50 protein-coding genes and 1 tRNA gene (1 of these 51 running past the window's edge) are annotated in these 57671 nt (G+C 67.9%); 23 read left to right on the top strand and 28 right to left on the bottom strand.

The window, feature by feature from the left end:
• Positions 1-687 carry the final stretch of a C1 family peptidase gene (locus tag QTI05_RS21440; RefSeq protein WP_286620798.1) on the top strand. The gene continues 1587 nt to the left of window position 1, outside the view, so the window shows 687 of its 2274 coding nt (coding positions 1588-2274); the start codon falls outside the window, past its left edge; the stop codon is at positions 685-687.
• Positions 688-695: 8 nt separating this feature from the next.
• On the opposite strand, the gene QTI05_RS21435 is transcribed toward QTI05_RS21440, so the two are convergent.
• The gene (locus QTI05_RS21435) at positions 696-1622 is read right to left on the bottom strand and encodes a LysR family transcriptional regulator (RefSeq protein ID WP_286545053.1); all 927 of its coding nucleotides are present in this window, start codon (positions 1620-1622) and stop codon (positions 696-698) included.
• 70 nt (positions 1623-1692) lie between these two features.
• On the opposite strand from QTI05_RS21435, the gene metE reads away from it, so the two are divergent.
• Complete coding sequence (gene metE, locus QTI05_RS21430) at positions 1693-4014, top strand: 5-methyltetrahydropteroyltriglutamate--homocysteine S-methyltransferase (protein ID WP_286620797.1); 2322 nt, start codon at positions 1693-1695, stop codon at positions 4012-4014.
• A gap of 4 nt (positions 4015-4018) precedes the next feature.
• Here the strand turns inward: metE and QTI05_RS21425 are convergent, their stop codons facing one another.
• Entirely contained in the window at positions 4019-4705 is a 687-nt protein-coding gene (locus QTI05_RS21425; protein ID WP_286620795.1) for a hypothetical protein, read from the bottom strand.
• Between the two features lie 117 nt (positions 4706-4822).
• On the opposite strand from QTI05_RS21425, the gene QTI05_RS21420 reads away from it, so the two are divergent.
• Complete coding sequence (locus tag QTI05_RS21420; RefSeq protein ID WP_286621130.1) at positions 4823-5434, top strand: helix-turn-helix domain-containing protein; 612 nt, start codon at positions 4823-4825, stop codon at positions 5432-5434.
• Position 5435: 1 nt separating this feature from the next.
• Entirely contained in the window at positions 5436-5972 is a 537-nt protein-coding gene (locus tag QTI05_RS21415; protein ID WP_286620794.1) for a GNAT family N-acetyltransferase, read from the top strand.
• Here the strand turns inward: QTI05_RS21415 and QTI05_RS21410 are convergent.
• From QTI05_RS21410 to QTI05_RS21375, 8 genes are all read right to left on the bottom strand, one after another.
• Positions 5969-6295 (bottom strand): chaperone modulator CbpM, encoded by a 327-nt coding sequence (locus QTI05_RS21410; protein ID WP_286545047.1) that lies wholly within the window; start codon positions 6293-6295, stop codon positions 5969-5971. The genes QTI05_RS21415 and QTI05_RS21410 overlap by 4 nt on opposite strands.
• Before the next feature lie 2 nt (positions 6296-6297).
• Positions 6298-7260 (bottom strand): DnaJ C-terminal domain-containing protein, encoded by a 963-nt coding sequence (locus tag QTI05_RS21405; RefSeq protein ID WP_286620792.1) that lies wholly within the window; start codon positions 7258-7260, stop codon positions 6298-6300.
• Between the two features lie 9 nt (positions 7261-7269).
• Entirely contained in the window at positions 7270-7929 is a 660-nt protein-coding gene (locus QTI05_RS21400; RefSeq protein WP_286657848.1) for a histidine phosphatase family protein, read from the bottom strand.
• Positions 7930-7941: 12 nt separating this feature from the next.
• The gene (locus QTI05_RS21395; RefSeq protein WP_286545042.1) at positions 7942-8583 is read right to left on the bottom strand and encodes a CDP-alcohol phosphatidyltransferase family protein; all 642 of its coding nucleotides are present in this window, start codon (positions 8581-8583) and stop codon (positions 7942-7944) included.
• 73 nt (positions 8584-8656) lie between these two features.
• On the bottom strand, positions 8657-9403 hold the full coding sequence (locus QTI05_RS21390) for a glutamine amidotransferase (protein WP_286620789.1): 747 nt from the start codon (positions 9401-9403) through the stop codon (positions 8657-8659).
• An 8-nt stretch (positions 9404-9411) separates the two neighbouring features.
• On the bottom strand, positions 9412-10833 hold the full coding sequence (locus QTI05_RS21385) for a GTPase/DUF3482 domain-containing protein (RefSeq protein ID WP_286620787.1): 1422 nt from the start codon (positions 10831-10833) through the stop codon (positions 9412-9414).
• Entirely contained in the window at positions 10830-12209 is a 1380-nt protein-coding gene (locus QTI05_RS21380) for a DUF2868 domain-containing protein (RefSeq protein ID WP_286620786.1), read from the bottom strand. The genes QTI05_RS21385 and QTI05_RS21380 overlap by 4 nt, the downstream gene beginning before the upstream one ends.
• Positions 12210-12494: 285 nt before the next feature.
• Positions 12495-14342: an ABC transporter ATP-binding protein gene (locus QTI05_RS21375; RefSeq protein ID WP_286620785.1), complete on the bottom strand. Its 1848-nt coding sequence runs from the start codon at positions 14340-14342 to the stop codon at positions 12495-12497.
• 140 nt (positions 14343-14482) lie between these two features.
• Between QTI05_RS21375 and QTI05_RS21370 the strand changes: the two genes are divergently transcribed.
• Positions 14483-14986, top strand: a complete 504-nt coding sequence (locus tag QTI05_RS21370) for a helix-turn-helix domain-containing protein (RefSeq protein WP_286620783.1) — start codon at positions 14483-14485, stop codon at positions 14984-14986.
• Positions 14979-15734 (top strand): nucleotidyl transferase AbiEii/AbiGii toxin family protein, encoded by a 756-nt coding sequence (locus QTI05_RS21365; protein ID WP_286657847.1) that lies wholly within the window; start codon positions 14979-14981, stop codon positions 15732-15734. Before QTI05_RS21370 ends, QTI05_RS21365 begins: the two co-directional genes overlap by 8 nt.
• 11 nt (positions 15735-15745) lie before the next feature.
• Here QTI05_RS21365 and QTI05_RS21360 read toward each other — a convergent pair whose 3' ends face one another.
• On the bottom strand, positions 15746-16672 hold the full coding sequence (locus QTI05_RS21360; protein ID WP_286620781.1) for a LysR family transcriptional regulator: 927 nt from the start codon (positions 16670-16672) through the stop codon (positions 15746-15748).
• A gap of 95 nt (positions 16673-16767) precedes the next feature.
• Here QTI05_RS21360 and QTI05_RS21355 point away from each other — a divergent pair, with 95 nt between their 5' ends.
• On the top strand, positions 16768-17595 hold the full coding sequence (locus QTI05_RS21355; protein WP_286620780.1) for a DODA-type extradiol aromatic ring-opening family dioxygenase: 828 nt from the start codon (positions 16768-16770) through the stop codon (positions 17593-17595).
• Between the two features lie 19 nt (positions 17596-17614).
• Here the strand turns inward: QTI05_RS21355 and QTI05_RS21350 are convergent, their stop codons facing one another.
• Entirely contained in the window at positions 17615-18622 is a 1008-nt protein-coding gene (locus QTI05_RS21350; RefSeq protein WP_286620778.1) for an AraC family transcriptional regulator, read from the bottom strand.
• 187 nt (positions 18623-18809) lie between these two features.
• On the opposite strand from QTI05_RS21350, the gene QTI05_RS21345 reads away from it, so the two are divergent.
• The 3 genes from QTI05_RS21345 to QTI05_RS21335 all read left to right on the top strand — a co-directional run bounded on the left by QTI05_RS21345 (position 18810) and on the right by QTI05_RS21335 (position 21874).
• Positions 18810-20543, top strand: a complete 1734-nt coding sequence (locus tag QTI05_RS21345; protein WP_286620776.1) for a GMC family oxidoreductase — start codon at positions 18810-18812, stop codon at positions 20541-20543.
• Positions 20540-21400: an alpha/beta fold hydrolase gene (locus QTI05_RS21340; RefSeq protein ID WP_286620774.1), complete on the top strand. Its 861-nt coding sequence runs from the start codon at positions 20540-20542 to the stop codon at positions 21398-21400. Before QTI05_RS21345 ends, QTI05_RS21340 begins: the two co-directional genes overlap by 4 nt.
• Positions 21401-21520: 120 nt before the next feature.
• A complete protein-coding gene (locus tag QTI05_RS21335) occupies positions 21521-21874 on the top strand; it encodes a cupin domain-containing protein (RefSeq protein WP_286620773.1) in 354 nt (117 codons plus the stop codon).
• Positions 21875-21932: 58 nt separating this feature from the next.
• On the opposite strand, the gene QTI05_RS21330 is transcribed toward QTI05_RS21335, so the two are convergent.
• Positions 21933-23387 (bottom strand): glycosyltransferase family 2 protein, encoded by a 1455-nt coding sequence (locus QTI05_RS21330; RefSeq protein WP_286620771.1) that lies wholly within the window; start codon positions 23385-23387, stop codon positions 21933-21935.
• A gap of 110 nt (positions 23388-23497) precedes the next feature.
• Between QTI05_RS21330 and QTI05_RS21325 the strand changes: the two genes are divergently transcribed.
• Positions 23498-24064, top strand: coding sequence for a cytochrome b (locus tag QTI05_RS21325; RefSeq protein ID WP_286545016.1), 567 nt, complete (start codon positions 23498-23500; stop codon positions 24062-24064).
• Entirely contained in the window at positions 24061-24927 is an 867-nt protein-coding gene (locus tag QTI05_RS21320; protein ID WP_286620770.1) for an alpha/beta fold hydrolase, read from the top strand. Before QTI05_RS21325 ends, QTI05_RS21320 begins: the two co-directional genes overlap by 4 nt.
• A gap of 5 nt (positions 24928-24932) precedes the next feature.
• Here QTI05_RS21320 and QTI05_RS21315 read toward each other — a convergent pair whose 3' ends face one another.
• Positions 24933-25850 (bottom strand): aldo/keto reductase, encoded by a 918-nt coding sequence (locus QTI05_RS21315; RefSeq protein ID WP_444812951.1) that lies wholly within the window; start codon positions 25848-25850, stop codon positions 24933-24935.
• 106 nt (positions 25851-25956) lie between these two features.
• Between QTI05_RS21315 and imuA the strand changes: the two genes are divergently transcribed.
• The 5 genes from imuA to QTI05_RS21290 all read left to right on the top strand — a co-directional run bounded on the left by imuA (position 25957) and on the right by QTI05_RS21290 (position 32853).
• On the top strand, positions 25957-26754 hold the full coding sequence (gene imuA, locus QTI05_RS21310) for a translesion DNA synthesis-associated protein ImuA (RefSeq protein WP_286620768.1): 798 nt from the start codon (positions 25957-25959) through the stop codon (positions 26752-26754).
• Positions 26726-28108, top strand: coding sequence for a DNA polymerase Y subunit UmuC family protein (locus QTI05_RS21305; protein WP_286620767.1), 1383 nt, complete (start codon positions 26726-26728; stop codon positions 28106-28108). The genes imuA and QTI05_RS21305 overlap by 29 nt, the downstream gene beginning before the upstream one ends.
• On the top strand, positions 28101-31442 hold the full coding sequence (locus QTI05_RS21300; RefSeq protein ID WP_286620766.1) for an error-prone DNA polymerase: 3342 nt from the start codon (positions 28101-28103) through the stop codon (positions 31440-31442). Before QTI05_RS21305 ends, QTI05_RS21300 begins: the two co-directional genes overlap by 8 nt.
• A 16-nt stretch (positions 31443-31458) precedes the next feature.
• Positions 31459-32355, top strand: coding sequence for a hypothetical protein (locus tag QTI05_RS21295; protein WP_286620765.1), 897 nt, complete (start codon positions 31459-31461; stop codon positions 32353-32355).
• A gap of 144 nt (positions 32356-32499) precedes the next feature.
• A complete protein-coding gene (locus QTI05_RS21290; RefSeq protein WP_286545003.1) occupies positions 32500-32853 on the top strand; it encodes a hypothetical protein in 354 nt (117 codons plus the stop codon).
• 36 nt (positions 32854-32889) lie between these two features.
• Here the strand turns inward: QTI05_RS21290 and QTI05_RS21285 are convergent, their stop codons facing one another.
• Complete coding sequence (locus QTI05_RS21285) at positions 32890-33105, bottom strand: hypothetical protein (protein WP_286545000.1); 216 nt, start codon at positions 33103-33105, stop codon at positions 32890-32892.
• Between the two features lie 196 nt (positions 33106-33301).
• On the opposite strand from QTI05_RS21285, the gene QTI05_RS21280 reads away from it, so the two are divergent.
• Positions 33302-33760 (top strand): response regulator, encoded by a 459-nt coding sequence (locus QTI05_RS21280; protein WP_286544998.1) that lies wholly within the window; start codon positions 33302-33304, stop codon positions 33758-33760.
• A gap of 7 nt (positions 33761-33767) precedes the next feature.
• On the opposite strand, the gene QTI05_RS21275 is transcribed toward QTI05_RS21280, so the two are convergent.
• Positions 33768-34673, bottom strand: coding sequence for a LysR family transcriptional regulator (locus QTI05_RS21275; RefSeq protein ID WP_286620763.1), 906 nt, complete (start codon positions 34671-34673; stop codon positions 33768-33770).
• Between the two features lie 103 nt (positions 34674-34776).
• On the opposite strand from QTI05_RS21275, the gene QTI05_RS21270 reads away from it, so the two are divergent.
• Positions 34777-36804, top strand: coding sequence for an alpha/beta hydrolase domain-containing protein (locus QTI05_RS21270; RefSeq protein WP_286620761.1), 2028 nt, complete (start codon positions 34777-34779; stop codon positions 36802-36804).
• Between the two features lie 21 nt (positions 36805-36825).
• Here the strand turns inward: QTI05_RS21270 and QTI05_RS21265 are convergent, their stop codons facing one another.
• The 5 genes from QTI05_RS21265 to QTI05_RS21245 form a co-directional block, all read right to left on the bottom strand.
• The gene (locus tag QTI05_RS21265) at positions 36826-38334 is read right to left on the bottom strand and encodes a lyase family protein (protein WP_286620759.1); all 1509 of its coding nucleotides are present in this window, start codon (positions 38332-38334) and stop codon (positions 36826-36828) included.
• Between the two features lie 44 nt (positions 38335-38378).
• Positions 38379-38452, bottom strand: a tRNA-Gly gene (locus tag QTI05_RS21260).
• Between the two features lie 52 nt (positions 38453-38504).
• Positions 38505-40760, bottom strand: a complete 2256-nt coding sequence (locus QTI05_RS21255) for a xanthine dehydrogenase family protein molybdopterin-binding subunit (RefSeq protein ID WP_286620757.1) — start codon at positions 40758-40760, stop codon at positions 38505-38507.
• Positions 40761-40771: 11 nt separating this feature from the next.
• Positions 40772-41245: a (2Fe-2S)-binding protein gene (locus QTI05_RS21250; RefSeq protein WP_286620756.1), complete on the bottom strand. Its 474-nt coding sequence runs from the start codon at positions 41243-41245 to the stop codon at positions 40772-40774.
• Between the two features lie 31 nt (positions 41246-41276).
• A complete protein-coding gene (locus QTI05_RS21245; RefSeq protein WP_286620754.1) occupies positions 41277-41654 on the bottom strand; it encodes a c-type cytochrome in 378 nt (125 codons plus the stop codon).
• Between the two features lie 101 nt (positions 41655-41755).
• Between QTI05_RS21245 and QTI05_RS21240 the strand changes: the two genes are divergently transcribed.
• Positions 41756-42652 (top strand): LysR family transcriptional regulator, encoded by an 897-nt coding sequence (locus tag QTI05_RS21240; protein WP_286620752.1) that lies wholly within the window; start codon positions 41756-41758, stop codon positions 42650-42652.
• 56 nt (positions 42653-42708) lie between these two features.
• Here QTI05_RS21240 and QTI05_RS21235 read toward each other — a convergent pair whose 3' ends face one another.
• Positions 42709-43233, bottom strand: a complete 525-nt coding sequence (locus tag QTI05_RS21235; RefSeq protein WP_286544982.1) for a MarR family winged helix-turn-helix transcriptional regulator — start codon at positions 43231-43233, stop codon at positions 42709-42711.
• A 165-nt stretch (positions 43234-43398) separates the two neighbouring features.
• On the opposite strand from QTI05_RS21235, the gene QTI05_RS21230 reads away from it, so the two are divergent.
• The 3 genes from QTI05_RS21230 (at position 43399) to QTI05_RS21220 (ending at position 50440) form a co-directional block, all read left to right on the top strand.
• A complete protein-coding gene (locus QTI05_RS21230; protein WP_286620751.1) occupies positions 43399-45228 on the top strand; it encodes a tannase/feruloyl esterase family alpha/beta hydrolase in 1830 nt (609 codons plus the stop codon).
• A 137-nt stretch (positions 45229-45365) separates the two neighbouring features.
• Entirely contained in the window at positions 45366-46304 is a 939-nt protein-coding gene (locus QTI05_RS21225) for a GGDEF domain-containing response regulator (RefSeq protein ID WP_286544978.1), read from the top strand.
• 2 nt (positions 46305-46306) lie between these two features.
• The gene (locus tag QTI05_RS21220) at positions 46307-50440 is read left to right on the top strand and encodes a CHASE domain-containing hybrid sensor histidine kinase/response regulator (RefSeq protein ID WP_286620750.1); all 4134 of its coding nucleotides are present in this window, start codon (positions 46307-46309) and stop codon (positions 50438-50440) included.
• Between the two features lie 31 nt (positions 50441-50471).
• Here QTI05_RS21220 and QTI05_RS21215 read toward each other — a convergent pair whose 3' ends face one another.
• The 6 genes from QTI05_RS21215 to gabT are packed head-to-tail and all read right to left on the bottom strand — an operon-like array spanning position 50472 to position 57626.
• A complete protein-coding gene (locus QTI05_RS21215; protein WP_286620749.1) occupies positions 50472-51950 on the bottom strand; it encodes an NAD-dependent succinate-semialdehyde dehydrogenase in 1479 nt (492 codons plus the stop codon).
• A 56-nt stretch (positions 51951-52006) separates the two neighbouring features.
• Positions 52007-52828 carry an ABC transporter permease gene (locus QTI05_RS21210; RefSeq protein WP_286544973.1) on the bottom strand — a complete coding sequence of 274 codons (822 nt, stop codon included), beginning with the start codon at positions 52826-52828 and terminating at the stop codon, positions 52007-52009.
• A gap of 19 nt (positions 52829-52847) precedes the next feature.
• The gene (locus tag QTI05_RS21205; RefSeq protein ID WP_286620746.1) at positions 52848-54104 is read right to left on the bottom strand and encodes an ABC transporter permease; all 1257 of its coding nucleotides are present in this window, start codon (positions 54102-54104) and stop codon (positions 52848-52850) included.
• A 40-nt stretch (positions 54105-54144) separates the two neighbouring features.
• Positions 54145-55173 carry a polyamine ABC transporter substrate-binding protein gene (locus QTI05_RS21200; protein WP_286544968.1) on the bottom strand — a complete coding sequence of 343 codons (1029 nt, stop codon included), beginning with the start codon at positions 55171-55173 and terminating at the stop codon, positions 54145-54147.
• Positions 55174-55211: 38 nt separating this feature from the next.
• Positions 55212-56306, bottom strand: a complete 1095-nt coding sequence (locus QTI05_RS21195; protein ID WP_286620744.1) for an ABC transporter ATP-binding protein — start codon at positions 56304-56306, stop codon at positions 55212-55214.
• Between the two features lie 27 nt (positions 56307-56333).
• Positions 56334-57626, bottom strand: a complete 1293-nt coding sequence (gabT, locus tag QTI05_RS21190; protein ID WP_286620742.1) for a 4-aminobutyrate--2-oxoglutarate transaminase — start codon at positions 57624-57626, stop codon at positions 56334-56336.
• Between the last annotated feature and the right edge of the window lie 45 nt (positions 57627-57671).

Here is a 57671-nt window from a genome sequence, read left to right as displayed (position 1 = left end):
GGCCTCGACTTGCTGTCGCGCCAACTGGCGGCGCTGGCCACGCGACTGCAGGCACAGGGCAGTGCGCTGGAACTGCACCTGGTCGGCCACTCGGCCGGCGCGATCCTGCTCGGCCACCTGCTGGACCGCATGGTCGCGCTCAATGCGCAGGCCGGTGCTGCCGCAGCGCTGCAGGCCGCAAGCTGCACGCTGTTTGCGCCCGCCTGCTCGTCGCAGTTCGCGGTCGGGCACTACCTGCCGGCCGCGCTGGCCGGTGCACTCGATCTGCGGCAGTTGCGCCTGCACGTGCTGTCGGACGCCAACGAAAAGAAGGACGGCCTGCCGACGCCGCGCGTGCCGGCGTATGGCAAGTCCCTGCTGTACCTGGTGTCCCGCGCGCTCGACGATCTGCGCAAGCAGCCCCTGCTGGGCATGGAGCGCGCGTTGAATCCGGCCTACGCGAACGACGACGAGCAATGGGATGTGGGCGCGCTGCCTTTCGTGCAGCAATGGCTTGCCACCTGGCCGGGCGCGGCGCAGGGGCTGCTCGATGTTCTGCAGCCGCCGCGTGTGCGCAATACGCGCGAGGGCAACCAGGTGCAGGCCACGCATGGCTCCTTCGACAACAACATCGACGTGCTCACGGCACTGCTGGAGCGCCTGGCGGGCGGCGCGCTGATCGGCCCCATGGAGTGGCTGGACTACTGACCTGCCTGCTACAGAAGCTCCAGCCCGGGCAGGCTCTTGAAGCTGCTCTCGCGCGTGATGCGCACGAAGTCGGCCAGCCAGGGCTGCGCCGACGTTGCGGCGGTGCAGGCCATGTGCAGCTCGCCGGTCAGGCCCTTGCGGCCGACCGGCCGCGCCGTGATGTAGCCACGCTCCAGATAGTTCTGCACGGCCCACAGCGGCAGTGTCGCGATGCCGCGGCCACTGGCCACGAGTTGCAGCATGGCCACCGTGAGTTCGGTGGTGCGGCGCTGCGCCGGCGCGATGCCCGCGGGCGCCAGCACCTGGCGCACGATGTCGAGCATTTCGTCGGGCACCGGGTAGGTGATGAGGGTCTGGTCGGCGAAGTGGCGAGCCGTGAGGTAGGCCTTCGCGGTGAGCGGGTGGTCATTGGCCAGCAGCGCCATGATCTCGAAGCGGAACAGCGCGTGGTAGTCGACCGCTTCGTCGGCATCCTGCTCCGACACGATTGCGACCTCGGCGCGATCCTGCAGCAGCAGCGCGATCGGATCGGGGTGGAAGCCCGAGACGATGTCGAGCTCGATCTCGGGCCAGCGCTGCCGGAACGCGTCCATCGCCGGCATCAGCCAGTCGAAGCAGGTGTGGCACTCGACCACGATGCGCAGCTTGCCGGCGCCACCCTGCGCCAGGCGCGCCACGTCGCGCTCGGCTTCTTCGATCAGCGGCAGTGCGCCATCGGCGAGCTGCAGCAGCCGTTGCCCCGCCGCGCTGAACTGCGGCGGCACCGACTTGCGCTCGAACAGCGGCAGGCCGTAGCGGTCTTCCAGCAGCTTGAGCTGGTGCGACAGCGCCGACTGCGTGAGGTTGAGCAACTGGGCCGCCCGCACCAGGCTGCCGGTGTCGCGCAGCGCGGTGAGCGTGCGCAGGTGCCGCAGTTCGAGAACGGATTGAGACATGAACAGGATTCAAGTTGATCGGCAAAAGGTTTCGTTTGAATCATAGGGCCGAAACGCCGACCATCGCTGCATGACAGCAATCCATACCCTCGGCTTTCCGCGCATGGGCGCGCACCGCGAACTCAAGTTCGCCCTCGAACAACACTGGCGCGGCGAACTCGATCGCTCGGCGCTCGAAGCGGTTGGCGCCGACCTGCGCGCGCAGCACTGGCAGGCGCAGCGCGATGCCGGCCTCGATTTCGTGACGGTCGGCGACTTTGCGTTCTACGACCAGGTCGCCAACCACATCCAGCTGCTGGGCTGCGAGCCGCCGCGCTTCGACTTTGCCGGCGACGAGCCCGAGTTGTCGCGCTACTTCACCATGGCGCGCGGCGTGGCTGCCGAGGCCGGGCACGACCATGCCGGGTGCACGCACGGCGACCACGGCAGTTTCGCGCTCGAGATGACCAAGTGGTTCGACACCAACTACCACTACCTGGTGCCCGAGTTCACCTCGGCCACGCGCTTCGGGCTCGCTTCGGTGCGCCTGTTCGACGAGGTGGCGCAGGCGCAGCAGGCCGGGCACCGGGTCAAGGCAGTGCTGCTCGGCCCGTTGAGCTTTCTGTGGCTCGGCAAGGAGAAGGAGGGCGGCTTCGACCGCTTCTCGCTGCTCGACCAGCTGGTGCCCGTGTACGAGCAGGTGCTCCGGCGACTCAAGCAGCAGGGCGTGGAATGGGTGCAGATGGACGAACCGATCCTCGGGCTCGATCTGCCGGACGCCTGGCGCCATGCGTTCGAGCGCACCTACTGGCAGCTTGCACGCAGCGCGCCCAAGCTGCTGCTGGCAACGTACTTCTCGCCATTGGCCGACAACCTGCGCCTGGCCTGCCAGTTGCCCGTGGCCGGCCTGCACGTGGACGCAGTGCGCGCACCCGAAGAACTCACCGGCATCTGCGACTGGTTGTCGGCGCACAAGGTGCTGTCGGTCGGTATCGTCGACGGCCGCAACATCTGGCGTACCGACCCCGACGCGGCGTTGGCGCGCCTGGCAACGGTCGCGGCCAAGCACAAGGGCGAACTGTGGCTGGCGCCCTCGTGCTCGCTGCTGCACGTGCCGTTCAGCCTGGCGGCCGAGGCCCGGCTCGATGCGGAACTCAAGTCGTGGCTGGCCTTCGCGGTGGAAAAGCTTCATGAACTGCGCGTGCTGCGCGCCGTGTTCGATGGCGACGAGGCCAGTGTGCAGGGCGAACTCGCGGCCGCGCGCGCGGCCATCGCCAGTCGCCGTGCCAGCCCGCGCGTGCACCGCGCCGATGTGGCGCTGCGCCTGGCGCGCCGGGTCGAAAGCGACGATCGCCGCAACGCGCCTTTCGTCGAGCGCCAGGCCCTGCAACGCCTGCGCTTTGCCCTGCCACCGTTGCCGACCACGACCATCGGCTCGTTTCCGCAAACCGCGGCGATCCGTGGCGCCCGCGCGGCCTTCAAGCGCGGCGAACTCGATGCCGACGGCTACCGCGACCGGATGCGTGCCGAGATCGAACTCGCGGTGCGCAAGCAGGAGGCGCTGGGCCTCGATGTGCTGGTGCACGGTGAGGCCGAGCGCAACGACATGGTCGAGTACTTCGGCGAGCAGCTCGACGGCTTCGCCTTCAGTGCCAACGGCTGGGTGCAGTCGTACGGCTCGCGCTGCGTCAAGCCGCCGATCCTGTACGGCGACGTGGCACGCCCGGCACCGATGACCGTGGCATGGACGGCGTATGCGCAGAGCCTCACGCCGCTGCCGATGAAGGGCATGCTGACCGGGCCGGTGACGATCCTGCAATGGTCTTTCGTGCGCGATGACCAGCCGCGCAGCCTGACCACCGAACAGATCGCATGGGCCATTCGCGACGAAGTGGTCGACCTCGAAGCCGCAGGCATCGGCATCATCCAGATCGACGAGCCGGCGATCCGCGAGGGGCTGCCGCTGCGCCGCGCCGGATGGAAGGCCTACCTGGCCAGCGCCACGCGCGCCTTCCGCATCAGTGCCTCGGGGGTGGCGGACCGCACGCAGATCCACACCCACATGTGCTATTCGGAGTTCAACGACATCCTGCCGGAGATCGCCGCCATGGACGCCGATGTGATCACCATCGAAACCAGCCGCTCCGACATGGAACTGCTGCGCGGCTTTGGCGACTTCCGCTATCCGAACGAGATCGGGCCGGGCGTCTACGACATCCACTCGCCGCGCGTGCCCGACACCGATGCGATGGTGCGTCTGATGCGCAAGGCCGCGGCCGTGGTGCCGCCGGCCAACCTCTGGGTCAACCCCGACTGCGGCCTCAAGACGCGCGGCTGGCCGGAAACCGAGGCGGCGCTGGCCAACATGGTGGCGGCCGCCAAGGTGCTGCGCCGGGAACTGGCCGCCGCGTGAGCCTTCAGTAGGCCATCAGCGGATTGCGGCGGGCCTCGTCGCGCCGCCGGTCGGCGCGCACCGCGTCGCAGCGCGGGTGCTGGCTGTAGCCGGGCCGGTCGCACTGCGCCGCCTCGCAGCGCGCCGCAGCGATGAAGTTGAGGTGGCCGCAGCCGCTGCGCGGATCGGCCACCGCCGTGTGGGCAACTGCCGCCGTGCGCACCGGGCGCCGGGGCTCGGTGTAGGGCGAAGGCGCGGGCAGCGGGGTGGGCGCCGGCAGCAGCCTTGCCGCCGGCTGCACCGGCTGCGGGGGATCTATGAATTCCACCGGCTCGACCGGCGTCAGCAGCGTCAGCGGCAAGCCTCTGGGCGCGGATGCGGACACAGTGGTCGCAGCGACCACCGGCCCGGGTGGCGGCGGCGCCTTGCGGGTGACATACATGTACCAGCCGACAAAGCCGACCGCCATCATGACGATCGCCAGGCCGAGGCGAATCCAGAAGACGGGCGCTTCGATCGGGCGCAGCGCCTGCCTGGCCGGGCGCTGCGGCGCCGTGGGCCGCGCGGATGCAGGTGCAGATGGCTCGGCGCGCAGCGCAGCCAGCGCCGACGGGCCGGTGGCTGCGAAGCCGGGCAACTTGCCCGCGCACCCCCGGCAGAACATCGCGTTGTCGCGGTTATGGGTTTTGCAGGTGTCACAGACCACGGCCATGGAAACCTCGCAAGTTCAAAAGTAACAGTCTGCACGCACGCGGCCGCCGTGTATGCCGGCCGGCGCCTACGCGCGATGCAGCCTGCGGTTTACAAGGCAGTTGACGTCTATTCCAACATGATGGACATTTCATCCACCATGAAAGAAGAGCAACCACCCAACCTGAACGACCGCATCGCGCAGCGCGTACGCGACCTGCGCGCTGCGCGCGGCCTCTCGCTCGATGCGCTGGCGGCGCACTGCGGCGTCAGCCGTTCGATGATCTCGCTGATCGAACGGGGCGAGAGCAGCCCCACTGCCGTGCTGCTCGAACGGCTGGCCACCGGGCTCAGCGTGCCGCTGGCCTCGCTGTTCGACGCGCCCGAACCCGCCGCGGAACCCGTGGCGCGGCTGGCGGACCAGCCCGCGTGGCGCGATCCCCATTCGGGCTACGTGCGCCGCAACGTCTCGCCGGCCGGCGTGGCTTCGCCGATCCAGATCGTCGAGGTGTCGTTTCCACCCGGGGCGCGCGTGGCCTATGAAACCGGCGCACGCGAGCCGCAGATCCATCAGCAGGTCTGGGTGCTCGAAGGTGCCATCGAAGTCGCGCTCGGCGACGAGCGCCACCGGCTCGGTGCCGGCGATTGCCTTGCGATGCTGCTGGATCGCCCCATGAGCTACCACAACCCCACCCGCAAGGTCGCGCGCTACGCCGTCGTGATCGCCACCCTGCCTGCTTCCCGGAGATGACATGTCGAACCAGACCCACCGCATCCGCCGCCTGACGAACGTGACCGACGCGCAATTGCAGCAACTGGCCGATCTGTTGGTCGACTGCGTGGAAGGTGGCGCCTCGGTGAGCTTCATGCAGCCGCTGACCCCGTCCAGGGCACTGGGCTTCTGGCGTGGCATCGCAGAGGGCGTCGCGCGCGGTGGCCGTGCGCTGCTGGTGGCCGAGGACGGCCTTGGCATCGTCGGCACCGTGCAATTGCTGCTCGACCAACCCGAAAACCAGCCGCACCGCGCCGACCTCGTGAAGATGTTGGTGCACCGCCGGGCCCGCCGACACGGCCTGGGCGCCGGCTTGATGCAGGCGGCCGAGGCGCTGGCCCTCGAATGCGGCAAGTCGCTGCTGGTGCTCGACACCGCGGGCGGCGACGCAGAACGGCTCTACGAGCGGCTCGGCTGGCAGCGCTGCGGCGTGATCCCCGGCTATGCGCTGTGGCCGCAGGGCGGGCTGTGCGACACCACGTACTTCTATCGCGTGCTGCAGCCGGTGGAGGCCTAGACGCCGCGTTGCAATCCGTGCGCGCGCAGCATCGACTTGAGTCGCCGCACTTCGTGCTGCAGGTCGAGGATCAGCGCGGCCGCGTCGAGCCCGACGCCGAAGTCGCGCTCCAGCCGGCGCGCATCGAGCGCCCGCTGCAGCGCGTCGCTTTCGAATTGCCAGCGCTCGGGGGCGGCATCGGGCACGCTGACCTGCACGATGCCGACCTCGACCAGCTCGATCACCCAGGCGGTGTCGGCGCCGCAGGCATGGGCCAGCTCGCGCAGCGCCAGCGGCTGGGAGGCGCTCACCACGGTGCCGGTCGTCACGGAAACAGTCGCCATGATCAAACTCCCAGGTGGCGGCGCGGGTTGAACGATGAAGCGGCCTCTGCCAGGGTCTGGTAGGCCTTGCGCACGGCGTCGCTGTCGGCCGGTGGCAGCGCGATCTCGAGCAGCAGGTGCAGGTCGCCCGGCGTCTTGCCGGCGAGGCCGCGCCCCTTGAGGCGCAGCTGCAAGCCGTTGCGCGCGTTCGCAGGCACGGTGACCTCGACCACGCCGCCGGTGGGCGTCGGCACCTTCACCTGCGCGCCGAGTGCAGCCTCGCTCGGGGTCACCGCCAGCGCCATGTAGAGGTTGCGTTCCTCGATGCGGTAGAGCGGGTGGGGCGCAATGCGCACCTCGAGGTAGAGGTCGCCGGCCGGCTCGCCGCCGTGTCCCGGCATGCCCTGGCCCGCGAGGCGGATGTACTGGCCCGGATGCACGCCGGGCGGAATCTTGACGCTGAGTGTGCGCGTTTCCCACTGCGGCATGCCTTGCGCGTCGACGGTCTGGGCGCGCAGCGTGATCTCGCGCTCGGCACCGTTGAGTGCATCTTCGAGCGCGATCTCGATCGCTGCATGGTGGTCTTCGCCGCGTGCGCGCATATGCCGGCGCGCGGCGCCGCGCCGCTCGGCCGCGCCGAACAGCGAAGAGAAGAAATCGCTGAACTCGGCATGGTCGGCCGGCCCGGCGCCGGGCCCGCGGTGGAATTCGTAGCCGGCGTCCCAGCCCGGCGGCGGCTGAAAGTCGCCTTCGGGCGAGCCGCCGCGCGCCACGCGATCGGCCAGCGCGTCGTAGGCGGCGCGCTTTTCCTTGTCGCGCAGCACGTCGTTGGCTTCGTTGATGTCGCGCATCTTCGCCTCGGCATCGGCTTCCTTGCTGACGTCGGGGTGGTACTTGCGGGCCAGCTTGCGGTAGGCCTTGCGCACATCGTCCTCCGAGGCGCCGCGCTCGAGCTCGAGGGTCTTGTAGTAGTCCTTGAATTCCATGATGGCGGGTCAGGCGATGCCGGCGGCCGCGTCGCCTTTGGGCTGCAGGGGAATGACCGTCCACAGAGCGCTGCGGCGCTCGAAACGCAAGGGCTGCGCATTGCCCAGCACGCCCATGTCGATCGGCACGCCGAGCAGGGCGGCCAGCACGAACAGCGTGCCGCCGTGCGCCACCACCAGCACCGGCGCGGGCCGGGCCAATGCGGCCGCAAGCGCAGGGCGCTTGCGGTCGACGAACTGCGCCAGCGTCTCGCCGCCCTCGGGCTCGCAGGCCCAGTCGATGGCGGCCGACGAAGTGCCGATCAGCGCGCCGAAGTGCCGCTCGCGCAGCGCGGCATCGGCCATGGGAATGAGCCCGTGCGGCGCGGCCACGGTTTGCGCGGTGACATGGGCACGGCTCATGTCGCTGCAGACGATGGTTCGGATCGTCTCGCCTGCCAGCAGGGTGGTGGCCTGCGCCGCCTGGGCCAGGCCCAGCTCGCTCAGCGGCTCATCGGCCGACTGGAAGATGCGGCGCGCGTTGCAGCCGGTCTGGCCGTGGCGCAGAAAGTAGAAGTGGTCGCAGTCCGGCGCAATCGGCTGCGCGGCAGCCAGCTGCACCAGCAGGTCGAGCCCGCCGGGTGTGAAGTGGGCGGGTGTGACGAGGGAGGCTGGGGCTGGCATGTGCATGCGGGCCGGGATTCAGAACTTCGGGATCCGCAGGGTCTTGCTGATCATCAGCGTGCCCGACAGCCCGAACAGCAGCGTGATCGGGTGCAGTACCCAGGGGCCGAGTGTCCAGGCGCCGCCCCACAGCGTGCTGCCGATGGCGCCTTTCCAGGCGGCGAAGGCCAGCACGCCGACCAGCACCACGCTCGTGGGAATGGGCGTCCCTTCGAAGTACTTGACCTTGTCGGCGCCTTCGGAGAGCGCTTCGGCCGTGACGTTGTAGCGCGCCAGCCGGCTCACGCCGCAGCAGACGAAATAGATCAGCAGCAATGCGTCCCAGCCGCCATCGGCACCGGCCGCAAAGGCCAGCGCGGCCGGCGCCACGCCGAACGAGATCACGTCGGCTAGCGAATCGAGTTCGCGCCCGAGCGCGGAATGCGTTTGCCGCCAGCGCGCGATGCGGCCGTCGAACACGTCGAAGATGAAGGCCGCCGGCGCCAGCGCCGCAGCCCAGAGATACACCGAGAGATCGTTCTTCGCCACGTAGGCCATGGCAAGAAACACGCAGCCGACGCCGCAGGCCGCATTGCCGAGCGTGAACGCATCGGCCAGGTGGAAGCCGCGAATCATCGAGAAATGCTTGCGCGGAGGCGTGGCGGCGTTGGGCAGGGGCATGGCGCAGTTCCGGGGAGTGGGAATGCACCTTAACGCATGGGCCGCGGCGGGCGTGTCAGACCAGACCGGCGACTCAGCGCCCTGCGGCGTCGTGTTCTTCGGCCAGATGTGCGAAGCGGCCCAGCAACTGCGCCGCGGTGGGCGTTGCCTCGACGCCGTCGCGCAGCGCGACCGGGTCCTTGCCTTCGGCACGCAGATCGTCGGCCACTGCATCGATGTACCCGCACATCGCGGCCGCGTCGAACTCGGGGTGGAACTGCACGCCCCACGCGCGTTCGCCGACGCGAAAGGCCTGGTTCGGCTCGAACGCATTGCCGGCCAGGCGCACTGCGCCATCGGGCAGGCGCAGCGCGCTCTGGCGGTGCACCACGTGCGCGGAAAATTCGTGTGGCAGGTCGTGGAACAGCGCGTCGTCGGCCGCTGCGTCGGTGAGGTGCACCGTCACGGTGCCGATCTCCAGGCCAACCGGGTGGTCGTCTGCCTCGCCGCCCAGAGCATGTGCGAGCAGCTGGTGGCCGTAGCAGATGCCGAGCACCGGCGTGCCGCTGGCGACGATGCCGGCCAGCCAGGCGGCGGTGGCCTCGCTCCAGTCTTCGCGGTGCGACACCATCGAATGCGAGCCGGTCAGCACCACGCCCGAAAGCGCGCCGGGCGCGGGCAGGGTGTCGCCGCGGCGTGGGTCGAGCACCACCACCGGCAGGCGCGTGTCGCCCAGGCCGCGGGCGACCCAGTGTTCGAAATCGCCATTGGCGTCGCGCAGGGCATCGAAGGTGTCGCCGGCCTTGAGGATGACGAGCGGATGGGGAACGAGGTCTTCCATGCCGGTGATCATGCCGCAGGGCGCACGGCCGCGTCGATGGCCTCGCGCATCGCTTGCGCGACTTGGTCGACCACCGCCTGGCGCTGCGGCGATGCGATCCAGCGGGTGCGCAGGCCGGCTTCCCAATCGGGGTGCCCGCGCGCCGGTCGGGCCGCGCGCAGGATGTCGGCGATCTGCCGCTGGCTGGACGCGCCGTCCTGCGGTTCGCCGGCCGCGATGCGCTGCATCGCCGCATGGCCGCGCTGTTCGAGCGCGCGCACCAGCTGCAGCTGCCATGCGAGCAGCCCATGGAGCACGCGGTCTTCGACCGTGAGTTCCTGCACGTCGCGCAGCCGGTTGGCGAGCTTGCGGCCCACCGGGCCCCAGCCTTGCGACACGGCGCCGCCGATCGATGCGCCCAACGCCGTGGCCGCGCCGAGCGAGAGGCCGGCCAGCGCGAGATCGGCCACGACGCCGACTGCGGCGCCGACGGCCGCACCCTTGCCGAGCCGCACGCCTGCATCCTTCATTGCCTCGGGACTGAAGAAGTCCATGCTCCATCGGCCTTCGAGTAGCGGCAGCGGCGCCTCGTCGGCGTCGCCTTCGCGAAAGCCGTAGAGCGCCAGCAGGTCGTCGGCGCAGCGGTGGGCCTTGGTCGACACGGCTTTCTGCAACTCGGCAATTGGCGCCTGGCGGCGCACGGGATCATTGAAGGTTTCCGATGGCACGCCGCGGCGCAGGGCCGAGGTATCGACTGCGAGTTCGGCCAGCCGGGCGGCGGCGGCGGCGCGGCGCTGCACGGCCTCGGCTTCCAGCGCTTCCACCACGCCGCGCAATTGCTCGCGCCGGTCGCGCAGCAGTGCGCCCAAGTCCTGGTACAGCTCGCGCTCGGCGCCGACGAAGGGCGCCGCCGCGTCGAAACGCACCACCGCGTGCAGCCCGTAGGCCGAGAGCAACTCGCGCCAGGCGGGCTCGCGGCTGGAGCCCTCGCGCACGAAGTTCAGCACAGGGAGCACCGGGCGTGCACAGGAGTTCAGCAGTTCGATCTCGGCGCGGAACTTGGGCAGCACCGGCTCGCGCGCATCGATGACCAGGAACGCGGCGTCGACCTCCAGCAGCGCACGCAGAACCTTGGCTTCCTGCTCGAACGCGCCATGCGCTTCAGGGCCTTGCAGGAATGCGCGAATGCGCTCGGGCGGCGTCTGCGCGGCGACCGCGAAGGCCTCGAGGTGCTCGCGCAGGCTGACCGCGTCTTCGAGGCCAGGCGTGTCGAGGAAGGTCACGGCGGCGCGGCCCTGCACCTTGAGTTCGATGCGCTCCACGTGGCGGGTGGTGCCGGGGCGCTCGGACACCTCGCCGAAATGCACGCGCCGCGTCAGCGTGCGCAGCAGCGAAGTCTTGCCGGCATTGGTGTGGCCGACCACGGCGATGCGGATGGCGGGCGCGTTCATGCCCACCCCTGCAGCGCCGAGGCGAGATCGTCATGGGCCGTGACGCGCTTCAGCCCTGCGTCGACCAGCCAACGCCGCCAGCGCTGGCCGGCCGCAGCGTCGCCTGCCACCAGCCAGAGCCGGCATTCACCGCAGTGGGCGAGCAGTTCGCGCAGCAGGCGGCCGGTGCCGCGATCCGGGCTCGATGCTGCATGGCAGGCCATCAGCAGCGCGCGCGGGCGCAGCCTGGCCACCGTGTCGAGCAGTTCGTGCCGCTGAGCGGCGCTGCCATCGATGCGCAGCACCGGCGCGGCGGCCGCGGGCAGGCCAGACGGCGGCCATGCCGACTCCGGCGGCAGTTCGAATCCGACCACCACCAGCACATCGCTGGTTTCGCCGGCGGCCAGGCCAGCAGGTGCGTGCAGATGCTCGGGGCCCGGATCGCCATCGACGATCGTGGCCGGCGCCATTGCCTCGAAGCGGGCGAGCAGCTTGCGGTAGTAGGGCGCCGCAAGATCCGGCTGCAGCGCCGGCTTGCGCCGCTGCCACACCAGCGCACTGACCAGCGCGAAGAACACGCGCGGCAGCAGGCCGTAGGCCACGATGCACCCGGTGAGCCACAGGGCCCAGGCGCGTTGGTCGGCTGCTTTCGTCACGGGCGACAGCACGGTCGCGGCGTCCGGCACCGGAAACCCGAGCCAGCCCGGCGCCCAGCCCAGCAGCCGTACGCCTTCGACGAAGACGCCGGGATCCAGAATCGTGGTTTCCCAGCCGAGCGTGTAGCTGCGGAAGGCCAGCGCAAACAGCAGGGCGCCGAGCACCACGGTGAACGACAGCGCCCAGATGCCGTGGCTCACAAAGCCGAAAGCCCACGGCAGCAGTCGGGCCCGCGCCAGCAGTTGCGTTGCGGCGCGGAGCAACACCGGTGCCTGGCCCTGTTTGCCGCCGGCCACGCGCGCAGTCAGCGCCAGCCAGAGCCATCCGAAAGACGCATTGAAGGAATTGAGCGGCACGACCAGGCCGACCAGCCAGAGCAGCAGCGTGAGCGCGTGCACGCCGAGCAGGCTGACCAGTGCCACCATGATGTTGATGCGCCGCTCGCTGCCGCCGACCACATTGCCCGCCAGCGCGAGGCCTGCGAACACGATCAGCAGCACCAGCGCGAGCGCGATCCACGGCGCCCAATGCCGTGCGCGTGCCAGTTCGGCTTGCAGTCCGATGCGCCGGCCAAGCGCGCTGGCGCGCTGCGCGATGCGGGCCGCGGGTTCGTGCTGCTGGACGACCGCCTCGCGCATGGCGGCCGCATCATCGAGCGATCCGGTCTGCTCGATGAGTTGCACTGCTTCGGTGATCACCGCGTTCGACAACAGGTCAGTTTCGCGCAGGGCGGTGTTCAATGGCTTCCCTCGGGCATCAGAGCGCTGAAATTATGCCCGCGCCCGTGCCAACGAAACGGGGCCGCAGCAGCGGCCCCGAGGGGATTCGACCCGGCGTGGCCGGGATCGGTGCATTCAGGCTCAGCGCATTCCGAAGAAAGACAGCACTGCAACCACGACCACGACCAGACCGACGATATAGATGATGGAATTCACGGCGAAGACTCCTCTTTGTTGAAGACCAGCACAGTGTTGCCGGCTGCATCCGCCCGGCCTGTCGGAAGGGGGGAGCGGCTGCTGTAGGAATCAGGCCGCTTCGTCGTCCGAGCCGTCGCCCAGGAAACCACCGCTCTGGTGCGCCCACAGCCGTGCATAGAGGCCGCCTTGCGCCAGCAGCGTCTTGTGGTCGCCTTCTTCGACCACGCGGCCCTCGTCGAGCACGATCAGCCTGTCCATCGCCGCGATGGTCGAGAGCCGGTGCGCGATGGCGATCACCGTCTTGCCTTGCATCAGGCGGTACAGGCTGGCCTGGATCGCGGCTTCGACTTCCGAGTCGAGCGCGCTGGTGGCTTCGTCGAGCAGCAGGATCGGCGCGTCCTTGAGCATCACGCGCGCGATCGCGACGCGCTGCCGCTGCCCGCCCGAGAGCTTGACGCCGCGCTCGCCCACATGCGCGTCGTAGCCGCGCCGGCCATTCGCGTCGCCCAGGGTCTGGATGAAATCGTGCGCTTCGGCGCGCTCGGCCGCGGCGCGGATCGCGTCCGCGCCCGCATCGGGCCGGCCGTAGGCAATGTTGTCGGCGACCGAGCGGTGCATCAGCGAGGTGTCCTGCGTGACCATGCCGATGTGGGCACGCAGCGAGTCCTGCGTGACATGCGCGATGTCCTGCCCGTCGATCAGGATGCGGCCGCTCTCCAGGTCGTGAAAGCGCAGCAGCAGGTTCACCAGCGTCGACTTGCCCGCGCCGGATCGGCCGACCAGGCCGATCTTTTCGCCGGGCGCCACGGTCAGGGTCATGTTGTCGATCACGCGCCGGCCCGCATCGCCATAACGGAAGCTCGCCTGCTCGAAACGCACCTCGCCGCGCGGCACCGTGAGCGTCGTCGCATCGGCCGCGTCGAGCACGGCACGCGGACGCGACAGCGTCTTCATGCCGTCCTGCACCGTGCCGATGTTCTCGAACAGGCTCGTCATCTCCCACATGATCCAGTGCGACATGCCCTGCAGGCGCAGCGCCATCGCGGTCGATGCCGCCACCGCGCCGATGCCGACGGCGCCGTGCGACCAGAGCCACAGGGCCGTGCCCGCCATGCCCGCGGTGAGGCCCATGCTCAGCACGTGGTTGCTGATCTCGAACGCGCTCACCAGCCGCATCTGGCCGTAGCCCGTGTGCATGAACTCCTTCATGGCCGAGCGCGCGAAGCCGGCCTCGCGGTGTGTGTGCGAGAACAGCTTGACGGTCGCGATGTTGGTGTAGGCGTCGGTCACGCGGCCGGTCATCAGTGCGCGGGCATCGGCTTGCGCCTTGCCGATCCTGCCGAGCCGCGGCACGAAGAACCACAACTGAACGAGGTAAAGCAGCAGCCAGACGAGGAAGGGCAGCATCAGTTGCCGGTCGAGCACGGCGGCCAGCACGATCATGGTCGCGACATACACGCCCATCGCCACCAGCACGTCAGCCAGCACGAAGACCACTTCGCGCACGGCCAGCGCGGTCTGCATCACCTTGGCCGTGATGCGGCCGGCAAACTCGTCCTGGTAGAAGGCCATGCTCTGGCCGAGCATCAGGCGGTGGAAGTTCCAGCGCAGCCGCATCGGCAGGTTCACCGCCAGCGTCTGGTGCTTGACGATGGTCTGCAGCGCGACCACGCCGATGCTGGCCACCAGCGCCGTGCCCAGCCACATCAGCGTGGTGCCGCGTTCCTCCCAGAGCCGGGCCGGCACCTGGCCGCCGAGCCAGTCGACGATGCGCCCGAGCATGGCGAACAGCAGCGCCTCGAAGGCCGACATGGCGGCGGTGAGCAGCGCCATCGCAGCGATCTTGCCGCGCACGCCGTCGGTGCAAGACCAGATGAAGGCAAAGAAGCCGGAGGGCGGCAGCGCGGGCTCGGTGGCGGGGTAGGGAGGGAGCAGTTTCTCGAAAAGGCGGAACAAGGCAGGGTGTCTCCAGCGCCTGGTGCGCGAAGCGGAATTCTGGACCATTCGCAGTAACCGGTCGGTCAGCGCGGCGTTGTTTTTATAATTATGTATCTCATTTTGATCAAAATAATGAAATGGTCTAAAATGAGATGCATATGCCTGCACAAGCTCCGAAACTCGATTCAGCCGCGGCGGCCACCCTCGGCGCGCTCGGCGCTCGCATTCGCGAGCGGCGCAAGGCGTTGCGCGTCAGCGCCACGACGGCCGCTGAAGCCGCGGGCATGTCTCGCGTGACCCTGCACCGCATCGAGCAGGGTGGGGCCTCGGTCACGATGGGGGCCTACGCCAATGCGATGGCGGCGCTGGGCGTACAGATCCAGTTCGTCGATGTACCGCAGCCTGCGGGTTCGGCGCCCGATCCGGCGACGTCGGCCGGTGGCGAAGCCGTCGCGCCGCAGCGCATCCGCCTGGCCGACTATCCGCAACTCAAGCAACTCGCCTGGCATGTGCCGGGTGCGACCGATCTCACGCCGGAGGAAGCGCTGAGTCTCTACGAGCGCAACTGGCGTCATGTCGAGCAGGGCAAGGTCGAGGCTCGCGAACGCGCGTTGATCGACACCCTTGTGCGTACGCTGGGCAAGGGGCATCTTCTTGTTTGAGCGCCCGCACCATCGTCGTGTCGCCGAAGTGCTGACGGCCCTCAACGCGCCGCTGCTGCAGGCTCACTACTGTCTGTTCGGCGGGGGCACGGCCATCGCGCTGCGCTATGGCGAATACCGCGAGTCCGTTGACATCGACTTTCTGGTGTCTGACATGGCGGGCTATCGCGCGCTCCGGCAATTGCTCACCGGCCCGACAGGGCTGGCATCCATCGTGCGCGCGGGCGCAACGCTCAATCCACTGCGCGAGGTGCGCGCGGATCAGTACGGCATTCGAACCGTGATCGGTATCGACGGTGTGGGCATCAAGTTCGAGATCGTGCGCGAGGCGCGGATCGAACTGGCCCGGCCCGGTCCCGAAGATAGGCAATGCGGTGTCGCCACGCTGACGCCGCTCGACATGGCCGCGAGCAAGTTGCTTGCCAATTCCGACCGGTGGGCCGACGACAGCGTGTTCAGCCGTGACCTGATCGACCTGGCGATGATCCATCCCGGTGCCCGGCTGCTGAAACAGGCGCGCGAAAAAGCGATGCAGGCGTATGGCGAAAGCATCGACACCGACCTCGCAATGGCCGCGGAAAAACTGCTGGCACGCGAAGGACGGCTGGAGCGCTGCATGCAAGCCATGCAGTTGACAGTACCGCCTGCGCTGCTGCGTCAGCGCATCAAGGCGCTGATGCCGAGAGCGAATGGTCGCGCACCGGGATCCCGCCAGGGCGGCACTGCGCCGGAGTCAAAGCCAGACTAGGCGCTGTCGGTTCAGGCCGCCGAGTGTTTGGCGCGCCGTTGCGCGGCCTTGTCGTCCACGACCAGCCGCTCGGCCAGAAAGTCGATGAAGCTGCGCAGCTTGGGCGCCATGTACTGCCGGCTGGTGTACACCGCGAACAGCGTCACCGGCGGCGCCGCGTAGTCGGGCACCAGCCTGATCAGGCCGCCCTGTGCCAGGTCGTTGTCGACCAGCCATTCGGGCAGAAAGGCCATTCCCATGCCGGCGCGCACCGCGTGCAGTGTGAGCGTGGTGTCGTCCGAGAACATCACTGGCTGAAAGCGCAGCGGCGCGTGGCGACCGCCCGCGCCTTTCAGCGAAAGCCCTTCGAGCTTCACGTAGCTCGGCACGATCGCGCCCAGCCTTGCCAGATCGGCCGGCGTCGCGGGCATGCCCATGCGCCCGGCATAGGCGGCGGCCGCGACCAAATGAAACTGCACCCGGCACAGCGGCCTCGCAATGAGCGCCGGCGAGGGTTCCTGCGTGGCACGCAGCGCCAGGTCGTAGCCATCGGCGGCCAGATCGATCTTGCGGTTTTCGAGGTGGATGTCGACCAGCACTTCGGGGCAGCGCGCGCGGTAGTCGGCCAGCACGCGCGCGAAGCGCGGCGTGGCGCACCACACCGGCGCACTCACCTTGAGCCGGCCGCGCGGCGTGTCGTTGCGCCGGCCAATGGCGACTTCGGCCGCGTCGAGCAGATCGAGTGCCTGCGTGCTCTGCGCGTACCAGGCGGTGCCGGCCTCGGTCAGGCTCAGATGCCGGCTGGAGCGGTTCAAAAGGCGCGCACCAAGTGATTTCTCGAGTTGCGCGACATGCTTGCTTACCATCGGTGTCGAGATCGCGAGCCGATCCGCCGCGGCCGTGAAGCTGCCCGATTCGACGACCTCGCGGAACACACGCAGGCTGGTCATGCGATCCATGGATGGTTTCCTCTGGAGAAATGAACCATTGAATGTAGCGCTCTCGAATTCCACATGGGAAACCCCTACATTCGTGGAAAGGAGTTTTTCTCACCATGAGCGACAACCACACCCCGCGCCTGCCCACCTACTTCATCTCGCACGGCGGCGGCCCCTGGCCCTGGATGAAAAAGGAGATGGGCTCGGCCTACAGCCAGCTCGAAGCCGCACTGGCGGACATGCCGCGCCAGATCGGCCGCACGCCGCGCGCCATCCTCATGGTGTCGGCGCACTGGGAGGCACCGGCTTTCACGCTGCAGGCCAGCCCGAAGCCGCCGATGATCTACGACTACGGCGGCTTCCCGGCGCACACCTACCAGGTGCACTACGACGCACCGGGCTCACCCGAGCTGGCGCGCCGCGTGCAGCAACTCATCGCGGCCGCCGGCTTGCCGGCGGCACTCGATGAGGAGCGCGGCTTCGACCACGGCGCTTTCTCGCCGATGGCCGCGATCTACCCGCAAGCCGACGTGCCGATGGTGCAGTTGTCGCTGAAGCGCGGGCTCGACCCGGCCGAGCATCTGGCGCTGGGCCGCGCGCTCGCGCCGCTGCGCGACGAAGACGTGCTGATCGTCGGCAGCGGCCTGAGCTATCACAACCTGCGCAATTTCGGCCCGCAGGCGCACGACGTGTCGAAGGCCTTCGACGACTGGCTCGACCAGACGGTGGTGCAGGGCGCTCCCGGCGAGCGTGCAGCGCGCCTGAACGACTGGTCTTCGGCGCCTTCGGCACGCATCGCCCACCCGCGCGAGGAGCACCTGATTCCGCTGATGGTGGCGGTGGGGGCGGCCGAAAGCGAAGCCGGCGTGCGCGTCTATCACGAAGACGCGTTCATGGGCGGACTGGTCGTCTCGAGCTTCCGCTTCGGCGCGGCGCAGGCCTGAGTCTTTTCGCAGCCCGTCGTCAGGCGCGCCGCAACAGCGTCTGGCGTGGCGTTTCGTTGAAGGTGCGGCGGTAGTGCTGCGCAAACTCGCCCAGGTGGCAAAAGCCGAACCGAAAGGCGGTATCGGCCACGCGCGGAGCCTTCCCGTCTGCCGAGAGCAGTGCTTCGCGCGCGGCATGCAGCCTCCTGGTCCGAAGCCATTGCAGGGGCCCCATTCCTTCGGCGGCCTGGAAGGCGGATTGAATGGTGCGCGCCGGGACATCGATGCCGTGGGCCAGCGTGGTCAGCGTCAGCGGCTCCTCGAGCCGCTCGAGCATGTAGGCCTTGGCCTTCCTCAGTGTCGGCGACACCGCGGCGCCGCCCGGCGGGCGCATCTGCAGATGGGAGTGGGGCTGACGCAGCAGCAAGCTCGTGACCAGCAGGTCTTCCAGCCGCGCGTGCAGGTGCGGCAGCGCGGCCAGCGCCGGATCGCCGCGCGCCGCCTCCGCCATCATCCGCAGCGCCGGCTCTATGGCGCACCATGTCGGGCCATCCGTTGGCACATCGCCGCGAAAGCAGATCGCATCGCGGGGCGGCGCTCCGGCCAGCGCGGCCCACGCGGCATCCACGGCCGTTCTTTCGATCCGCACCACGATCTGTTCGTAGTTCTCGCTGGCCGCGAAGTGGAAGCGCTGCCCGCCGCCGACGATGGAGAACTGACCCGGTGTGGCCTGGTAAGCGTGGCGGCCGTGCCAGTAGTCGATCCCGCCTCGTGTCGGCAGGCACAGCAGGTAGTAGTTCTCGAGAGTCCCCGGATCGACCGCCACCGGCGCCTGCCATGACAGGCGACTCAACGACAGCGCGCCCATCGGCAGGTTGTCCATTCGTGCGTGCAGCGCGCCGCCCGGGGCGAGCAGACGAAGCCGGTGCGGACTGAAGACGCGTCCGCAGAGGAACTGCGCTTCGTCCGCATCCCGCGTTTCGAACAGGCGGCCTCGCTCGAAGTCCACGCCGGCGAAAACCGGCGATGCAACCGGCGAGGTGTTCATGGGTGGGGAAGCAGTCGCTGCGCGGGGTGATGGGGTTTGCAGTTTCATCAACCTGAACGCCCCGTCAATTGGGTTTTCCCTGCCGGTCGACCTGCGCAATTCCGATAGCGGCTGCGCGGGGCCGATTGTCCGGAACAGGCCGACGACCCAGCATGGCGCCTGTTCTTCTTCCGACAGCGAGACAACCATGAATCAGCAGCACGACAACCCCGAACTACTGCAGGGCGACATCCTCAACGCGCTGGAAGACGCGCTCTACCGCGGCAAGCTGGGGCGGCGCGACTTTCTCCGCCTGGCCGTGGCGGCCGGTGCCGGCATGGGGGCGGCCCAGTCCATGGCGCAGGATGGCAGCGACGCGGCCATCACGCAGCTCTACAACGCGGCCAACCTGCAGCCCGAGTACGACTACATCGTCGTCGGCTCGGGCAGCGGCGGCGCGGTTGTGGCCGGCCGGCTTGCTGCCGAGAGCGACGCGCGGGTGCTCGTGCTGGAGGCGGGCGGCACCGATCGGGTGGAGGCCGTGCTCAACCCCGGCCTGTGGCCGACCAACATCCGCAGCGAGCGCGACTGGGGCCACTCCGCCGCGCCGGGCGCAGCAGTGAACAACCGCGCGCTGATCCTTCCCATGGGCAAGGTGGTGGGCGGTGGCTCCTCCGTCAACGTCATGGTCTGGTCGCGCGGACACAAGAACGACTTCGACGCCTGGGCAGCCGAGACCGGTGATCCCGGCTGGAGCTACGCGCGCGTGCTGGACATCTACAAGCGCATCGAGGACTGGCAGGGCACGCCGGATCCGGCGCGTCGCGGCAAGGGCGGCCGCCTGTGGGTCACGCCGCCGCAGAATCCCAACCCGATCGCGCCTGCGATGCTCGATGCGGCGGCTTCGGTCGGCATCCCGAAGTTCGCCGACCAGAACGGGGCCATGATGGAAGGCGCGGGTGGCGCGGCACTCGCCAATCTGCGAATCCGCGATGGGCGCCGGCGCAATATTCCGTCCGACTACCTCTACCAGGCGCTCAAGCGCCGCAACATCACCTTGCTGACCGGCGCAGAAGTGCAGACGCTGCAGATGGAAGGCAACCGGGTCAAGGGCCTGACCTTCGTTCGCAACGGCCAGGTGCACACGGTTGCTGCGGCACGCCGGGTGGTGCTGAGCGCGGGAGCGATCAATACCCCGAAGATCCTGATGCTGTCGGGCATCGGCGACGAGGCCGAACTCAAGCGGCACGGCATCAAGACCGTGGCCAAGCTGCCGGGCGTGGGCCGCAACTTCCAGGATCACGTGCTCGTTGCGGGCTGCGTCTGGGAGTACAACAAGGCACTGCCGCCGGCCAACAGCGCGGCCGAGGCCACGTTCTTCTGGAAGAGCGATGCGTCCTTGCCCGGGCCGGATCTGCAGCCATTCCAGATCGAGGTGCCCTATGCCTCCGAGGTGACGGGCCCGCAGTTCAATGCGCCTGCAGGTTGCTGGTCGATCGCCCCCGGACTGGTTCGCCCGAAGAGCCGCGGCCGTGTCACCCTGGCGTCGTCCAACCCGGCGGCGATGGCGCAGATCGACGGCGCGTTCCTCACCCATCCCGACGACGTCAAGGCTCTGCTGCGTGGCATCGAGCTGTGCCGCGAGATCGGCAATTCGGCGGCCATGAAGGAGTTCGTCAAGCGCGAGGTGATGCCCGGCCAGCTGCCCCGGCAGGACATGACCAGCTTCCTGCGCAACGCCGCTGGCACCTACTTCCACCAGAGCTGCACCTGCAAGATGGGACACGACGACATGGCGGTGGTCGACGGCAGGCTCTCCGTGCGCGGCGTCGAAGGCTTGTCGATCGCCGACGCCTCCGTGATGCCCACGGTGTCGACCGGCAATACGATGGCGCCCACGGTGATCATTGGCGAGCGCATGGCCGACATCCTGCTGAAATGATCCAGGATCAATTTACCGAAGTCGATTCCATCAGGACGCGCTATCGGGAGGCAGGAACTTCGGGCTCCGCCGTGCTCCTGCTGCACGGCATCGGATGTTCGGTGCTCGAGTGGGAAAGCAATATCGAGGCGCTCGCGACCCAGCATCGCGTGTTTGCACTGGACCTGGTGGGCTTCGGCCTTTCGGACAAGCCCGCCGATCACACCTATAGCCTGCGCCGTCTCGCCCAGTTCGTTCTGGACTTCATGAAGGTGAAGGGAATCGCCCGGGCCCATCTCGCCGGCAACTCGCTGGGCGGACGCCTCGCGCTGGAGTGCGCCGCCATGGCCCCGGCGCAGGTCGCGTCGCTCGTGCTGGTGGATCCCGCCGGCATGGCGCGGCGCGGAACGCTCTTCGAGTTTCGCCTCGCAACGCTGCCGATCGTCGGCGAGCTCTTCACCCGGCCCAGCCGGCTGGGAACCCGGATGCTGTGGCGCAAGGCATTCGCCGCGCCGTCTTCGTTCGTCACCGAAGCGCTGGTCACGACCAAGCTTTCCCTGGCGCGCCAGCCGGGCGCCCAGGCGGCCTTCCTCAAGACGCTTCGCGGCTTTGTCGACTTCCGGGGTTTTCGCCCCGGACCCGTCGAGCAGCTCGCTGCCGCGCTGCCGGGCATCCAGGCGCCCACGCTGGTGCTGTGGGGCCGGGACGACCGCTTCGTGCCCAGTGCCCACGCCGAGGTGCTGCGTCGAAGGCTGCCGAACGTGCAGGTCGAAATCTGGGATCGCTGCGGCCATGCGCCGCAAGTCGAATGCGCGCAACGCTTCAACGAAACCGCGCTCGGCTTCTGGCACCGACTCGACAAGGCCAGCCCGCGCTAGCCGCCGCAGGCAGGGGCAGCAGCCTCGTGCATCGGCAACCCGGTTGAAGCGATGGCACTTTCTGTGTCAACCTGCGTCGCTGGGCGCAGCCGCGCCGACAACACCCCGAAGGAGATCACCATGGCCATTCCCCATGTGCAAGCCGGCGAAATCGCGAACGTGATGCCGCTCGGCGCGGATCTCGTCGGCACGCGCACGCACGCACTCTTCAAGTCCGAGGATCTGGAGGTGATGCGGATCGTCATGCTGGCCGGCGACACCATGCCGTCGCATGCGGTGGCTGGGGAGATCACCCTTCAATGCATGGAGGGCCGTGTCGTGTTGACGTATTCGGCAGGCGAGTGCGAGTTGACCGCAGGCCAGTTGATTCACCTGGCAAGGAATGATCCGCATGCCTTGCGCTGCGTCGAGAACGCATCGCTGCTCCTCACCATTGTGCTGCGGCCCGATCCGCACAATGGCCGCAAAAGCTGAGATTCCGGGGTGGGCTCAGGGCGGCCTACCCCGAAACGTCTCTGAACGCGATCCGGTATCAGTCGCCCTCGCGCGCCAGCAGCCCGGCACGCGACTGCCGGCCCCAGGTGCCGCGCCCGGTGAGAAACATCCACCAGCCCAGCGCCGCGCCGGTGTGCCGCAGGATCTGGAAAGTGAAGGGCTCGATCAGCGCCGCCAGAAAGGCTTGCACCATGCTGGCCCCGCTGGCCTGGCCGATCCAGCGCCGGTAGAGGTGCACCGACCACAGGTGAAACAGCAGGTCGAGCGCGATCTTGGCGCCAATCACGCCGGCCACCGGCGCCAGGATGCCGAGCTGGCCGCGCACCAGGTACACCAGCAGCAGTGCGAACGCCGCCAGGCCGTAGAGCGGCTGCAGCGTGTCGATCGCCTTGACCGGCAACATTGCGGTGCCGAGCCAGCCATAGCGCCGGTCGCCGACCATCGCGCGGTACCAGTACTGCGTCTGCAGAAAGCCACCGAACCAGCGGCGCCGCTGGCGCAGGAAGGCCGGCACGCTGCTGGGCGCATCGGTGTGGGCCTGCGCGTCGCCCAGCACCCGCACCCGCCATGGCAGCTGGTGGGCCTCGGCGTGGCGGTGCAGGCGGTGGATGAGCTCGTAGTCTTCCACCAGGCAGTCGGGGTCGAAACCGCCGACGGCACGCACCGCGTCGAGCCGGAATGCGGCGAAGGCGCCCGAGATCAGCAGCAGCCCGTTCAGCCGCATCCACGCGTAGCGCGAGAGGAAGTTGCGGATGTACTCATAGGTCTGGAACCACTGCAGGCAGCGGCCGCTCAGCGTGCGGCTGCACACCGGGGTGATGACACCCGTGGCCGCCACCAGTTCGGGCTCGGCCGAGAAGGCACGGCGCACCGCCGCGATGGCATGGGGGTCGAGCAGCGTGTCGCCATCGACCGTGAGCACGGTCTCGGTGCGGACGCACAGCATCGCGGCGTTGAGCGCGCGGGCCTTGCCGGCGTGCGGCAGGCGCAGCCAGTACAGCGCGGGATGCAAGGGGCTGGCGGCGCTGAGTTCGCCGGGCGCGGGCTCCGTGAAGCCGTAGCGCGTGGTCAGCAACGCAGCGGTGCCGTCGCTGGAGCCGTCGTCGGCAATCACGATCTGGTCGGGCACATCGGTCTGGCCGAGCAGGGCGGCCAGCGTGACGGGCAGCACGGCGGCCTCGTTGTGCGACGCGATGATCACGCCGAGCGTGGCCGGCCGCAGCTCGGCCGCGGGCCGGCGGGCCGGTCGCAGGATCGGCAACGTGGCCCAGGCCACGAACAGCAGCAGCACGGTGTCGTAGGCGATGTAGGCAACGCCCACCGACCAGCTCCAGACGCCGCCGACCATGAAGGCCATGCTGAAGAGCCCGAGCCACAGCAGCAGCACGCCACCGTGGATCAGCAGGCTGCGTGCAGGCGTGGGCGGTGGAGAGAGGCGTGGCGAGGCGGCCGTGAAGGCTGCGGAAAGGGCGCGCTGTTGGGAATCTTTCAAGAGAATGTCCGGTCGATCAAGGGGTACGCAGTCCGCGCGATTTTGGTTTCGATGGCCCGAACCGACCCGGGACAATGCTGACAGACTCGATTCCCCTGCAAAAATTCCGCATGCCCATGATTCCCGACCGCTACACCCGCCCCGCCATCCTGCTGCACTGGCTGATTGCAGCGCTGATGATCCTCAACATCGCCCTGATCCTGACGGTCGAGCGGTTTCCCGACGAATGGGTGCGGCCGGTGGTCGACACGCACAAGTCGCTCGGCATCACGGTGCTGGGCCTGGTGATTGTCCGCATTCTCTGGCGCGCCACGCACCGCCCGCCCGAGATGCCCGGCAGCTACGGCCGGCTCGAACGCTGGGCCGCGCATGCGGCGCACGGCGCGCTCTACCTGCTGATGGTGCTGCTGCCGCTGTCGGGCTGGATGCACGACTCGGCCTGGAAGGACGCGGCCACGCATCCGATGCAACTGTTCGGCCTGGTGCCCTGGCCGCGCATCGGCTGGATCATGGGCATCGAGCCGGTCATGAAGGAAACCCTGCACACCGTTTTCGGCGCCGTCCACGAATGGGCCGGCTACGTGCTGTATGTGCTGTTCGCCCTGCATGTGCTGGGCGCGCTGAAGCACCAGTTCATGGACGGCGAACCCGAACTGCAACGCATGCTGCCCCGATGAACTTTCCGCCCGATTCCGACGCCGGCGCACGCGCCGCCATCGAGCGCATCGATGCGCTCGCCACCCCTCACGACCCGGTGCACGAAGGCGTGCGCGTGCGCTGGCGCCGCTTCGGCAAGGCCGACACCGCGCTGCCGCCGATCGTGCTGCTGCACGGCGGCCACGGCAGTTGGATGCACTGGTTGCGCAACGTCGAAGCGCTGGCGGCAGAACGCACGCTGTGGCTGCCCGACATGCCGGGCTTCGGCGATTCCGGCACGCCGCCGCGGCCCGGGGCGGGCGACGCGGCGGTCGGCCCGCTGCTGAAAGCGCTGGGCGGCACGCTCGACATGCTGATCGGTGCCGGCACGCCGATCGACCTCGGCGGTTTTTCGTTCGGCGGCCTGGTGGCCGCGAAGTTCGCAGTCGGGCGCGGCGCGGTGCGGCGGCTTGCGCTGATGGGCAGCGGCGGCCACGGCACGCTGCGGCGCATGACCGTCGAGATGATCAACTGGCGCGCCGCCGCAACCCGGGCGGAAGAACGCGCCGCGCTGCAGCACAACCTCGGCGCGCTGATGCTTCACGACAAGGGCTTCGACCCGCTGGCTTTCGAGATTCACGACATCAGCTGCCACGGCACACGCTTTCGCAGCAAGGAGGTGTCGCTCGCCGGCGGGCTTCAGGCCGCGCTCGACGTGATCGCGGCGCCGCAGTTGCTGGTCTGGGGTGAGTACGACGTCACGGCCGAGCCGCGGTCGCTGGTGCCGCAACTGACTTCGGGCCACCCGGGGCGTGCGGGCGCGGTGATCGATGGCGCCGGGCACTGGGTGCAGTACGAGCGGGCCGACGAGGTCAACGCGCTGCTGCTGCGCTTTCTGGCCTGAGCCGATCAGACCGGCACCGACGCCGCATGCCGGCGCCAGAACGCGGCATCGGGCACAGGGCCCGACCCCGCCGCTGCGTTGTCCGCCATGTGCTCCGGCCGGCTCGTGCCGGGAATCGTGCAGGTCACGGCCGGGTGGCTCAGCACGAACTTCAGCAGCACCTGCGCCCAGCTCGTGCAACCGATCCCGGCGGCCCAGCCGGGCAGGGGCTGGTCGCGCAGCTTGCGCAGCAGGCCGCCACCGCCGAACGGCATGTTGACGATCACCGCCACGCCGCGCTCGGCCGCCAGCGGCAGCAGGCGCTGCTCGGCCGCGCGGTCGTCCATTGAATAGTTGATCTGCAGAAAGTCGAGCTTCTCGGCCCGCAGCACGGCCTCGACCTCGGCATAGGCTGAAGCGGTGTAGTGCGTGATGCCGACATATCGCACGCGTTTTTGTTCTTTCCAGCCACGCAGCGTCGTGAGGTGGGTGCGCCAGTCGACCAGGTTGTGCACCTGCATCAGGTCGATGCGTTCGGTGCGCAGGCGTGCAAACGACTGCTCCATCTGCGCGATGCCGGCCTCGCGGCCGCTGGTCCAGACCTTGGTGGCCAGAAAGGCCTGGTCGCGCTGCTTCGCCGCGGCCAGCAGGTCGCCGGTCACGGCCTCGGAGCGGCCGTACATCGGCGAGCTGTCGAGCACCTTGCCGCCGGCGGCGAACAGCGCGTCGAGCACGCCCGGCAGCCGCCGGTATTCGGCGCTGTCGGGCGCCACGTCGAAGCCGATCCAGGTGCCGCAGCCGATCACGGGCAGGGCTTCGCCGGTGGCGGGAATGGGGCGGGTGTTCATGCGGGTGGGCTGGCTGGGTTGGGCGAGGGTGGACAACGGCAGCGTGGCGCCGAAGGCGAGCCCGGCGCCGAGACGCAGGAAGCGGGATCGACGCAGGGAAGGAGGGTTCATGGCGGGTTCCCGAATGATCGCTGCGGTCATGCAAAAAGAAAAACCCATGCCGCCGGAATACTGTATAAAAATACAGTTACTCGATTGCACCATGGGCCTTCCTTCCCTCGACCCCTTTCTGACTTCCGGGCGGCACAACATGTGGCGCGGCGACGAGCTGGGCGGGGCCGACGCGCAGGTTGTCGGCTCCGGCCATGCCGCGCTCGATGCGCAGTTGCCGGGGGGCGGCTGGCCGGTCGGCGCCATGACCGAGGTGCTGCAGTCGACTCCCGAGGCGCATGTGTGGCAACTGCTGCTGCCTGCGCTGGCGCAGGCGGTGGAGACCCGTGGCGGGCCGGTGGTGCTGATCGGCGCCCCGCACGAACCCTTCGGGCCTGCGCTCGCGGCGGGTGGGTTGCCGGTGGAGGCGTTGATGTGGGTGCGTGGCGCGCCGGGCGGCGGCGCTCAACGCTTGTGGGCCTGCGAGCAGGCGTTGCGCTGCGCCGATGTGGCGGCCGTGCTGGCGTGGCTGCCGCAGGCGCGCGTGGGTGAATTGCGGCGGCTGCAACTCGCGGCCGCGCAGCACGAAGGCCTGTTGTTCGTGTTCCGGCCCGAATCGGTGGCGCAGTCGGCCTCGCCGGCCCGGCTGCGGTTGCAGGTGGTGTCGGCCGAAGCAGGGCAGATGGACGTGCACCTGCTCAAGCGCCGCGGCCCGCCGCTGGCCGCGCCATTGACGCTGCCGGCCCGCAATGCGCGCATGACGGCGCTGCTGGCCGCCAGCCAGCTGCGCCGCAAGGCGCGGCTGCAGCAGCAAGGCGTTGTGCTGCCCGCAGCGCCCGGCGGCATCGTGGTGCGCCTCGATCTGCGCAGGAGGGAGCGCCATGCACTGGATCGCCTTGCAGTGGCGTGACGAGGCCGAGGACGCTGCTTGCGCCATGCCATCGAGAGAGGCCCTGGGCTGGTGGGCGCTCGGCTACACGCCGCGCGTAGCCTGGCTCGATGAAGCGCTGCTGCTCGAGGTGTCGGCCTGCGAGCGGCTGTGGGGTGGGCGGCTGCCTTTGATGCGCCTGCTCTCGGCATCCACACCCGCGCAGCGACTCCAGCAGGCGCAGGGTGCCACCAGCCTGATCGCGCTGGCGCGGCTGCGTCTCTATGCGGCGGGCGTGAAGCCGCCGGCCGACACACCCGCCGCCTTGCCCCTGCACACGCTCACGGCCGCGCGCGATCACCTCGACGTGCTGGAGCGCCTGGGCTGCCGCACCTGGGGCGACGTGGCGGCGCTGCCGCGCGGCGGGCTGGCGCGGCGCTTCGGCAAGGCCCTGCGCGAGGCGCTCGACATGGCCTGGGGCCTCCGTCCCGAGCAGCACCGCTGGCTCACGCTGCCCGACGTGTTCGAGCAGAAGCTCGAGTTGCCGGCACTGGCCGAGACGGCGCCCGAACTCATGTGGTCGGCCAACCGCCTGCTCGCGGCGCTGCAGATCTGGCTGCGCGCGCGCCAGCGCGGGGCGGTCGCGCTCGAACTGCAGTGGACGCTCGACTTGAAGCGCTACAACGGCGTCAACCTGCCGCCGCACCAGAGCATCACGGTGCGCACGGCAGAGCCGACGCAGGACATGGCGCATCTGCGCCGCTTGATGAGCGAGCGGCTCGCGCTCGCCCAGCTCGCCGCACCCGCAAGCTGGCTGCGCCTGCGCTCGCTCGAAACCTCGCCCTGGGCCGGCGCCAGCACGAGCTTTCTGCCCGAGGACAACCGCAAGGGCGACAAGCTGCATGAACTGGTCGAGCGGCTCAGCGCGCGGCTCGGCGCGCAGCAGGTGGTGGTGCCGGTGGCGCAGGCCGACCATCGGCCCGAGGCGATGCAGGCGTGGCGGCCGGCTTTGGCCTCCAGAGCGGAGATGCGGTCGCCGCCGGACCGCCCCAAGGCGGGCCGCGCCTCCCCCCCGGGGGGTGGCGAAGCACACGAAGTGGCAAGCCGGGGGGCTGACATTTATCCGCCCTGGCTGCTGCGCGAACCTGTGCCGCTCGAAATGCGCGATGGCCACCCGCATTACCACGGCAAGCTGCGCCGCCTGGTCGGCCCGCAGCGGCTGGAGGCCGGCTGGTGGGGCGGCACGGCCGAAGAGGGCGGCCACCCTGCGGTGCGCGACTACTACATCGCCGAAAGCCCCGAAGCCGGCCTGGTGTGGGTGTACCGCGAGCGGCTGTCGGCGCCGCTCGCTTCCGACGAAGCGCCGCGCTGGTATCTGCAGGGCCTCTATGCCTGAACTCAGCGACAAGCAACTGCAGGCGCGCCGGCCGGCCCGGCTGCATGCGCTGCCGCAGCCGGTGGCGCAGGCCCTGGCCCTGCCGGACTACGCCGAGCTTCATTGCCTGACCAACTTCAGTTTTCAGCGCGGTGCCTCGCACCCCGAGGAGCTCGTGGCGCGCGCCTACCAGCTCGGCTACCGCGCGCTGGCCATCACCGACGAATGCTCGGTCGCCGGCGTGGTGCGCGCGCACGTCGGCCTGCGCGAGCATCTCGAAGCGCTCGACGAGTACGACCAGACGCATCCCGACGAAGCACCGCAGCCGCGCAACCCCGGATTCCGCCTGCTGTTCGGCAGCGAGTTCCGGTTCGAGCGCTTCAAGCTCGTGGTGATCGCGCACAACCTAGAAGGCTGGGGCAACCTCTGCGAGTTCATCACCGCGGCGCGCACCACCGAAGCCCCCAAGGGCGACTACCGCGTGAGCTGGGATGCCAGCGACGTCGCCTCGTTGCGCCATTGCGAAGTGCTGCTCGTGCCACAGCGTGTCTTTGGCGGTGCTGTCGATCTGGCGGCGCTGCGCGACGATGTGGCGGGCGCTGCAGCCCGGTTCGGCGCGAGCCTGTGGATCGCGGTCGAGTTGTTCAACGAACTCGACGACGACCTCTGGCTCGCCACGCTGGCACAGTTGAGTGCCGACACCGGCGTGCCGCTGGTGGCCGCAGGCGATGTGCACATGCACGTGCGCTCGCGCAAGCCGTTGCAGGACGTGATCACCGCCATCCGCGAAGGCAAGGCCGTGGCCGACTGCGGCTTTGCGCTGCAGGCCAATGCCGAGCGCCACCTGCGTTCGCGCCTGCGCCTGGCCGACCTGCATGCGCCGCAGTTGCTCGCCAACACGCTGGTGGTAATGGGGCGCTGCCGCTTCGACCCCGATGTGATCCGCGAGACCTACAAGTACCCGCTCGAGAACGTCGGCGGCGGCGAAACGCCGACGCAGACGCTGGTGCGCCGGACCTGGGAGGGCGCGGCCAAGCGGTATCCGGCAGGCGTTCCGCAGAACGTGCAGCACCAGGTTCAGCACGAGCTCGACCTCATCGTCGAGCTCGAGTACGAGATGTTCTTCCTCACGGTCGAAGACATCGTGCGTTTCGCCCGCTCGAAAGAGATCCTGTGCCAGGGGCGCGGCTCGTCGGCCAACTCGGCGGTCTGCTATTGCCTAGGCATCACGGCGATCGACCCTGAAATCGGCAACATGCTGTTCGAGCGCTTCCTCAGCCGCGAGCGCCGCGAGCCGCCCGACATCGATGTCGACTTCGAGCACCAGCGGCGCGAAGAGGTCATCCAGTACATCTACGACAAATACGGCCGCGAGCGCGCTGCCATCGCCGCGGTCGTGATCCGCTACCGCACGCGCAGCGCCCTGCGCGACGTGGGCAAGGCGCTCGGCATCGACGCGCGACTGATCGATGCCTTTGCCAAAGACCATCACTGGTTCGACACCGAGATCCTCGATGCACGGCTCGAGGAAGCCATGGCCAGCGCCGGCGTGCGCGAAAGCACGCTCCGGCTGCGCCAGTGGCTCGAGCTCACGCAGCAGCTCAAGGGCTTTCCGCGGCACCTGAGCCAGCACGTCGGTGGCTTCGTGCTCACGCAGACCAAGCTCACGCGGCTGGTGCCGGTCGAAAAGGCGTCCATGAAAGACCGCTCGGTCATCCAGTGGGAGAAGGACGATCTCGAAGCGATGGGCATGCTCAAGGTCGACGTGCTGGCGCTAGGCATGCTGAGCGCCATCAAGCGGTCGCTCGACTTCGTCAACCAGTGGCGCGGCAGCGCGCTGGAGATGCACCAGATCCCGAACGACGATGCCGAGGTCTACGACATGATCTGCGACGCCGACACCATCGGCGTGTTCCAGATCGAGAGCCGGGCCCAGATGTCGATGCTGCCGCGCCTGCAGCCACGCGAGTACTACGACCTCGTGGTCGAGGTGGCCATCGTGCGGCCTGGGCCGATCCAGGGCGGCATGGTGCACCCCTATCTGAAGAATCGCGAGAAGGAGCGCAAGGGCCAGCCCGTCGTCTACAAATATCCGGCCTTGTTCGAAGCGCTGGGCCGTACGCTCGGCGTGCCGATCTTCCAGGAGCAGGTGATGCAGATCGCGATGATCGCGGCCAAGTTCACGCCCGACCAGGCCGACCGCCTGCGGCGCGCCATGGCAGCCTGGAAGCGTACCGGCGGCATCGACAAATTCCGCCAGCAACTGGTGGGCGGCATGGAAGCCAATGGCTACGACCGACCGTTTTCAGAGGCCATCTTCAAGCAGTGCGAAGGCTTCGGTGAGTACGGCTTTCCCGAGAGCCATGCGGCGAGCTTTGCGCTGCTGGTGGTGGTGAGCTGCTGGCTCAAATACCACGAGCCCGCCTGCTTCCTCGCGGCGATGCTCGACTCGCAGCCGATGGGGTTCTATTCGCCCTCGCAACTCGTGCAGGACGCGCGGCGGCATGGCGTCGAAGTGCGGCCGGTGGATGTGATGGTGAGCCAGCTCGATTGCACGATCGAGGCGCGCGCGCCCGCTGCGGCAACGACGGTCGACCCGCGCTTCCTCGACCGCTCGGGCAATCCCGGCCAGCCGGCCGTGCGGCTCGGCCTGCGCCGCATCGTGGGCCTGAGCAAGGCCGGTGCCGAACGCCTGGTCCAGGCCCGCGCGCAGGCCCCGTTCACCAGCACCGAAGACCTCGCCGTGCGGGCCGAACTCGAAGGCAAGGACATGGCCGCACTCGCCGGTGCCGACGCGCTCATGGCACTGTCGGGCCACCGCCGCCAGCAGGTCTGGGATGCGACCGCGCAGCGCCGCGCGCCCGCGCTGCTCAAGGGCGTGCCGATCCACGAGCACGCACTGCAGCTGCCCGCTGCGCCCGAGGGCGAGGAGATCGTCGGCGACTATGCTGCGCTGCGCCTCACGCTGCGCCGCCATCCGCTCGAACTGCTGCGCCCGCGGCTGGCGCGCATGAAGCTGCTGAGCGCGCAGGAGCTGCTGGCGCTGCCCGACGGCCGCACCGTGCGCGCCTGCGGCATCGTGATGGGCCGGCAACGCCCGCAAACCGCCAAGGGCACCATCTTCGTCACGCTCGAAGACGAGACCGGCAACGTCAACGTGATCGTCTGGAACCACGTGGTCGAGGCCTGGCGCGATCCGCTGCTGCAGTCGCATCTGCTGGCCGTGCAGGGCACCTGGCAGCGCGATGTCGACAGCGGCGGCAAGGTCTGCCACCTGGTCGCCACCGGCTTCAGGGACTTGACCCCGCTGATGGGCCGGCTGGCGCACAACCACACGAGCCGCGACTTCCATTAGCCCTTAATCTGTCGCCATGCACGCTGTCGAAATCACTGCCCACGAGGTGCCCGTCGATCCGCCGCCGACCGGCGTGCCGCCGATGCCGCCTGCGATGCCGCCCGGCCCGCCACCCGAGGGCGACCCGCCCGCGGTCGAGCCGCCCATCATCGATCCGATCATCACGCCGCCAGTGGCCGACCCGCCGTTCAACGCCCTCATGCTGGGCCGCGTGCATGCGCGCCGGCTGCGCGAGGTGTACCGCTCGGCCGGCTGGCCTTGCTGCGACGCCATCGAAGTCGACCTGCTCGCAGCCGGGCTGCTGGCGCGGGTGCGATCGGCGCAGGGCCACGAGACATTGCGCGTGACCGACCGCGGCATCGCGCACATCGCGGATTCGCTCGTGGTCAACCGCGGCGCCTTGTCCACGCACGAGGCGCTGGTCGAACGCGTGGCGCGCGAGATGACGCGCAACGGCCGCATCGCCTGGCGGGGCCTGAGCCTGCGGGCCCGGCTCGCGCCGACAGAGGAGGGCGGCAAGCCGCGCTGGTGCATCGCGCGGCCCGACGTGTTCTCGATCCGCAACACCAGCGTCGAGGCCTATGCACAACCGGTCGTGCACGAGGTGAAAGTGAGCCGCGCCGACCTGCTCGGCGACCTGCGCAAACCCGACAAACGCGCCGCCTACCTCGACCTGGGCGGGGAGTGCTGGTACGTGCTGGGCAACGACGCCAGGGGCCGCTGCATCGCGTCGCCCGACGAGGTTCCCGAAGGCTGTGGCGTGCTGGTGCTCGAAGAGGGCCACCTCGCCGTGGCCCGTGCCGCCCTGCATCGGCCGGTGCAGCGCATTCCATTCGGCGTGTGGATGGCGCTGGCCAAGGCGCAGCCGGTGCCCGGTTTCGACGACGAAGCACAGGATTTGCTGGGTTCGTAGCCGGATTCGGAGTACCGGCGCCGGCCGCATCTGGGCGTAGGACGCATCCTACAAAACCTTCCTCGATTTGCCGTCCTCCACCGCTGTGGCAGAAGCATCAGATATCGACGCCCAAAAAGTAGGAGACAACCTGAGGAGACAGCTGTGAGCGAAGCGATATTTTGTTTTGATACCGCCAGCGTGCGGTTTGCGATCTATCCACCGGGCGGAGTTGGCGCGGCCCGGGTCATCGTGGAGATCGGGGAAGATCCGTTGCGTGATCATTTCGGCGCGACCGGCGGCGGCGAATCGCTGCTGGAAGCGTACCAATCGCACAGCGATGAAATCGGCGAGAAGGCCATGACGCGCTACCTGGCGGCGCCGCACAAACCCGTTTTCCTGACCAGTGCCGACTTCGACTGGATCGATCAGGTGGAAGAGATCCTGCATCTCGCACAGACCACTGCGCTGCAGGCAACCGGCGAAGAGCGGCAATCGCGCGAGCCAGCCCACGCGTAAGTTCGAACCCGTGCAGTGGGGCAGGGGCTTGCTGCGCTACGGTGGGGGCGGGGCTTCGAGCCTCGGCCCGATGCCGTACACGGCCCTCATTTGATCGAGCCGCCGCTGCACCTGGTCGAAGTACGCCACGATGTCGTCCCGGTTGCTGGACGGCAGGCCCTTGTAGGGCGGCACCAGCGCGTTGCCGAGCTTTTCGCAAGCGGCCTCCCATTCAAGCTTGGTTCGTGTGCGCTGCGATGCATCGTCATTCACCTCTGCTCCTCTTGGTTGTTCTCGCGACGATTGTGCGGACGCCGCCCGAACACGCAAGAACAAGAAAGTAGTACCGGGCGCCGAACGCTCACGCAAAGGCGGTCGGCCGCAGCCGCGCGCTGTCCTACGGGGCGAGACGCACGCTGACGGCAGCGCGCGGGGTGAGGGCACGGACACTGCCGGAAGGAGAACCGGCATGCACAAGCAAAAACTCATCACCTACCTGGCAGAAGACAACGCGGTCATTCTGGAAAACCTGATCGAGACCCTGCAGGAAATCGCGGAGGTGCGCGTGGTCGCGCATTCCGCGACCCAGGCGGAAACCGACCAGTGGCTGGCCGCGCACGACGGCAGCTGGCATCTGGCGATCGTCGATCTGCAGCTCGAAAGCGGAACTGGCCTGGGCGTGCTGGCGGGCTGCCAGAACAGGCAGCCGTACCAGAAGATCGTGGTGCTGACGAACTACGCAACGCCCGAGGTTCGCCTGCGTGCAGCAGAACTCGGTGCCGACAGGGTGTTCGACAAATCTACCGAACTCGACGAGCTGCTTGCGTACTGCGCGGAGCAGGTGGGCAACCTTCAGCACGCAGACGTGCAAAAAGCCCAAGGCGAGGCGATGAGCCGGAGCGTCATCGCCGGGGATGCGGGGGCGTGAGCGGCCGTCACTCGGCCAAATCCCGCTCGATCATGTCCACCAGCGCCGCCGCCGCCGGCGACAGCAGTGCCCGGCTCCGCATCGCGACCAGCAGCCGACGCTGAACGTCCAGTCCTTCGAGGGCGACGATGTGCAACCCCAGCGCCCCGGCATAGAGCACAGCCGCAGCGCGCGGGAGGATGGCAAGGCCGAGCCCGCACGCCACCATTCGGCACATCGAATCGAAGCTGCGCACCTGCACGCGGATTCGCACCGTGCAGCCAAGGCCCTCGGCAGCAGCCATCACCTTGCGGGTGAGCGACGCCGTGCGCGCGAGCGTGATCAGGTCGTGGTCGAGCACCCGCTCCAGCCGGACGCTCGGGGCGCTGGCCATTGCATGGTCAGCCGGGACGAGCAACACCAGGTGGTCGACATTGCAGGCGAAGGTTTCCAGATCTTCGCAAGGCACGTTGTCGCCGATCACCGCAAGCTCGGCGACGCCTTTCTGAACCGCGCGCACGGCGTCTTCGCTGAGTGCGTCCTCCAGATCGATGCGCACGTCCGGGTGCTGCTCGGCGTAGGCCGACAAGAGCCGCGGCAGGAAGCCGCCGAAGGCCGAGGGGTTCGCCCACAGGCGCAGATGGCCCGCGGCGCCGGTGCGCAGATCGTCGATCTCCAGCACCAGTTGCTCGAGGCGCGCGACAACCTCGATCGCAAGGCGGTGCAGGACTTGTCCGTTGGCGGTCGCGATCACGCCGCGCTGCCCCCGCTGCAGCAACGTGAATCCGCAATGCCGCTCCAGTTCGGCAATGCGCTTGCTCGCGGCCGCCAGCGAGATGCCGAAACGGCCCGCGCCGGCGGTCAGGCTTCCGGCATCGACCACGGCGACATACAGGCGCAGCGAGACGAGGTCGAATCGGTTCAGGTTGATCACGGTGCGCTTCCTCAATGAACGCCGAAGGTGGCCTCAATCAAAGGCGAATGGCACAACACGGTGCGATGGCAAATGATCGCCGACAAATTCCGGAGACAAAAAAATGAAAAGACTGGCAACCCCGGTATGGGGCCTGTGCGGGCGAATCGCGATCATGGCGGCGCTGCTTGCCGCACTTGTCGGGTGTGCACAGCTACCCACTTCGAGCGGTGCACCCGCGGTGGTCGAGCAGCTGCTTGTGCGCGAGCGGCAGCCGGCCTTTGCAGGGCGTGCCTTCGGCGATGCCGGGCCGTACGAGCGCGTGGTGGCGCAGGCCCAGGTGGCCCTCGACCCGTCGCACCCGGCAAACCGCGGCATCGTCGACGCAGCAGCGGCCGCGTCCGCCGACGGCAAGGTTCGCTATCAGGCCGACGTCGTCATCCTGCGGCCTCGCGACAGTGCCAAGTCCTCGGGAACATGGGTGCTCGATGTCGCGAATCGCGGCCGCAAGCTGATGCTCGAAATCGTCAATGGCGGCAGCCTTCAAACCGACCAGGCCGAGGAGGCCGGCACGGGCTGGCTGATGCGCCAGGGCCATACGTTACTGTGGGTCGGCTGGCAAGGCGATATGCCGGCCGACCCGACCGGCAAGACCGTCGGCATGGTGCTGCCGGTTGCTACGCAAGGCGGGCAACCGATCACCGGCATGGCGTTCGAGGAGAACGTGTTCGACGCGCCGGGCCAACGCGGCGTCCTGCCGCTGAGCTATCCGGCCGCCTCGCTCGATCCCTCCGCGGGCGAGTTGACCGTGCGTGCGCGGCCCGAAGCGCCGCCAACCGTGATCGGCCCGGCGCAGTGGCGCTACAAGGATGCGAAGTCGATTGAACTCGAACGGCCGGCCGGCTTCGACGCCGGTGCGATCTACCAGTTCAGGTACACGGCCCGCGACCCGCGCCCGATGGGCCTGGGCATGGCGTCGTTGCGGGACATCGTGTCGCATCTCAAGACGGGCCTGCCCGACGCGAGCGGGCAGGCGAGCCCGCTGGCAGACCTGAAGCCGAGGGTCACGGTCGCGATCGGTATCTCGCAATCGGGACGCTTCCTGCGCGACTGGGTGTGGCAGGGCTTCAACGCCGGCCCGGGCGGCCAGCGCGTGTTCGATGGCATGGTCGCAACCATCGCCGGCTCGCGCAAGACCTACACCAACGTGCGCTGGGCCCAGCCCGGCCGCTACTCGCGCCAGCATGAGGATCACTTCTTCTACGGCGACCAGTTTCCGTTTACCTACGCGACAACCACTGATCCGCTGAGCGGCCGGCGCGACGGCCTGTTTGCGCGCTGCGCCGCCGACAGCACGTGCCCGAAGGTCTTCCACCTCGACAGTGGCCTCGAGTACTGGCAAGGCCGCGCCGGACTGGTCGCCACCGATGGGGCAGGGCACGACATCGCACTGCCCGAAGACGTGCGGGTGTATCTGATGTCGTCGACGCAGCACGTCACCGCACGCACGCCGACAGCGCCCCTCTGCGAAGTGCCCATCAACCCGGCGCAACAGCAGCCGGTGTATCGCGCATTGCTGACGCGCATGGTCGAGTGGGCACGCGACAGAAAGGCGCCACCCGCCAGCCGCTACCCCACCGTGCGCGACGGCACGCTGGTACCGGCGACTGCCGCGGCCATGCGGTTCCCCGATCTCTCGCCGCTCGGCATGACGCTGCCTGCGCCCAATGCCCTCGCCGTGACCGACCACGGCGCCATGCCCGCGCGGCCCGATCCCGCGCGCACCTACACCGTGCTTGTGCCAAGAACCGACGCTGATGGAAACGACGAGGCCGGCATCCGCCTGCCCGACATTGCAGTGCCGTTGGCCACCTACACCGGCTGGAACCGGCGCAAGACCGGTTTCGCGCCAGGCCAGTTGTGCGGCCTCGACGGCAGCTACCTGCCATTTGCGGCGGATGCCCGCGAGGCCGCTGCCAGGCGCGACCCGCGGCGCTCGATTGCAGAGCGGTACCCCAGCCGCGAGGCCTACCTGACGAAGGTGCGAAGCGAGGTGCAGCGTCTGCGGGCGGACGGTTTGATGCTGGCCGAAGATGCCGAGCGCTGGATGGACAACGCGGGGAAGGATGCGCGCATTGCGGGGCTGCCGTAGGGCAGCGCCTGCGATGGAGTCTTAACGCGCTGCCGCACCCAGCTTGTCGAAATCCGAATTCAGTCGTAGCAGCGCCGACGAGATGTACGTCCGGCGTGCGTTGATCCAGGCTTCTTGATCAGCTATGCGCTTCGTCGATTCCCTGAGCATCCGCTCCATCTCCCTTGGCTGCGGGCCGCCAGCGGTCTGGCGGTTCCTGACGATGGCGATCGGATCCAGCGTTGAGCGGAACTCTGCCTCGGACATGGGCAGCACGGCCGCGGCGCCAGTGCCCTTCACCGTCTCGGCATAGATGCGCTGCGCTTCCACGTAGGGAAAGTCCAGCGGTTTGATGTTCTTGGCCTTGGCGTACTCCACCACTTCCGACGCGAAATGGTGCCCCACACGGAAGGGCAGTTTGTATTTGCGCATCAGAACGTCGGCGAGTTCCTGCGATGCCGTCCAATCGCTGTTGAGTTCTTCCAGCGCCCGATCCGGATCGACAACCAGCGCGGTCAGGATCTTGTCCCAGTTGCCCAGTACGCCGATGGCGCTGCGCACCATCGCGCTGGTGGTTCTGGACTCCTTTGCATCGCTCATGCCCGGCGGAATGTTGTGCGCCTGAAGGGCTGCTCCCAGGCCCAGGGTCAAGGCGGTCGATGCATCACGGCGAGTGCTGTTGAGCAGGCCCGGGTTGCGCTTCTGTGGCATGGCGCTGGACACGTAGGTATTGCCGTCGCCCTCCCGCAGCAGAATCCACGGGCGGGCCTGCGCGTACTGGGTCATGACGTCTTCAACGAAGGTGCCGGCATGCAGCGCGATGGCGCTGACGATGGCGCCGGCCTCGACCGGCTCGTCTACCGACGAGACCTGAGAGGCGTCATACGCGTTGTCCACCGTGGCGGCAAAGCCCAGGTAGTCCGCCATGCGCTTGCGGTTGAGCGGCCAGCTGCTGCCGTTGAGCACTGTGGTGCCCATGGACGAGCGGTCGATTCGCGCATAGGCCTCGCGGATGCGCTGCGCGTCACGGTCCAGGCCGGCCGCGATACCCAGCAGGTAGTGGCCGTAGCTATTGGGCTGGGCAGCTACACCGTTGGTGTAGTTGGGAACGATGGTGGCCTTGTGCTGGCCCGCCAGCTTCACCATGGTGCCGGTCGTCTTGTTGAGCTGATCGGCCAGGGCCAGCATGTCGTCGCGCAGGATGGCCGAGCGCAGGGTCGCCAGCATGTCCTGGCTGGAACGGCCGGCATGCAGCAGGGTGATCTCGGGGCCGGCAGCTTCGATCAGCAGCGGCTCGAAGGTGATGACATTGGTGGGCCGCTTGCCACCCGGCTTGTCGCCGTCGGCCAGCACTTTTGTGATGCCGGAGTAAACCAGCGACGTCATCGACCGGTCGAGCAGTCCTTCGTCGGTATTGATGACCGCCGTGGCCTTGTTGATCTCGCCAAGCCAGAAGAACTCGTCACGCGTCTGTCTTGCCTGCGCACCGACCTGCGGCGAGATGAAAGAGAGCGACAGGGTCACCGCGAAGGCAGCAGCGGAAAGCTTCATGCGAGTCTCTTGTCTCCGGCATTGAGGTCGCCGCGCGCGATACCTGGAGCGGGTGAAGGGAATCGAACCCTCGTATGAAGCTTGGGAAGCTGCCGTTCTACCATTGAACTACACCCGCATGCGGTGCAGATTCTACCGGCAGTCCCGATGGCTATCCGCGCACTGTCCGGTCACGCCAGGTTGAAGGGCAACTGCCGCAATGGCTTCCCAGTCACTCGCGCGATGGCGTTCGCGAACGCGGGCGCCAGCGGCGGCAGGCCGGGCTCGCCCATGCCGGTGGGCGCATCGGCGCTGGGCACGATGTGGACAGCGAACTCCGGCATGTTGGTGATGCGGGCCACGGTGAAATCGCCGAAGTTGCCTTGCTGCACTTCGCCATCCTTCAATGTGATGGCGCCGCCGGGCAGGCACATCGACAGGCCCATGACCGCCGCGCCCTGCACCTGGGCCTCTACGCTGCGCGGGTTGACGGCCAAGTTGCAGTGCACACCGCTGGTAACGCGGTCGAGCACCGGCTGGCCGTCCTTGACGGAGGCTTCCACCACGTAGGCCACCACGGAGTCGAAGGACTCATGCACCGCCACGCCCCAGGCACGGCCGGCTGGCAACTGCTTCTTGCCGTAGCCGCTCTTGTCCACCGCGAGCTGCAGCGCGGCGCGGTGGCGCGGGTGCTTGTCGCCGAACAGCTGCATCCTGTAGGCCACCGGGTCCTGCTTGGTGCTGCGGGCGATCTCGTCGATCAGGGTTTCCATCACGAAAGCGGTGTGGGTCGAACCCACGCTGCGCCACCAGAGCACCGGCACGTTGACCTGGGGGTGGTGCACGGTCAGGCGCATCGGCACCGGGTACGGGTCGCGCATGCCCTCCGTGGCCGTGGCATCGATGCCGTTCTTCACCTGGAATTCGCCGAACACCGTGCCCGTGGTGATGGACTGGCCGACGATGGTGTGATCCCACGCCAGGATCTTGCCGCGTTCGTCGAAGCCGATGCGCGCGCGGTGCAGGTGCATGGGGCGGTAGTAGCCGCCCTTGATGTCGTCCTCGCGGCTCCACAGCAGGCGCACCGGCACGTTCAGGCCGGCGCTGCGCGCGGCCTTGGCAATCTCGCAGGCCTCGACCACGAAATCGCTGGTGCCGGCAAAACGCCGACCGAAGCCGCCACCTGCCATCTGCACATTCACCATCACCTGCTCAGGCTTGAGGCCCAGCACGCGTGCCGCCGCGGCCGCGTCCAGCCCGGCGCACTGGGTGCCGACCCACAGCTCGGCGCGCCCCTCGGACAGCTTGACGGTGCAGTTGATCGGCTCCATGGGCGCATGGGCCAGATAGGGGAACACGAACTCGGCTTCCAACTGCTTGGGCGCTGTGGCCAGCGGTGCCATGTCGGCCTCGAACTTGCGCGGGCCCGGCTTCGTGGCCAGTTCACGGTACTGGGCCAGTTGCTTTTCGCTGTCCACCTTCTCCACGGCCGAGGTATCCCATTGCAACTTCAGCGCGTCGCGGCCCAGCTTGGCCGGCCAGTAGCCGTCGGCCACCACGGCGATGCCTTCGGCGCCGCGATCGAGCGGCACGCGCAGCACGGCCTTCACGCCCTTGATGGCGCGCGCCGCGCTGTCGTCCACCGACTTCAGGCGGGCACCGAACACGGGGGGATGGGCCACAACCGCGGTGAGCTGGCCGGGATGCTTGACGTCGATGCCGAAGTCCTGGCGTCCGCTGCTCTTGGCACGGGCGTCCAGCCGCGTGGTGGGGCGGCCGATGATCTTGAAATCCTTGGGATTTTTCAGCGTGATCTTCTCGGGCACTGGCAGGGCCATGGCGGCTTCGGCCAGCTCGCCGTAGCCCAGCTTGCGGCCACCCGGGCCGATCACCGTGCCGGCCTGCGTGCGCAGCGTGGCCACGTCGACCTTCCAGCGTGCCGCTGCCGCCGACAGCAGCATGGCCCGGGCGCGGGCGCCGAGCTCGCGGTACTGGGTGAAGCTGTTCTTGATCGAGTTGGAGCCGCCGGTAAGGTGCATCCCGAAGGCGGGGTCGTGGTACGCGGCGTCGTTGGTGCCGCTCTTGCTTCGCACCAGGCTCCAGTCGGCATCGAGCTCCTCGGCCAGGATCATCGGCAAGCCGGTCTGCACACCCTGGCCGAACTCCAGCCGGTTGATGGTCACGGTGACTTCGCCGTTGGTGGCGATCTGCACGAAGGCCAGCGGCTGCTGCGTCGGTTTGAGGGCGCTCGCCGCCGGGCCTGCGCCATTGGCCTGCGCCATGGCGAGGTGCGGAAAGGCGCCGAGCGCCAGGCCGCCGACGCCGGCCAGCTTCAGGAAGCTGCGGCGGGGCAGTGTTGCGGCTTCGGCTTCGTCAGGTTGGCCTGCGGCCATCAGACGCTGCAGGATGCGCGGCATTTCGCTGGGGTCGATCGAGGTGGGCAGCATGTGGCGATCCTTCAGGCGAGGGTTTTGGCGGCATCTGCCACCGCGGCGCGGATGCGGGCATAGGTGCCGCAGCGGCAGATGTTGCCGGCCATGGCCGAGTCGATCTCGGCGACCGAGGGCTGCTTGCCCTTGGGCTGCGATTTGAGGAAGGCCGTCGCGCTCATGATCTGGCCGCTCTGGCAGTAGCCGCACTGCGCCACGTCATGCTTGACCCATGCCGCATGCACCGCGGCGCCCACCGGGTCGCTGCCATTGGTTGCCGCTTCGATGGTGGTGATCTTCTTGCCCTCGGCCGCGGAGATGGGCGTGATGCACGAGCGGATGGCCTGGCCGTCCAGGTGCACGGTGCAGGCGCCGCACAACGCGGCGCCGCAGCCGAACTTGGTGCCGGTCATGCCCAGCGTGTCGCGCAGGGCCCAGAGGATGGGGGTGCCGGGGTCGGCGTCGACCGTGTGGTTCCGGCCGTTGATGTGGAGCGCGCTCATGTTCGGATCTCTGCGGTTGGATTGATGGATATCACTTGGCGCCGTCGAGCAGCCATTGCGCGAGCGACTGCACGTCGGCATCGGGAACCTGGGCCTGCGGCGGCATGGGCATCGGGCCCCACTTGCCCGAGCTGCCGCCCTTGATGCTTGCCGCGAGTTGCGCGGCGGTTCCCTTGCCGTCGCCGTACTTGGCCCCGATGTCCTTCCAGGAGGGGCCCACCACCTTGGCCGTGGGCTGGTGGCATGCGACGCACGTGTACTTCTGCGCCAGCGCCAGGCTGGCCACTGCGTGGGTCGGCCACGCGACGCTGACACCGATGCCCAGCACTGCAACGAAAGAGGTCGCCAGCGAGCGCCGGACGGCTTTGATGCGACTGGTGCTGATTTGCGGCTTTCGGGCTTCGGTCATTTTTCTGTTTCATCCTTTGCGGGTGGTGCCGACTTTAGAAACAGGGATAAGAAAGAAAAATGGGTCAATGCCGAACGCCTTGTGAAGTTAAGCTTCAAGGTATGAAGCTGAGACAACTCGATGGATTGATGGCGTTCTGGAAAGTGGCAGAACATCGCGGGTTCACCTCGGCGGCTGCGGATCTGGAGGTGTCACCCTCTGCGCTGAGTCAGGCGATCCGGCAGTTGGAGACCCGGCTGGGCGTGCGCCTGTTGAACCGAACGACACGAAGCGTCAGCCTGACGGAAGCCGGTCAGGCCTACCTCGCCCGGATCGGCCCCGCCCTGGGCCAGGTCATCGATGCGGGTGAGGAGCTACACGTGCTGCAGGGGCGGCCCGCCGGCACATTGCGCCTGAATGCCGCGCGGATTTCAACCGCGCTGGTCTTGCAGCCCATATTGGCCGGCTTCCTGCAGGAGCATCCCCATGTTCAGCTTGAACTGACCAACGACGAGGGCTTCGTGGACATCGTCGAGAAAGGCTTCGACGCCGGCGTCCGCTTTGGCGAGAGCATCCACAGGGACATGGTCGCCGTCCCCCTCGGTGGTCCGGTCGCCGTTGCGGTGGTGGCTTCTCCGGAGTACCTGCGGCGGGTTCCTGCGCCGCGCCATCCGGACGAACTTGTGCGGCACAACTGCGTGCGCTTTCGCTTTGCCGCCACGGGCGCGATCTACAAATGGGAATTCGAAGTGGAGGGCCGCCCGGTGGAGTACGAGATCCAGGGCAACCTCACCATCAGCGACACGATGTTCGGCATCGATGCTGCACTCGAGGGCGTCGGGCTTGCCTATACCTTCGAGCAGCTTGCGCGACCCTACCTCCGGGCCAAGCGCCTCAAGCGCGTATTGACGTCGTTCTCACCGACGTTTCCCGGCTTTTACTTGTACTACCCCAGCAGACACGATCAACCGTCGAAATTGAAAGCGCTGATTGAGTACGTGAGCCGGCGCAACCCTTAGCAAACGTTCGAGGGGCAGAAGTCCCGGAATCGGATCACGGGAGCCGTCGCGAATGTTCAATCGGGTTCGGCCGCGTCTATCGTGTCTCGGCAGCCCGCGACCTTGTGCAGAAGTTCAGCCAACAGAACGCGCTCACCGAAGCTGAGTCGGGACAGCATTGCCTCTTCGGTCTTGAGGATCGCCAGTGTTGCGCCAACGACGATCTGCTCGCCATGAGGGGTCAGGCGCAGGTGGTTGGATCGACGATCCGTCGCACTCGGTACTCGATCCACCAAACCTTTGCCTGTGACCCGATCGAGCCACAGCGCCATGTTCGGCGTGGATATGTCGAGGGCCTTTGCCAGACTCGACGCCGTGCAGCCGGTGTTCTCGCGCACCAGCATCAAGATCGTGTACTCCAGGCGATGCAGGCCGGTCTTGCGGCCGACGGCTGCATCGTAGATGCGGCTTGTCGCCACCGACGCTTGGGCCATCTGGTAGCCGATGACTGATTTCAGCTGAGCCTCGGACAAGTTGCCACGGGGGGTGGTGTCAGGTCGAGCTTGTTTGTGTGCCATCGGGGCATTGTCGGTCACTGCCACTCGCCCTCCAGAGGTACTCGGCTTGACCCGATGTATCTCCACAATGGAATCAAAATGTAAATCGGGCCATGGAAAACACTGACGCAAAGTAATTCCAGTGTGGAGTTAAATCTCGCCGCGGACGGTTGTTCGGGCGCCCGCGACTCACCAACAGGAGACAAACAAATGCGCACTGGAATAACGGCCGCTGGCGTGGGCCTGGCAACGCTGATTGGGCTGACGGCTTGCGGTGGCGGTGGAGGTGGTGGAGGAGGGGGCGGCGTCATTCCGCCCATTGCTGCTACGCCAGCCACGCCAGCCACACCAATCACGCCAGCCACACCGGTGACGCCGGCTACGCCAGTCACACCAGTCACGCCAGCCATTCCGCAGCTCTCCGCCGCACAGCCCGGCACACTGGGCGTCTGCGGCGCGCTTGCCAGCACGTTCTCCGCACCCAACACCACAATCGACACGGCCGTCGATGTCGCCGCTGGCGTGCTCAGCGTCGGGGGCAACTCGGTGGCCGCACATTGCCTCGTCACCGGCAAGATGTACAGCCGAACCGGAAGCGATGCCCAGACCTATGCCATCGGTTTCGAGATGAGGCTGCCGCAGGCGTGGAACGGGCGCTTCTACTATCAGGGCAACGGGGGCTTGGACGGCACGGTGGTCACTGCGGACGGTGCTGGCACCGGTGGAGGGCCCCTGACCAACCCGCTCCTGCAGGGGTTTGCGGTGGTTAGCTCCGATGCCGGGCATACCGGAGCGCAGTCGGCAACCTTCGGCTTCGAACCGCAAGCTCGGCTCGACTACGGCTATCAAGCCGCGCAGAAGATCACGCCAATGGCCAAGGCGCTGATCAAGTCGGCCTACGGAAGACAGCCGGACCGTTCCTATTTCGGTGGATGCTCCAACGGAGGGCGCCATACGCTCGTCGCCACCGCCCGTCTGGCCGAGGAGTACGACGGTTTCCTGGCGGGCGCGCCGGGCTACAACCTGCCCAAGGCGGCGGTGTCGCAGGTCTGGGGTACCCAGCAGTACGCGAAGGCGGCAACACCGGGCGCGATGACAACGGCGCCCCCGTTTCTCGGTGGCTTCCCGATCCCGGATCTGTCCACGGCCTTCACTGCAGCAGAGCGCACGACAGTTGCCAACAAGATCCTGGCCAAATGCGATGCGCTCGATCTGGCCACCGACGGTATCGTGTCGGACACCGCCAAGTGCCAAGCAGTGTTCAGCCTGAATGACGACGTTCCCACCTGCAGCGGCGCGCGCGACGGAACCTGCCTGACGACACTGCAGAAGCAGGTGGTGGGCGACATCTTTGCCGGCGCCAAGACCTCGACCGGTGCGGCGATCTACAACACGTTCCCGTTCGATCCGGGCCTGGCGGGCGCCGACTGGGCGGGATGGGAATTCGTCCTGTCGCAGGTGCTTGATCCGTTGGCCGTGGGAACCGTGTTTGGCGTGCCACCGGGGCCTCCTGTCGATGCGCTGACCGCTTCGATCGATGCGCTCACGGCATCCATCACCGCGACCAACGCAACCTTCACTGTGTCCGCGATGGATTTCATGACGCCTCCCAACCCGTCGGATCTGTCGAAGCTCAAGAATCGCGGCGCCAAGGTCATGGTTTGGCACGGCGTGAGCGACCCCGTCTTCTCGTACGACGACTCCGTCACCTGGTACAAGAACCTGACAGCGGCCAATGGGGGGGATGCATCCAACTTCGCCAGGCTGTACGGTGTGCCGGGTATGAACCATTGCGGCAACGGGCCGTCCACGGATCAGTTCGACATGCTGAGTGCGCTGGTCAAGTGGGTTGAACAGGGGGCCGCGCCAGACTCGGTCATCGCGAGTGCAAGAGGGCCTGGGAACGCCGGTGGTGTCAACCCCGAGGTGCCATCAACCTGGTCGGCCACTCGCACGCGGCCTCTGTGCTCCTATCCGAAGGTGGCTCGCTACACGGGGACGGGCAACCTCGAGTTGGCGGAGAGTTTTGCGTGTCAGTGACACGAAAGCTCACGAACGCTACGAGGTGCTGCGCGTGTCAAAAGTAAGTCGGTAGTTCGCTATTCCGGCCTGACCCGCGAGAGGGCTCGGGGTATCCTCCTGCACGGCAACGAAAAGCGGGGAGGCAGAATATCCCGATGAAAAAATCTGCAGTCGAAGCAAGCCTGCTTCTTGTCGATGACGACCCCTCGATCATCCAGGTGCTGAGCCGGATACTTTCGGACTACACCACCGTTCGATTTGCGACCAGCGGATCAGATGCCTTGCGGCTCGCAAAGGAGGCGCTGCCCGATCTGATCCTGCTCGACGCGCAGTTGGGCGACATGAGCGGCCTGGAGGTGTGCGAGGCCTTGAAGGCCGACCTGTCGATCGCCGACGTTCCGGTCATCTTCGTCAGCAGCCACCAGGAGGCCGAGCTGGAGGTGGCCGTGCTGCAGATGGGCGCGGTCGACTTCATCCGCAAGCCGTTCAATGCATCGCAGGTGACGGCGCGCGTCAACACCCAGCTCAAGCTCAAGCGGCTGTCGGACGACTTGCGCAAGTTGTCGCGAGTCGATGGCCTGACGGGCCTGCCCAACAGCCGCGCCTGGGAGGACACCCTGACGCGCGAATTGCTGCGTGCCTCGGAATCGAACCAGGCTGTTTCACTCGTCATGCTCGACGTGGACTGCTTCAAGTCGTTTGAAAACCTGTACGGCCGCAAGGCTGCGGATGCCTGTCTCGCAGCGGTGGCCGAGGTCGTGCGCCGCGGCGTTCGCCGGCCCGGTGATTTCGTGGCCCGGCTGGACAACGACCGCTTCGCCGTGATCCTTCCCGATACGCCGCCCGAGGGCGGCTTTCACGTTGCCAACCGGCTGCTTGGCGAAATTGAAGCCTTGAACATCTCGCATCAAGGCTCGCCCGTTTCGCGGCATGTGACGTGCAGCGCCGGCGTTGCCTCTTTCGATGCGGCCGTGCCTCGCGAACCCGACGCCGCCGTTGACCACGAGCCCCTTCACCGGGCGGCCGGCAGCGCGCTCGCGCAGGCCAAGCAAGCCGGCCGGGCCCAGGCCTGCCTCATGTCCGCTACTGGCTGAATGTGAGCAGCTTCGTCCGCCTGGGCCGTTCCCTTGTCGTGTTGGTGGTGGGCGTAGGCGCGGCCGTGGTCGCCGGGCTCTGGCAGGCCGAAGACAACGAGGCACGGGCGAAGACCCGCTTTGATGCGTTGACCCGCCGCGCGGTCGAGCAGGTCGCCGCCCGCATGCATGTGTACGAATACGGCCTGCGCGGGGCGCGAGGCGCGGTCATCGCCGCCGGCGGCGAGACAGGCATCACGCGGCTGGGATTCGCCCGGTACAGCGCCTCGCGCGATATCGATCGCGAGTTTCCGGGATCCCGTGGCTTCGGCTTTGTCCGGCGGGTGCCGGCCGATCATGAAGCGGCATTCATCGCCGCGGCGCGGCTGGACGGCAAGCCCGATTTCACCCTGCAGCAGCTGGGTCCGAACGACGGCGACCGCTATGTGGTCCAGTACGCCGAACCTGCCGACCGCAACGCCCCCGGCTTCGGGATCGACATTGCATCGGAGCCCAATCGCCGCGCTGCCGCCGACCGTGCGATGCTGAGCGGCGAAGCGACCCTGACGGCACCGATCACGCTGGCGCAGGAGCAGCGGCCGGTGCGCGCCTTTCTCTTGCTGTTGCCGGTCTACAGGATCGATGCACAGCTCGCCAGGTTTCAGCAGCGCTTTCGCGAGGCCATGGCGCCCGAGGTTGCGCGCGCAGAAACCGTCGGCTGGGTCTTGACGCCCCTTGCCATCGACGAAGTGCTGAAGGGGTTCGATTTTCAGGACGGCGCGTTTTCCCTTGCGCTGGCCGACATCACCCGCGCCGACAAGCCCGAGCACTTCTTCGTGTCGCCGGGCAGTGCGTCCGCTGCGGCCGGCGCGCGGATGACCGCATCACCGCTGCAACTGTTCGGACGTGTCTGGCAGGTGGAAGTGACCGCGCAGCCCCTGTTCACCACCCAGCTGAACCTGCGCGATCCCTGGGCGGTCTTCGCGGCCGGGGTCGCGTTGGCTGCAGTGCTGGCGCTGCTGTCGTATGTCTATCAGGTGACGCGACGCCGGCAGGAACTTGCCGACGAGCAGCGCTCGCGACTGGCGGCCATCGTGACCAGTTCCAACGACGCCATCATCGGCCGGCGCCTGGACGGAACCATCACCGACTGGAATGCTGCAGCAGCGCACATCTTCGGCTACACCGCGGAGGAGGCCGTTGGCCAGGCCCTGCCGGACCTGCTGGTGCCTGCGGCGTACGAGCCGGAGGAAAAGGAAATGCTGCGCCACATCGCAGAGGGCAAGTCCGTCGCCGCATTCGAGACCTTTCGCCGGCACCGCGGCGGGGCGATGGTCGCCGTTTCCGTTGCTGCGGCACCGATCCGGGCGGCCGACGGCCGGGTGGTCGGCGACGCGCAGACCGTGCGGGACATCACGCACGAAAACGCGAACAAGGCGCACATCCTCGAGCTGAACGCGATGCTCGAGCAGCAGGTGAGCGAGCGCACGGCCCAGCTGCTGGCGCTGTCGACGCGCGAGCGCGCGATCCTGACGGGGGCGGGCAGTGCCATCATCGCGACCGATGTCAACGGCGTGGTGACCTTGTTCAATCCTGCAGCGGAGGCCCTGCTGGGCTATGCGGCGTCGGAGGTGGTGGATCGCGTCGAGATGAACCGGTTTCACGACGCCCACGAGGTTCATGCGCGCGCCACGGCGCTGTCGGCCGAACTGGGCCGGCCGCTGGCGCCGGGCGAAGTGTTCGAGCCTGCACCGGGCGCGGGGTTGGCGGCCGCCAGCGAGTGGACTTACGTGCGCAAGGACGGCACCCGGGTTCCGGTTCATCTGAGTGTCAGCGCCCTGTACGACGGCGAGGCGAACGCCGTTGGCTACATCGCGATCGCGGCCGATCTCTCGGAGCGCAAGCTGGCGGAAGAGAAGATGCACGACAACGAACGCATCATGCGCATCGTGACCGACAACATTCCCGGCGTCGTCGCCTACTGGACGCCGGAGATGCGCTGCACTTTCGCGAACAACGCCCATCTGCGCTGGATGGGCCGCTCGCCCGCGCAGATGATCGGAATCACGCACATGGAGCTGATCGGCGCCGAGCAGTTCAGCAAGAACGAACCCTTCATCCGCACCGCGCTCGCCGGCCAGGAGCAGCGCGTCGAACGCACCCGCACGCTCGTGGATGGAACCACGGTGCACTACTGGCTCCACTACATTCCCGACCGGGACGGCGATGTCGTGAAAGGCTTCATCTCGGTGGCGGTCGACGTGACCGAAATGAAGCGCGTGCAGACCCAGCTCGAGAACCTCAATCTCGCCCTGAACGAGCGCCGCGACCAGGCGGAGTCGGCAAGCAAGGCGAAGAGCGAGTTCCTGGCCAACATGAGCCACGAGATCCGCTCGCCCCTGAACGCGGTGATCGGGCTGACCTATCTGCTGCGGCAGACGCCGCTGGACGCCAGGCAGCAGTCGTTCCTCCAGAAGATCGATGCGGCCGGCAATTCGCTGCTGGGCGTGATCAATGACATTCTCGACATCTCGAAGATCGAAGCCGGCGAGATGGCGCTGGACGAGTCCGAGTTCGGCCTGCGCGAGTTGCTGAAGGACGTCGCGGCCATGATGACCGTGAACGCCAACCACAGGGGCATTGCGCTGCGGCTCGACGCCCCGGAAGACCTGCCCGGCCGGGTGCGCGGCGACGTCACCCGCATCCGGCAGATCCTCGTCAACCTGCTGAGCAACGCCATCAAGTTCACTGCACAGGGTTCCGTGCGGCTGAGCGTGCAGGCACAGGAGCCCATCGGGGACCGGCTGCGCCTGCGCTTCGCGGTGACCGATACCGGCATCGGCATCGAGGCCGATGTGCTGGCCCGCCTCTTCAAGCCTTTCACGCAGGCCGACACGTCGACCACGCGCCGCTTCGGTGGCACCGGGCTGGGCCTGTCGATCGTCAAGCAGCTTGCCGAGTTGATGGGGGGCGAGCTCGGTGTCAGCAGCACGCCGGGCCGCGGCAGCGAGTTCTGGGTTGTCCTGCCGCTCGAAGTCGTAGCCGACGGCACAACCCGGCCGTCTGCGCTCGGCGCGCTGGTGGACGATGTGTCGTGGAGTACTCCGACCGAACAGCGCCTCGCATCCGTCCGTGTGCTGGTGGTGGACGACAGCCCGGTCAACCTGGAGGTCTGCCAGCACATTCTCGAGCGCGAGGGCGCACAGGTCGCCCTGGCGAACAATGGTCGCGAAGCGGTCGAACTGCTGCGTTCGACCCCTCGGGCTTTCGACCTCGTCCTGATGGATGTCCAGATGCCGATGCTCGACGGCAACGAGGCAACGCGGCTGATCCGGCGCGAACTCGGACTCACGCTGCCGGTGATCGCATTGACCGCCAGCGCACTCGTGGCGGAGCGGGAGCGCGCGTTCGAGGCGGGCATGGACGACTTCGTCAGCAAGCCCTTCGATGTGGAAGCCCTGATCCGCTGCGTGCGTGGCTATGCGGATCGGGCCCAGGGCCGGCGCGTGCCGTCGGCGGCCGAGGTGGCTGCCGATGCGGTGCATCTGCCGCTGGGCTGGCCATCGATAGAAGGCATCGACGCGACGGACGCGGTCAAGCGCCTGGGGGGCGATGTGGCGCTGTTGCGAAGCGTCCTGCGCCGTCTGCTCGCCGAGTTCGGTGATCTTGCCCGCGTGAATGCCGCATCGTCGAAGAGCGAATCGTCAGCCGTCCTGGCTGCGCGTCTGCACAAGCTCCATGGCAGCGCCGGAATGATGGGCGCCAAGGCCGTTGGCCATCTGGCGGCCGATGCCCAGGCCGCCCTGAAGGCGGGCGACCGGGGCCGGGCCGACCAGATGCTGCGTGCGCTGAGTGGCGAGCTGCACAAGTTGCAGATGGCGGCGAAACCGTTTCTCGATGCCGAGGATGCCAGGACGGTCGGTGCGGGTGCGGTCTCCGCGGCCGGTGCGGCCACGGCGGCCCAGCTCGATCCGGAGGATCTGGCGCTTTTCATCGACAGCCTGCGCAAGCAAAGCCTGGGCGCTATGGCGCTGTTCGACGAACTCGCCGCCTCGCTCACGGTTTCGCTCGGCAGTGATCGCTTCGAGGCACTGCACCGTGCCATGCAGGACCTTCAGTTCAAGCGCGCCATCGAGCTCCTGCAGGAGCCGGCCTGACCCACCTTGGGGTCGGGTCAGGCGCCGTGCGTCACTTCAGGATGTCGCCCAGGCACAGGTACTTGATCTCGACATAGTCGTCCATGCCGTGGTGCGAGCCTTCGCGTCCCAGGCCCGACTGCTTGACGCCGCCGAAGGGCACATGCTCGGTGGCGATCACGCCGGCGTTGATGCCCACCATGCCGTATTCCAGCGCCTCTGCCACGCGAAAGATGCGGCCGACATCGCGGCTGTAGAAATAGCTGGCCAGGCCGAACTCGGTGTTGTTGGCCGCATCGATGGCCTCCTGCTCGGTCTTGAAGCGGAACACCGGGGCAAACGGGCCGAAGGTTTCTTCGCGCGCGCACAGCATGTCGGCAGTGGCTTCTGCGATCACGGTCGGCTCGAAGAACTGGCCCTTGATCTTGTGCCCGCCGGCAACCACCTTGCCGCCCTTGGCCACCGCATCGTCGACGTGGCGCTGCACCTTGTCGATGGCGGCGTCCTCGATCAGCGGGCCCTGCATCACGCCGTCCTCGAAGCCGTTGCCGACCTTGAGCGCCTTGACCTTGGCAGCGAACTTCGCGACGAAGGCGTCGTAGACACCGTCCTGAACATAGAGGCGGTTGGCGCACACGCAGGTCTGGCCCGCATTGCGGTATTTGCTGGCCATTGCGCCTTCGACGGCCGAGTCGATGTCGGCATCGTCGAACACGATGAAGGGCGCATTGCCGCCGAGTTCGAGCGACAGCTTCTTGACGGTCGGCGCGCTCTGGGCCATCAGGATGCGGCCGACTTCCGTGCTGCCGGTGAAGCTCAGGTGCCGCACGATGTCGCTCTCGCACAGTTCCTTGCCGATCGCGATGCTGTTGCTGCTGTCGGCCGTGAGGATGTTGAGCACGCCGGCCGGGATGCCGGCGCGCACCGCGAGCTCGGCCACGGCCAGCGCGGTGAGCGGCGTGAGCTCTGCCGGCTTGATGACGACGGTGCAGCCGGCGGCGAGCGCGGGCGCGACCTTGCGCGTGATCATCGCCAGCGGAAAGTTCCACGGCGTGATGGCGGCGCACACGCCGATGGCCTGCTTCATGACCAGCAGGCGGCGGTTGTTGTCGAACTGGGGCAGCGTCTCGCCGTTCACGCGCTTGGCTTCTTCGGCAAACCATTCGATGAAGCTGGCGCCGTACGCCACCTCACCCTTGGCCTCGGCGAAGGGCTTGCCCTGTTCGGCCGTCATCAGGCGGCCGAGGTCTTCGGTGTTGGCGATCAGCAGGTCGAACCACTTGCGCAGCACGATGCTGCGTTCCTTGCCGGTCTTGCCGCGCCAGGCGGCCAGTGCCTTGTTGGCTGCGGCGATGGCGGCTGCCGCATCGCTGCGGGTGAGGTTGGCGACGTCGGCCAGCTTCAGGCCGGTGGCCGGGTCGTTCACCTCGAAACGGCTTGCGCCCTTGAGCCACTGGCCGTCGACCAGTGCATCGGTCTTGAGCAGGGTCGGGTCGTTGAGCAAGGCGAGGGGGGAGGTCTTCATGTCCATGTGTGTCTTCCAGGTGTGCGGAGAGGGGCTGGCTGCAGCCAGCCGGCTATCCTAGATCAGCGGCGGCGGCCACGCAGCCACTCAAGTACCAGCAGCAGGCTGGTCGTGAACACGATCAGCAGCGTCGCGACGGCCGCGATGGTCGGCGAGATGTTCTCGCGGATGCCGGTGAACATCTGGCGCGGCAGCGTGACCTGGTCGGGCCCCGCCAGGAACAACGTGACCACCACTTCGTCGAACGAGGTGGCAAAGGCGAACAGCGCGCCCGAGATCACGCCCGGCGCAATCACCGGCAGCGTGATGCGCATGAAGGTGTTGAACGGCGTTTCGCCCAGGCTCAGCGACGCGCGCACCAGGTTGTGGTTGAAGCCGGCCAGCGTGGCGAGCACGGTGGTGAGCACGAAGGGCGCGCCCAGTGCCGCGTGCACCACGATCAGGCCGAAGTAGGTGTCGGCCAGCCCGATCGGCGCGAAGTAGAGGTACGCCGCCACGCCGACCACCACGATCGGCACCACCATCGGCGAGATCAGCACGCTCATGAGCAGGCCCTTGAACGGGAAATCGGTGCGCGAGAGACCCACTGCCGCCAGCGTGCCGAGCACAGTGGCGACCACCGTCGCGGCCGGCGCGACGATGAAGCTGTTGCGCGCCGCGCGGCCCCATTCCGGCGACTGGAACAGGTTCTCGTACCACTTGAGCGACCAGCCCGGGATCGGATAGGCCAGGAAGGAGCTGCTCGAAAACGACAGCGGGATCACGACCAGGATCGGCGCCAGCAGAAAGGCCAGCACCGCGACGCAGAGCGCGCGCACCGCCCACCAGCCGAGCTTGTCGGCAAAGGTCGCGTAGGCGGGAAATTCGGGGAGAAGCTTCGGCATGTGGGTCTTTCGTGCGGCTTCAGCCCAGGCTCAGGTCGGCCTTGCCGATGCGGCGGTACACCGCATAGAGCACCAGCGTGGCGGCCAGCAGCAGGGCGCCGAGGGCGCAGGCCATGCCCCAGTTGATTTCCACATTGGTGTAGCGCGCGATGTAGTAGCTCAGCATCTGGTCGTCGGCGCCGCCCAGCAGTGCCGGCGTGACGTAGTAGCCAATGGCCAGGATGAACACCAGCAGTGCACCGGCGCCGATGCCCGGGTAGGTCTGCGGCACATACACGCGGAAGAACGCCACCAGCGGCGGGCTGCCGAGCGACACGGCCGCGCGCAGGTAGGTCGGCGGCACGCTCTTCATCACGCTGTAGAGCGGCAGGATCATGAAGGGCAGCAGGATGTGCACCATCGAAATGATCACGCCCGTGCGGTTGAACAGCAGTGCCAGCGGCTGGTCGATCAGGCCGATGCCGATGAGGCCGCGGTTGACCAGGCCTTCGGACTGCAGCAGCACGATCCAGGCCGCCACGCGCACCAGGATCGAGGTCCAGAACGGCACCAGCACCAGGATCATCAGGATGTTGGCCTTGCGCGCCGGCAGCGTCGACAGCCACCAGGCCAGGGGATAGGCCAGCAGCAGGCAGAAGAAGGTCACCACGGCGCTGATCTGGAACGTGCGCAGCAGGATGCCGCCAAAGGCGCGCTGGTCGGGCGGCATGCGCTCGACGCTGCCCGCCGCATCGCGCCGCAGGTCGACCGAGGCCAGCAGGTAGTCGGGTGTCCAGCGCGATCCGTTCTTGGCGATCGCCTGCCAGAAGGGCGGCTCGGCCCAGCGCGGGTCGAGTTCGAGCATGCGGGTCTTGACCTCGTCGGGCGTGCCGGCGATCGGCAGCGCCCGAAAGGTGTTCATCACCAGCGAGCGGGCGCCGGCGATCTCGGTGTTGAGGCGGCGCGCCAGCGCGCCGGCGTCGGAGCTGTCGGCCAGCTGGCCGAGGTCGGCCGCGATGGCTGCGAAGGCCTGCGGCGGCGGCGTGTCCTTGCGGTTCCAGTCGTCGAGCGCCCGCACCGTGCGCGGCAGCGCGTTGGCCACTTCCGGGTTTTCCACGGCACGCTGCAGCAGCGCCACGATCGGCACCAGCATCGTCAGCAGCAGGAACACCAGCAGCGGCAGCGTGAGCGAGAAGGCGCGCCATTTGCGGCGCGACTCGGCACGCGCCAGCGCGCGCCGGAGTTCGCCCGGCGGCGCGTCCGCCGGAGTCGGGGTGGTCAACGTTGCCGAACTCATTGAAAGACCTCCACGCTACGCGCTGCGCTGCTCATGCCGCTTACTGCGTGGCCCAGGATGCGAAGCGCTTCTCGAGCGCCTCGCCCTGGTCGGCCCAGAACGCGACGCTGAACTGCAGCGCTTCCTTGGCGTTCGACGCCGAGGTCGGCAGGTCGTCCAGCACCTTCTTGTCGAGCGACGCCAGCGCCTTGGTGTTGGTCGGGCCGTAGGCGATGTTGTTCGCATACACGGCCTGGTTTTCGGGCTTCATCGCGAACTGGATGAACTTGAGCGAAGCGTCCTTGTTCGGCGCGCCCTTCGGGATCACCCAGTAGTCCAGGTCATAGATGCCGCCGGGCCAGTAGATCTTGAGGTTGCGGCCTTCGCGGTTGGCAGCGTCGATGCGGCCGTTGTACACGGTGGTGAGCACCACGTCGCCCGCCACCAGGAACTGCGGCGGCTGCGCGCCGGCTTCCCACCACTGGATGTTCGGCTTGAGCTCGGTGAGCTTCTTGAAGGCGCGTTCGGCACCGTCCTTGGTGGCCAGCACCTTGTAGACGTCGGCCGGCTTCACGCCGTCGGCCATCAGCGCGAACTCGAGGTTGTAGCGCGCACCCTTGCGCATGCCGCGCTTGCCCGGGATCTTCTTGACGTCCCAGAAATCGGCCCAGCTGGTGGGGGCGGTCTTGAGCTTTTCGCCGTTGTAGGCCATCACGGTCGACCACACGAACACGCCGACGCCGCATTCCGTCACGGCGGCGGGCAGGAAGTCGGCCTTGTTGCCGATCTTCGAGTAATCGAGCTTTTCGAACAGGCCTTCGTCGCAGCCGCGCGCCGCGTCGGGCGACTCGACTTCCACCACGTCCCAGGTCACTTTCTTGGTCTCGACCATGGCCTTGATCTTGGCCTGCTCGCCGTTGTACTCGACCGGAATCACCTTGGTGCCGGTCTTCTCGTAGGGCTCGTAGTAGGCCTTCTTCTGGGCGTTGGCGTTGGCGCCGCCGAAGTTGACGACGGTGATCTGCTGCTGCGCGAGTGCCGGCAGTGCGAACACGGCAGCGAGGGCGCAGGTGAGAAGTGTCTTTTTCATGATGGAAGAGTCCTTGTGGGTTGGCGAGAAAAAATCGATCAGGGCAGGTAGATGCGCGCATGCGCGACTGGCAGCTCGAGCGAGACCCGGTCGCCGCCCTGCGGCGGTGCGGCGCCCTGCAGGCCGGTGAGCGGCAGCTTGACGGTGGCGTCGGCCTGGCCGCCACCCAGGCTGCAGAGCAGCCGGAGGTGGTCGCCGTAGTAGATGACGCGCGTCACTTCGGCCGCGAGCATGTTGGGCGTGGCGGCTTCGGGCTGCCGGTGCAGCACCACGCGCTCGGGGCGGATGCACAGCTCGACCGCGGTGCCGGCCGCTGCGCCGCCGACGTTCAGCCCGGCCAGTACGCGGCCGTCGGGCAGCGCCATGGTGGCCACTTCGCCACCGGCCTGCAGCGTGCCCTTGAGCACCGTGTTGTCGCCGACGAAGCCGGCCACGAAGCGGTTGGCGGGCATCTCGTAGAGCCGGTCGACGGTGTCGAGCTGCTGGATCACGCCCTCGTTGAAGACCGCGACGCGGTCGCTCATGGTCAGCGCCTCGCCCTGGTCGTGCGTCACGTAGACGAAGGTCACGCCCAGCTGGCGGTGCAGTTCCTTGAGCTCGAGCTGCATGTGTTCGCGCAGTTGCTTGTCGAGGGCGCCGAGCGGCTCGTCCATCAGCACCAGTTGCGGCTCGAACACCAGCGCGCGCGCCAGCGCCACGCGCTGTTGCTGGCCGCCCGAGAGCTGGCCCGGCAGCCGGTCGGCCATGCCCTTCAGCTGCACCATGTCGAGTGCGCGCTGCACCCTCTTTTGCTGCTCGTCCTTGGCCACCTTGCGCACCGTGAGCGGATAGGCCACGTTCTGGCCCACGCTCAGGTGCGGGAACAGCGCGTAGTTCTGGAACACCATGCCGAAGTGCCGCTTGTGCGGCGGCGTGCGGGTGATCTGCCGGCCCTCGAGCAGGATGTCGCCCGAGGTGGGCGACTCGAAGCCCGCGAGCATCATCAGCGTGGTGGTCTTGCCCGAGCCCGAAGGGCCGAGCAGGCTCAGGAATTCGCCGCGATGGATGTCCAGGTCGAGCTGGCGCACCACCAGGTGCTCGCCGTCATAGGTTTTCTGGACGCGCTGGAATCGCACCAGGGGTTCTTCGGTCATGGGGGTGTTCACAGAGGAGGAGGTCGATCAGCGCAGCGCGGCGAAGCTGTCCGCCAGAAGCGCAAGGCCTTCGTCCACTAGCAAGTCGGATGCCGTCAGTGGCACCAGCACGCGGATCACGTTGCCATGGGTACCGCACGACAGCAGGATCAGCCCGCGCCGGGCCGCCTCGGCGACCACCTTGCGGGTGAGGGTGGCGTCGGGCCGGGCCGTGTCGCCTTGCTCGAACAGTTCGATGGCCACCATCGAACCGAGCCCGCGCACGTCGCCGATGGCCGGCTCGTCGGCCGCGATGCGGCGCAGGCCTGCCTTCAGCCGCTCGCCCAGCGCCTTGCTGCGGGCCAGCAACTGCTCGTCGTCGAACACCTTGAGCACCGCGAGCGCGGCGGCGCAGCCGATCGGGCTGCCGGCATAGGTGCCGCCCAGGCCGCCGGGCGCCGGCGCGTCCATCACCTCGGCGCGGCCCACGACGCCCGAGATCGGGAAGCCGCCGGCCATCGACTTGGCGGTGGTGATCAGGTCGGGCGCCACCGGCCACTGCTCGCTGGCAAACCAGGTGCCGGTGCGGCCGGCGCCGGTCTGCACCTCGTCCGCGATGATCAGGATGCCGTAGCGATCGGCCAGCGCGCGCAGGCCTTCGACGAAGTCGTTCGGCGCCACATAGAAGCCGCCTTCGCCCTGCACCGGTTCCAGGATGAAGGCCGCCACGCGCTCGGGCTCGATGTCGTTCTTGAACAGCAGCTCGACCGAGTGCAGCGCATCGTCCACGCTCACGCCGTGCAGCGCGTTCGGGTACAGCGCATGGAACACCTCGCCCGGGAAGGGGCCGAAACCGACCTTGTAGGGCGCGACCTTGCCGGTGAGGCCAAGCGTCATCATCGTGCGGCCATGGTACCCCCCGGTGAACGCGATGACACCGGGGCGGCGCGTGAAAGCGCGCGCGATCTTCACCGCGTTCTCGACCGCCTCGGCGCCGGTGCTCAGGAAAATCGACTTCTTCGGAAAGTTGCCCGGTGCCAGCGTGTTCAGCCGCTCGGCCAGCTCGACGTACGGCTCGTAGGCCAGCACCTGGAAGCAGGTGTGCGAATAGAGATCGACCTGGGCCTTCACGGCGGCGCTGATCGCCGGATGGCAATGGCCGGTGTTGAGCACCGCGATGCCGCCGGCGAAGTCGATGTAGCGCCGGCCCTCGACGTCCCAGACCTCGGCGTTGCTGCCGCGGCTGACGAAGATTTCATGGGCCTGGCCGACGCCGCGGGCGACGGCGGCGGTGCGCCGTGCCATGAGGGCGGCATTGCTGAGGTGGGGTTCGCGCTGCATGGGATTCTGTGTCCGGATGGATGGGATGCCGGCACTGTAGGTTTT

Source organism: Variovorax fucosicus, from assembly GCF_030316825.1.
GTDB lineage: Bacteria > Pseudomonadota > Gammaproteobacteria > Burkholderiales > Burkholderiaceae_C > Variovorax > Variovorax fucosicus.
This window is presented reverse-complemented; position numbering and strand designations above follow the sequence as displayed.

Coding starts and splice junctions, on each gene's coding strand:
- QTI05_RS21435 (WP_286545053.1), bottom strand. CDS start 1,622: ATGTCTCAATCCGTTCTCGAACTGCGGCACCTGCGCACGCTCACCGCG.
- metE (WP_286620797.1), top strand. CDS start 1,693: ATGACAGCAATCCATACCCTCGGCTTTCCGCGCATGGGCGCGCACCGC.
- QTI05_RS21425 (WP_286620795.1), bottom strand. CDS start 4,705: ATGGCCGTGGTCTGTGACACCTGCAAAACCCATAACCGCGACAACGCG.
- QTI05_RS21420 (WP_286621130.1), top strand. CDS start 4,823: ATGATGGACATTTCATCCACCATGAAAGAAGAGCAACCACCCAACCTG.
- QTI05_RS21415 (WP_286620794.1), top strand. CDS start 5,436: ATGTCGAACCAGACCCACCGCATCCGCCGCCTGACGAACGTGACCGAC.
- QTI05_RS21410 (WP_286545047.1), bottom strand. CDS start 6,295: ATGGCGACTGTTTCCGTGACGACCGGCACCGTGGTGAGCGCCTCCCAG.
- QTI05_RS21405 (WP_286620792.1), bottom strand. CDS start 7,260: ATGGAATTCAAGGACTACTACAAGACCCTCGAGCTCGAGCGCGGCGCC.
- QTI05_RS21400 (WP_286657848.1), bottom strand. CDS start 7,929: ATGCACATGCCAGCCCCAGCCTCCCTCGTCACACCCGCCCACTTCACA.
- QTI05_RS21395 (WP_286545042.1), bottom strand. CDS start 8,583: ATGCCCCTGCCCAACGCCGCCACGCCTCCGCGCAAGCATTTCTCGATG.
- QTI05_RS21390 (WP_286620789.1), bottom strand. CDS start 9,403: ATGGAAGACCTCGTTCCCCATCCGCTCGTCATCCTCAAGGCCGGCGAC.
- QTI05_RS21385 (WP_286620787.1), bottom strand. CDS start 10,833: ATGAACGCGCCCGCCATCCGCATCGCCGTGGTCGGCCACACCAATGCC.
- QTI05_RS21370 (WP_286620783.1), top strand. CDS start 14,483: ATGCCTGCACAAGCTCCGAAACTCGATTCAGCCGCGGCGGCCACCCTC.
- QTI05_RS21360 (WP_286620781.1), bottom strand. CDS start 16,672: ATGGATCGCATGACCAGCCTGCGTGTGTTCCGCGAGGTCGTCGAATCG.
- QTI05_RS21355 (WP_286620780.1), top strand. CDS start 16,768: ATGAGCGACAACCACACCCCGCGCCTGCCCACCTACTTCATCTCGCAC.
- QTI05_RS21350 (WP_286620778.1), bottom strand. CDS start 18,622: ATGAACACCTCGCCGGTTGCATCGCCGGTTTTCGCCGGCGTGGACTTC.
- QTI05_RS21345 (WP_286620776.1), top strand. CDS start 18,810: ATGAATCAGCAGCACGACAACCCCGAACTACTGCAGGGCGACATCCTC.
- QTI05_RS21340 (WP_286620774.1), top strand. CDS start 20,540: ATGATCCAGGATCAATTTACCGAAGTCGATTCCATCAGGACGCGCTAT.
- QTI05_RS21335 (WP_286620773.1), top strand. CDS start 21,521: ATGGCCATTCCCCATGTGCAAGCCGGCGAAATCGCGAACGTGATGCCG.
- QTI05_RS21325 (WP_286545016.1), top strand. CDS start 23,498: ATGCCCATGATTCCCGACCGCTACACCCGCCCCGCCATCCTGCTGCAC.
- QTI05_RS21320 (WP_286620770.1), top strand. CDS start 24,061: ATGAACTTTCCGCCCGATTCCGACGCCGGCGCACGCGCCGCCATCGAG.
- imuA (WP_286620768.1), top strand. CDS start 25,957: ATGGGCCTTCCTTCCCTCGACCCCTTTCTGACTTCCGGGCGGCACAAC.
- QTI05_RS21305 (WP_286620767.1), top strand. CDS start 26,726: ATGCACTGGATCGCCTTGCAGTGGCGTGACGAGGCCGAGGACGCTGCT.
- QTI05_RS21300 (WP_286620766.1), top strand. CDS start 28,101: ATGCCTGAACTCAGCGACAAGCAACTGCAGGCGCGCCGGCCGGCCCGG.
- QTI05_RS21295 (WP_286620765.1), top strand. CDS start 31,459: ATGCACGCTGTCGAAATCACTGCCCACGAGGTGCCCGTCGATCCGCCG.
- QTI05_RS21280 (WP_286544998.1), top strand. CDS start 33,302: ATGCACAAGCAAAAACTCATCACCTACCTGGCAGAAGACAACGCGGTC.
- QTI05_RS21270 (WP_286620761.1), top strand. CDS start 34,777: ATGAAAAGACTGGCAACCCCGGTATGGGGCCTGTGCGGGCGAATCGCG.
- QTI05_RS21265 (WP_286620759.1), bottom strand. CDS start 38,334: ATGAAGCTTTCCGCTGCTGCCTTCGCGGTGACCCTGTCGCTCTCTTTC.
- QTI05_RS21255 (WP_286620757.1), bottom strand. CDS start 40,760: ATGCTGCCCACCTCGATCGACCCCAGCGAAATGCCGCGCATCCTGCAG.
- QTI05_RS21250 (WP_286620756.1), bottom strand. CDS start 41,245: ATGAGCGCGCTCCACATCAACGGCCGGAACCACACGGTCGACGCCGAC.
- QTI05_RS21245 (WP_286620754.1), bottom strand. CDS start 41,654: ATGACCGAAGCCCGAAAGCCGCAAATCAGCACCAGTCGCATCAAAGCC.
- QTI05_RS21240 (WP_286620752.1), top strand. CDS start 41,756: ATGAAGCTGAGACAACTCGATGGATTGATGGCGTTCTGGAAAGTGGCA.
- QTI05_RS21230 (WP_286620751.1), top strand. CDS start 43,399: ATGCGCACTGGAATAACGGCCGCTGGCGTGGGCCTGGCAACGCTGATT.
- QTI05_RS21225 (WP_286544978.1), top strand. CDS start 45,366: ATGAAAAAATCTGCAGTCGAAGCAAGCCTGCTTCTTGTCGATGACGAC.
- QTI05_RS21215 (WP_286620749.1), bottom strand. CDS start 51,950: ATGGACATGAAGACCTCCCCCCTCGCCTTGCTCAACGACCCGACCCTG.
- QTI05_RS21210 (WP_286544973.1), bottom strand. CDS start 52,828: ATGCCGAAGCTTCTCCCCGAATTTCCCGCCTACGCGACCTTTGCCGAC.
- QTI05_RS21205 (WP_286620746.1), bottom strand. CDS start 54,104: ATGAGTTCGGCAACGTTGACCACCCCGACTCCGGCGGACGCGCCGCCG.
- QTI05_RS21200 (WP_286544968.1), bottom strand. CDS start 55,173: ATGAAAAAGACACTTCTCACCTGCGCCCTCGCTGCCGTGTTCGCACTG.
- QTI05_RS21195 (WP_286620744.1), bottom strand. CDS start 56,306: ATGACCGAAGAACCCCTGGTGCGATTCCAGCGCGTCCAGAAAACCTAT.
- gabT (WP_286620742.1), bottom strand. CDS start 57,626: ATGCAGCGCGAACCCCACCTCAGCAATGCCGCCCTCATGGCACGGCGC.